Below are 57,671 nucleotides of genomic sequence, written 5' to 3' on the forward strand. Positions count from 1 at the left end.
GGCGCAGCTTCCAGCCTTCGAAGAAAGCATCATCACCCTGCAATGGACCAGGTCCGCGGCAGGATGGCACTGCAACGGACCTGTCGCCCCCCAGATCGACGGTGACGAAGCCGACTATGCCGCGTGTGTGCTGGGCTTGCGCGACTATGTGCAGAAGAACGGGTTTCCCGGCGTTCTGCTCGGCGTGTCGGGCGGCATCGACTCGGCCTTATGTGCGGCCATCGCCGTCGATGCTCTTGGAGCGGAGTGCGTCCACGGCGTCATGCTGCCGTTCCGCTATACCGAGCAGGTCTCGCTCGACGATGCTGCGACGCTCGCAAAGGCGCTCGGCATTCGCTACGACGTGCTGCCGATCGCGCCGGCAGTGAATGGTTTCGAGGAGATTCTCTTGGGCACGTTCGCGGGATTCCCCCGCGATATCACGGAGGAGAACCTGCAGTCTCGCGCCCGCGGCACGCTTCTGATGGCGATGTCCAACAAGCTGGGTGCGATGGTGGTAACCACCGGCAACAAATCGGAAATGTCGGTGGGTTATGCCACGCTGTACGGTGACATGAACGGCGGCTTCAATCCGATCAAGGATATCTACAAGACCGAGGTGTTCCGGCTGGCAAGCCTGCGCAACGCGTGGAAGCCGGACGGCGCGCTTGGTCCATCGGGCGAGGTGATCCCGCCAAGCATCATCGCGAGGCCGCCGACGGCCGAGTTGCGCGAGAGCCAGCTCGATCAGGATTCGCTGCCGCCCTATGAGCTACTCGACGCGATTCTCGAGCGACTGGTCGAGCGGGAGGAGCCGCTGGCGTCGATCGTCGCGGAAGGGTTCGACCGCGATGTGGTCGTGCGAGTCGACCGCTTGCTGACCGCCGCCGAATACAAGCGTCGCCAGGCGGCGCCGGGCGTCAAGGTCACGCGCCGAAATTTCGGTCGCGACCGGCGCTATCCGATCACCAACCGGTTTCGCGATTCCGGTAAACCATTGCCGGCACCGGATGAGAATCTCGTCTCGCGGTCGGGGACGGTTTCGGCGGAAGCCTTCGAGGGATGACGGCTGAAATCAGAGTATGACCCCGCCCCGAAGGGCCGGCCAGCGCGAATGGCAAACCGCCATCCAATTTTCATCCCGCTCTAATGCGCGGGTATGAACGTTGGCCCCACCGACCGGATCGGCTTGTTCGAGGGTGTGGAGGCGGTCGGCGCAGTATCCGCAGGGCTGGTCTGGGGTGCATCGGCTTTCGCCGCTGAGTTTTTCTTTTGCGAACCTTTGTCTCCGGTCGGCTGTGAGATCTTCCGCGCGCCGTCTTCCGTGACGATGATGTCGCCCTGCTGGGCGGCCGTCGCCTTGTCGTCAAGTCCCTTCAACGCTTCCGCCCATGTCTGGCCCGCAGCCTTGCACGAGCACGACGGATTGAACTCCTGGCGGTATCGAAATGCGTTCGGCGACGACGAATAAGGTTGCCCGCTAGTAGAGACTGCCTGATTCATATCTTCGCCGGGATTGCGATACGCGTACAGCGCGGCGTCTGCCGCAGGACAAAGATTCTTGCAGGTCCGCTCGTCGTCGGAAAACCGGCTCGGAGTGGTGGCGAACGAGATCGGAAAGTAAAAACCGTCGCACGAACGTACGCAGACGGTCCGATAGGTTCCGGATTGCGCGCCCGAATCGACTGGCGGCAGGATCGTCTGATTGTCGGAGTGGTTGCCGAACAGGTCGTCGAAGAAGGAGCCCTGGTTCCGCACGGCTGCCGCATATTGCGGGCCGCAATTGTTCTGGGCCAGTGCAATCAGCACGGAACGGCGCTGACTGTCGCGCTCGGGGCTGGCGCCGTTGCCGGCCCGCAGCCGCTCCAGGTTGGTGGTAATCTGCTGGAGGTTGGTCCGCATGCGCTGGATCTGGTGGGTGACCGGTCCGCATTGTGCCGACTGGGCGTTAAAGAGCTGAAAGAATCCTGAACTGTCGCAGCCCGTGCTCCTCGCTTGCGCGATGACGTGTTCGAGCTCGGCCTGTTGCCGGCCTGCTGCCTCCTCATAGCGCCGGATCTGTCCGGCTCGCGCAGGATCGGTGCCGCCGCGGTCGATGCTTACGAGCTGCGCCTCGAGCCGCGGGCAAATCGGATTGACCCCTGGCGGAACGCCTTGCGCCAAGGCATCGGCCGCCGCGCCCGCAATGCCGACAACGCAAGCCAATATTCTTATCGTGCTGGCAAAGGAAAGGTCAGGCATGATCCGCCATCAGAGCGATCCCGGAGCGATTCTGCAAATTTGCTCTACGAAGAGGAACTGTCTTCCGCACAACGAGCCCATCGCGATGATCTTTTCAGCAACCAGCGAGCCTGATTGCGTTGCGACACGCTGATGGTGCAGGCTGGATGCGTTACTCAGATGGCCGTTCGCCAGCGTGGCCGTGTCTTATCCGCTTCTCGCGGCAGCGTCACGTCGTTTCCGGGGCACGAGTGTGGCGGCCTTGGGTGCAACACAGGTTTTCCTGCTATGAATCGGCGCATCAACGTTGACAGGTAATTGCGACGTACTCGTTGCAGCCGCTGTGCCGACAGGAATTTGTGGACCCTCGAATCGAATCCGTCATCTCGTCAGGCCGGACGCGTCTGTAAGCGATGGCTTGTGCAAAATCGCGTGACCGGCAGTAGGAATGCGCGGCGTGGGCTCCGCAGCTTTCGCCTTGGGCAAGGCACTGGTCAACGCCATACCCGTCGGCGTGGTTGGCAATGATGAAGATGCGGCTGTCGGCGCACGCGGTGGCTGCAAAGAGAGCCACGCCTGCCAGAATAACGGGAAAAACCCGAACTGCGGGGAGAATATGCATGATGGGCCGGGAAAAGGAGAAGGTGATGGTGGAGTTCGCCACGGGGAATACGGGGCGATTTCGCGGCGAAATAAGGCGTTTATGGGGCGCAACTTGACGATGTACCCCAGCTGTTCCATGTTGACCGGAATGAACGGTTTCCTCGCCATTTATGGCATTTGCCGCGAGATTACGGGCTAGCGATTCGCTGGCCCAGGCCGTCTTTTCTCACAACAGAGCACTGGACGCCCGGCGGTTTGGAGCGGGATTCTATGGAACTGCGTCTTTACGATACGCTGACGAAGGAAAAGCGTGTTTTCACGCCGATCGATCCGTCGAACGTGCGGATGTATGTCTGCGGTCCGACCGTCTACGACTTTGCCCATATCGGCAATGCGCGGCCGGTCATCGTATTCGACGTGCTGTTCCGGCTGCTGCGACACGTCTACGGCGCCGACCATGTCACCTACGTCCGCAACATCACCGACGTCGACGACAAGATCAACGACCGCGCGGGGCGGGATTTTCCGGGCCTGCCGCTGAACGAGGCGATCCGCAAGGTCACCGAAAAGACAGCCGCGCAGTTTCAGGCTGATGTCGTGGCGCTTGGCTGCCTGCCGCCGACGCATCAGCCGCGCGCCACCGAATTCGTGGCTCCGCGCTCCGACGGCAAGGCTGACATGGTGACGCTGATCAAGCAGCTGATCGCGCGCGGCCATGCTTATGAGGCCGACGGCGAGGTGCTGTTCGACGTGCAGTCGATGCCGGACTACGGGCTGCTGTCAGGCCGCAGGCTGGATGAGCAGAAGGCTGGCGCGCGGGTCGCGGTGGACGCGCACAAGAGGAATCCGGCCGATTTCGTGCTGTGGAAACTGTCTTCAGATGACGAGCCGGGCTGGGACAGCCCGTGGGGCAGGGGTCGTCCCGGCTGGCACATCGAATGCTCGGCCATGAGCGCGGCCTATCTCGGCGAGGTCTTCGATATCCACGGCGGCGGCCTCGACCTGATCTTTCCTCACCACGAAAACGAGATCGCGCAGTCGCGCTGCGCCCACGGCGCGCACGCCATGGCGAACTATTGGATGCACAACGGCTTCCTGCAGGTCGAAGGCGAGAAGATGTCGAAGAGTCTCGGCAACTTCTTCACCATCAACGAGTTGCTGACCACGGAAAAGTTTGGCGGACGGAAGTGGCCGGGTGAGGTGTTGCGGCTTGCGATGCTGAAGACCCATTACAGATCGCCGCTCGACTGGACCGTTCAGGGACTTCAGGAAGCCGAAAAGATGCTGGATCGCTGGTATGACGCGATCGGCGATGTCGAGGCAGGCCAGATATCCGCTGAGACTCTCGATGCGTTCGGCGATGATATGAATACACCGAAGGCGATTTCGGAATTGCATCGACTGGCCCATCCGGCTGTCGCCGGTGAGATGATGGCGGGTCTGACATCGATGGGGCAATCGCCCGCCCCTGAAATGTTGAAGGCGTCGGCGAACATCCTCGGCCTTTTGACACAAACAGCCACGCAATGGCGCTCACGTCGAACCGAGGGGCATGACGTTGATAACGACGCCGTCGAGGCGTTCATTCGGGAGCGCGCTGCCGCCCGCGCGCGAAAGGACTTCAAGGAATCCGACCGCATCCGCGACGAACTCGCCGCCATGGGCGTGGTGCTGAAGGACGGTAAGGACGCCGACGGCAAGCCGGTGACGACATGGGAGATCGCGCGATGACCAAGCCGGAGACGCCGTTTCCGAAACACTGGCGCTATTACATTTTCATCAAGTGGGCGGTGATCGTCGCGGCGGTCGTGCTGGTCGTCCGTCTGTTCGGAGTTTTTTGACGCCATGGGACAGGCGCTTCCCAAACCTGCGCTGCGGCCGATGCTGCCCGCCGATGTTCCCGTGCTGGCGGCGATCTTTGTCGCCAGCGTGGAGGAACTGACCGGCGACGACTACAGCGAGGCGCAGCAGATCGCCTGGGCTGCCGCTGCGGATGATGAGGACAAATTCGGCGCGCGGCTCGCGCGCGAACTGACGCTGGTGGCGACGCTTCAGAGTTCACCGGTTGGCTTCGCGTCGCTCAAGGGCACCGATCACATCGACATGCTCTATGTCCATCCGGGCGCTGTGAGGCATGGGGTCGCGACCGCGCTGTGCGATGCGCTCGAGAAGCTTGCCGGCGCGCGCGGCGCTACGGCGCTGACCGTAGAAGCCAGCGATACGGCGGAGCGATTCTTCGCCAAGCGCGGCTACGTCGCGATGCAACGCAATTCGGTGACGATCGGCGACGAGTGGCTGGCCAATACAACGATGAAAAAGACGCTGGCGGAGGGAGGGGCGGCATGAGTCGCGAACGCCTCTATCTGTTCGACACCACGTTGCGGGACGGAGCCCAAACCAACGGCGTCGATTTCACGTTGCAGGACAAGCAGGTGATCGCGAAGATGCTGGACGATCTCGGCATCGACTATGTCGAGGGCGGCTATCCCGGCGCTAATCCGACCGATACCGAGTTTTTTTCGCAGAAGCCAACGCTTCGCCATGCGCGGTTCACCGCTTTCGGCATGACGCGCCGTCCTGGTCGATCGGCCTCCAACGATCCCGGGCTGGCCGCGCTGATCGCGGCCGAGGCGGATGCGATCTGCTTTGTCGCGAAATCGTCCGCCTATCAGGTCAGGGTCGCGCTCGAAACCACGAACGACGAAAACCTGGCGTCGATCCGCGACAGCGTGAAGGCAGCCACAGCAGTTGGCCGCGAGGTCATGGTGGACTGCGAGCATTTTTTTGACGGCTACAGGGAAGACCCGGTGTTCGCGCTGGCCTGTGCCATGGCGGCTTACGAGTCCGGCGCGCGGTGGGTGGTGCTGTGCGACACCAATGGCGGCACCATGCCGAACGAGATCGAGGCGACGGTTCGCGAGATGACGAGGCACGTCCCCGGCAGCCATCTAGGCATCCACGCTCATAATGACACAGAGCAGGCGGTCGCCAATTCCCTTGCCGCGGTGCGCGCAGGGGCGCGGCAAATTCAGGGTACCCTGAATGGCCTCGGCGAACGCTGCGGCAATGCCAATCTCTGTTCGTTGATCCCGACGCTGAAGTTAAAGAAAGAATTCGCCGACCTCTTCGACATCGGGGTAACCGAGGATCGGCTTGCGGCTCTGACGCAGGTGTCGCGCACGCTCGACAACATGCTCAACCGCGCGCCGAACCGGCATGCGCCCTACGTCGGCGAAAGCGCGTTCGTTACCAAGACCGGCATTCATGCGTCTGCGATCCTCAAGGATCCTACGACGTACGAGCATGTCCCGCCGGAATCGGTCGGCAACCGCCGCAAGGTGCTGGTATCGGATCAGGCCGGCCGTTCAAACGTGCTTGCCGAACTTGAGCGCGCCAACATCGCGTTCGACAGAAACGATCCGAAGCTCGGGCGGCTGATCCAGGAGATGAAGGAGCGCGAGGCGGCGGGCTACGCCTACGAATCCGCGAACGCGTCGTTCGACCTCTTGGCGCGGCGCACGCTCGGCCGCGTGCCGGAGTATTTCGACGTCGAGCAGTTCGATGTCAACGTCGAGCAGCGCTATAATTCCCACGGTCAGCGCATCACTGTTGCGATGGCGGTCGTGAAGGTGAGGGTCGACGGCCAGCCCCTGATTTCGGCCGCCGAAGGTAACGGTCCTGTCAACGCGCTCGATGTCGCCTTGCGCAAGGATCTCGGCAAATATCAGAAATACATCGAGGGGCTGAAGCTGATCGATTATCGCGTGCGTATCCTCAACGGAGGCACGGAAGCCGTGACGCGGGTACTGCTCGAGAGCGAGGACGAGGAGGGCGAGCGCTGGACCACGATCGGCGTGTCGCCCAATATCATCGATGCGTCGTTTCAGGCCCTGATGGATTCGGTTTTTTACAAGCTGGTGAAGTCCGGCGCGTCACCGTAAACGATCCCGTTGCCGTTCAGTTATAGTCGGTCGGCGACGTCGGCCGGCATATGTTTCGAGTCCAGCGTGCCGCTCGCGGCGATGCGGAGTTTCGGCAGGATGTCCTCCACGTGGTCGGCCTGCAGGACATTCACTGCGAGCGTGGGTCGGATGAAGGCGGTATCCCTCATATGAGCGAGCAGAGCGAGCAGCGGCTCCCAGAAACCGTCGACATTTGCCAGCATGATCGGTTTGCTGTGTCGTCCGAGCTGCTGCCAGGTGAGCTGCTCAACCAGTTCCTCTAGCGTGCCGACCCCGCCTGGCAGGGCGACGAACGCGTCCGAGCGCTCGAACATTAGGCGCTTGCGTTCGTGCATATCGCGGGTGACGATCATCTCCTGCACGCGCGACAGCGCATGTTCGCGTGCGGTCAAGAAATCCGGAATAATGCCGGTAACGAATCCGCCGTGATCGAGAGTCGAGGTCGCGATGGCGCCCATCAGCCCGACCGAGCCGCCGCCATAGACCAGCCCGACCTTGTTCCGGGCGAGCGCTCTACCAAAAGCGAGGGCGGCTTCGACAAACTGGGGATTTGTACCGGGGCCTGAGCCGCAATAGACGCAGACCGTTTTGATGGTGTTCATGGAATCGATGTGGCCCAGAACAATTGCAGCGTCAAGGCTCGGCTATTGCCGGCACGGGGTCAAGTGCCTGCAGGTGGCCTCCGTAGCGAAAAGAATTGCCGGGTAAGGGTGCATGCAGCATCCAAAGGCTCTATATGACTTGGATATATGACCTCGACTAGACGATATTTGCGGCTGCGGACGCCATTTCCGGGCTCAGGCCTAAGCGATGCCTGAGGCGGCTTTCCATCAGGCAACCGTGCCGGCGAAACCTTCAGCGGACCCCACCCGGAACGCGACCCTCGGCAGGGCGCTCTTGCATCTGTGGCCCTATATGTGGCCCGGAGACCGCGCCGACCTGAAGATGCGCGTGGTATGGTCGTTGGCGCTGTTGCTTGCGGCAAAAGTCGCGACCCTGGTCGTTCCTTTCACGTTCAAATGGGCGGTCGATGCGCTGAACGGCCCAGGAAGTGCGCCCGTGCAGCCCGAAAATTGGGCGATGTGGCTGATCGTGTCGCCGCTCGCGATGACGCTGGCTTACGGCTCCGTCCGTGTGCTGATGGCGCTGCTTACCCAATGGCGCGACGGCATCTTTGCCAAGGTCGCGATGCACGCGGTGCGCAGGCTGGCTTATCGGACGTTCGTCCACATGCACGAGCTGTCGCTGCGGTTTCATCTCGAACGCAAGACCGGCGGGTTGACGCGCGTGCTCGAGCGGGGTCGCAACGGCATCGAAGAGATGGTGCGGCTCGTTATCCTTCAGCTCGTTCCGACGGCGGTCGAAGTCGGATTGCTCACGGGCGTACTGCTTTGGCAATTCGACTGGCGCTACGTTCTGGTGACGCTGGTGACTGTCATGGTCTACATGGTCTTCACCTACAAGGCGACGCAATGGCGTATCGAAATCCGCCGCCGGATGAACGACTCCGACTCCGATGCCAACACCAAGGCGATCGATTCGCTTTTGAACTACGAGACGGTAAAGTATTTCAGCGCCGAGACGCGTGAAGCAAAGCGCTATGACCGATCGATGGAGCGCTTCGAGACGGCAAGCGTGCAGACCTATACGTCGCTGGCGGTTCTGAATGCGGGGCAGGCGGTGATCTACACGGCCGGGCTGACGGCGGTCATGATCATGTGCGCGCTCGGCGTGCGCAATGGCACTCATACGGTGGGCGATTTCGTCATGGTCAATGCCATGATGATTCAGCTTTACCAGCCGCTCAACCTAATGGGTATGGTCTATCGCGAGATCAAGCAGGCGATCATCGATATCGAAAAGATGTTCGCTGTGCTGACCCGCCGTGCGGAGGTGCAGGATCGTGCGGGTGCGCAACCGCTACGCATCGAGCGGGGGTCGGTGAGGTTTGAGGATGTGCGGTTTGCCTACGATCCGGACCGCCCGATCCTCAAGGGTTTGACGTTCGATGTACCTGCGGGAAAAACGGTGGCCATCGTGGGGCCTTCGGGAGCTGGAAAATCGACGCTGTCGCGGTTGCTGTTCCGGCTTTACGACGTTTCTGGCGGCCGTATCCTGATCGACGGTCAGGATATCCGCGACGTTACGCAGGAGTCCTTGCGCGCGGTGATCGGGATGGTGCCGCAGGACACCGTGCTGTTCAACGATACCATCCGCTACAACATCCGCTATGGCCGCTGGGACGCGTCGGACGCGGAGGTCGAGGCTGCCGCCAGAACGGCGCAAATCGACGACTTCATCAGGATGTCGCCTAAAGGCTATGAGACCGAGGTCGGCGAGCGCGGACTAAAATTGTCAGGCGGCGAGAAACAGCGCGTGGCGATCGCGCGCACGGTGCTGAAGGCGCCCCCCATCCTCGTATTGGACGAGGCGACGTCGGCGCTCGATAGCCACACCGAGCACGAAATCCAGGAGGCTCTCGAACGGGTCTCGCGCAACCGGACTTCGCTGGTGATCGCGCACCGGCTCTCCACCATTGTGGGCGCCGACGAGATCATCGTGCTTGATCGGGGGCGAATTGCCGAGCGGGGAACCCATGCCGAGCTTCTAGCGGCGGAGGGTCTTTACGCGAGCATGTGGAATAGGCAACGTGAGGCCGAGGAGGCGCGGGAGAGGCTTGCGTTGATCGGCGAGGACGAGGGCACCCCGAATCGCGCCCCACCTCCTGTGGACGATCCCCTGGTGGCGCCAACCGCCGCGGCGGGGTAGAATAGGTCCAAGGTGACCCTCCCGAATCAGGCATCGGACTAAACGGGGCTGATCGAGGGTCGATCGTGTTTTCATAAGTCACCTTCACCTCAGGTTCATTCCATATCATTAGGTGCTCATGCCCATAGATCGACAGACTCTCCTATCCGTCGCGAAATCCGTTCGCTCCAGCGCCAGATCCGTGCGAGCGCAGATTTCGCCGATTCATCCGAAGGGGTATCCCTTCGTCGGTGGCTTTGCATTGGCCACCATCATCTTGTTCTGGATCTGGAGCCCGCTGGGCTGGATCGGAACGCTGCTGACAATTTGGTGTGCGCTTTTCTTCCGCAATCCCGCCCGTGTGACGCCAGTCCGAGAGGGCCTTGTCGTCTCGCCCGCGGACGGACGAATCTCGATGATCGCTTCGGTTGTACCGCCCGCCGAACTCGAGCTTGGCGAGATGCCGCTGCAGCGCATTTCGATTTTCATGAGCGTGTTCAATTGCCACGTTAATCGCAGTCCGGTCGCGGGGCGGATCGAACGGATTGCCTATCGCCCGGGCAAATTCATCAATGCCGAACTCGACAAAGCGAGTGAGGACAACGAGCGCAACGCACTCGTGATCTCAACGCCGAATAACGGGCCGGTGGGCGTGATCCAGATTGCGGGGCTGGTTGCGCGCCGTATCGTCTCTTTCGTGCATGAGGGACAGACGGTCGAAGCGGGCGAACGCTTCGGGCTGATCCGGTTTGGCTCGCGGCTGGACGTCTTTCTGCCGGAGGGGACGCAATTGTTGGTGTCCGAAGGCCAGACCGCGGTCGCCGGCGAGACGGTGTTGGCGGATTTCCAGCAAACAGACGGCAGTCGGACCTTTCGAACCAGTTGACCGTTGAGTGCCTTGCCGGGGTGCCTAGCGGATGGCAGCCCCGGCAAGGCCTTCCTATATGGGGGACGTGCACACGTCATACGACCCGAAATCATCCGAGATGCGCCGCCGCCGGTTTCGTCCGATCCCGGTACGGATGCTGGTGCCAAATTTCATCACGCTGCTTGCGATTTGCGCGGGACTAACGGCGATCCGGCTCTCGACCGAGGGACGGATGGAGCTTGCGGTCGCGGCCATCGTATTCGCGGCCGTGCTCGACGGGCTCGACGGACGGGTGGCTCGGATGATCAAGGGCCAGTCGAAGTTCGGCGCGGAACTCGACAGTCTCGCCGACTTCGTCAATTTCGGCGTAGCGCCCGGCCTGATCCTCTACTTCTGGCAGCTGCACGATCTCAGCAATGTCGGCTGGATCGCAGCGATGATATTTGCGATCAGCGGCGGTCTGCGGCTCGCCCGCTTCAATGCGACGATGAATGATCCGAACAAACCGGCCTTCGCTGCGAATTTCTTCACCGGCGTTCCCGCGCCGGCGGGTGCGATCGCTGTGCTTCTGCCGATCTATCTTTCGTTTCTCGGCATACCGCAGCCCCCCGCGGTATTAACGGCGTTTTACACGTTGCTGATCGCGATCCTCATGGTGTCGCGGCTGCCGGTCTTTTCCGGCAAAGCGGTCGGGATGCGCGTACAGCCGGAGCTCGTGCTGCCGGTATTCGTGTCGGTGGTATTCTTCATCGCGCTCTTGATCAGTTACCCTTGGGTTGTCCTCTCCTTCGGCTCGATTATTTTTCTGTTGACCCTTCCGATCGGTTGGAAATCCTATCGTGATCAGGATCTCAAGGCGGCCGTGCAGGAAACGTTTCCCGATGCGCCGTCATCCGCGGGAGCAGCCTCGCCATCCGCCGAGGCTGGCTCGCCCACCATTCCGGTCCGGCAGCGCAAGCCAGACAACCGGCTCTCCCGCCCGCATTGAGAAACCCTGCAGAAAGCAGCCGGGCAGCCGGGCCATTGTGCGCTTGAGCGGAAATATTCAGTGATCGTTGGTCGCCGGCGGCGACCGGGCAATCTATCTATCGAAGATGGGATGCGGGGGCTCTAGCGCGTTTTTCTTCACGCGAACCGGCGTGCATCCTCGGGTCAAGCTCCAGGACATGCTTCGCTCGAAAACGCTAGAGATCCCCAGCGCTATTCCCCTACCGGCTGCGCGCCACCGCACAAGACACCACGGCATCGTTGATCTCTTGTCTAGAGCTGTTGTGGTTCGACGTTAACACATTGGCAACAGTTACCTTTCCGGTAACGGGTCTTTAATGGCGCAAAAGCTAGGGTGTCCAGGCGTGACTCAGAACGGTTCGCGCCGCCGTCCAGGATGGCCGGTCGAGTACGCGTGGGGTTCATCATGGATATCATGACCGGTGCCGGACTTGCTTTCGGCATGATCGTAGTCGCCATGATGATCTTCATGGGTGGCGATCTGCACATGTTCGTCAGCGAACATGCGATGATCATCATTTTCGGTGGTTCGATCGCCGCGACGATGATCCGCTTCCCGCTCGGTGCGATTCTGCACGGCCTGCCGCTCGGCGCCAAGTTCGCCTTCACCATGAGCAGGCTGTCGGCGCGCGACCTTGTCGATGAGCTGGCGCGGATTGCGGAGATCGCCCGCAAGCAGGGACCGGTAGGTCTGGAGAAAGTCGAGACCAACGAGCCGTTCCTCGCCAAGGGAATCCGCTTCGTCGCCGACGGCTACGACCTCGAATTCATCCGCGACAATCTCGAGCGCGACCGCGACAATTTTCTCATGCACCTCGATGAGGGAAGCAAGATCTACCGCGCAATCGGCGATTGCGCGCCGGCGTTCGGCATGATCGGGACTCTGATCGGCATGGTGCAGATGTTCGCCAACATGACCGATCCTTCCAAGCTGGGGCCATTCATGGCGACCGCGCTGCTCGCGACGCTTTACGGCGCGCTCGTCGCCAACCTGTTCTGCCTGCCGATCGCGGATAAGCTCCACGGCAAGCTGCTGGACGAGGAAACCAATCGTACCTTGATCATAGACGGCATCCTGATGATCCGGGATTCGAAGAGCCCGGCGCTGGTGCGCGAAATGCTGCTGGCCTATTTGCCGGAAAAGCATCGCCACGAAGAAGGCGAGCCGGTTCCGGCCTAGGCGTTTTCAAGAATGGATACCGGTTCGCGTGAAGACAACGCGTCAGATCAAAAATCATAGAGCCACGCCTCTGATTCTTTCAGAAGCGGAAAGGCTCTAGTCGGGAAACCAGCGATGGCCAAAAAGAAGCGCGGCGATGCGCATGGCGGAGGGCACGGCTGGTTCGTCACGTTCGCGGATCTGATGGGCCTTATGATGAGCTTCTTTGTGATGCTTGTCGCATTCTCCACGATGGATAATCAAAAGCTCAAGATCGTTGCGGGTTCGATGCGCGATGCCTTCGGCTCCCAGACCCAGGTGCGATATTCCGGAATCATCGAATCGGATGGGCTGCCGACGCGGCCCAAGCTGAAGAACGCCGCGCGCGTCCCGCCGGATGAAACCTCCACGAACCCGACCCCCGACGAACAGGAGCGTTCCAAGACTGCGGGTGCTCGCCTCAAGACGGATCGCGAGTTCGCGCTTGCGTCCGCGTCGCTGCGACAGGCGCTGCAGGACATGCCGGAACTGACAGAGCTCTCCAAACACATCATGTTCGAGGAAACCAAGGAAGGCCTCAACCTGGAAATCGTTGACCAGGATGGCCGGTCCATGTTCGCGGAGGGTTCAAAACAACCTTATGAGCGGACGCGGATGTTGATCAGTAAGCTTGCGGCTCCGCTCGCGGCGACGCCGTTTCGGATCTCAGTTACCGGCCATACCGCTGCGAACTTCATCGCAATGCGCAGCGATTATGACGGCTTCGACCTGTCGGCGGACCGCGCCAACGTTGTTCGTCAGATCCTTGAGCGGGAAGGGCTACCTCCGAGTCATATCTTCGCAGTATCGGGCAAGTCGGACAGCATGCCTTTGTTTCCGGATGATCCGTCACTGGCGGCAAATCGGCGCGTGACCATTACCTTGATGCGCGAGCCTCCTCCGTTGCCGCCGAATTTGAAACCCTGACTTGCCGCGAGTACTATGTTACCGGACGAAGTTGTCGGCCGCCGGGCAGGTCGGTGGCAGACTGTCAATGCTATTCGATGATTGACGGACCGGTGCTTGTGCGCGATAGCCCGGATCAAAACCATCATCAGAGCGTTGGCACGATACCATGGCCGTCAGCGATCCAACTGCCGGAGCCAAAGGCGAATCTTTGGCGAAGACGAGCGGCCTTTGGGCATTATCGCTCGGAAGTATCGGCGTGGTCTTCGGTGATATCGGAACGTCGCCCTTGTACGCTTTTCGCGAGGCTGTCGATCACGCCGCGCAACAGGGCGCGGTGACGCCTGCGATCGTGCTCGGTGTGCTGTCGCTGATCCTGTGGTCGCTCTTTATCGTTGTGACTGCGAAATACGTTCTCCTGCTGCTGCGTGCCGACAACAACGGGGAGGGCGGAACGTTGTCGCTGATGGCACTCGGGCAGCGAGCGCTGGGACGGCGGAGTTTGCTTCTGCTGGCGCTCGGCGTGGTCGGCGCCTCAATGTTCATCGGCGATTCCATGATTACGCCGGCGATCTCGGTGTTGTCCGCTGTCGAAGGATTAAAACTCGCCGCGCCGGGGCTCGAGGATTACGTCGTTCCACTGACAGTGGTGATTCTGATTATGCTGTTCGCGGTGCAGAGTCACGGCACCGCGCGGGTTGCTTCGGCGTTTGCTCCGGTGATGGCGCTGTGGTTCGTGACGATTGCAGTCCTCGGCGTTCTGCACATTCACGAGGATCCGAATGTGCTGTTGGCGGTGAATCCCTGGTACGCCATTCACTTCCTGCTTAATCACGGTGTGCTCGGTCTCGTCATCATGGGCCTGGTCTTTCTGTCGGTCACGGGCGGCGAGGCATTGTACGCCGATCTCGGTCATTTCGGCCGCAAACCAATTCAGGTGGCCTGGTTTTGTCTGGTGTTGCCATCGCTGCTGCTGAACTATTTCGGACAGGGGGCGCTGATCCTCGCCCATCCCGACGCCATCGATAACACCTTCTACCGTCTGGCACCCGCGCCGTTGATCCTGCCGCTGGTCATTTTGGCGACCGGCGCCACAGTGATCGCCAGTCAGGCAGTCATTACAGGCGCCTATTCGCTGATCCGTCAGGCTGTGCAACTCGGCCTGCTGCCACGCTTCGAGGTGCGCTACACATCCGAGACCCATGCCGGTCAGATTTACCTGCCGCGCGTCAACATGCTGTTGCTGATCGGCGTGCTGATGCTGGTGCTGTTATTCCGCACCTCCAGCGGCCTCGCGTCCGCCTACGGGATAGCCGTATCCACCACGATGGTCGCCGACGGCATCATGGGCTTTGTTGTTGTCCGGAAGCTGTGGAACTGGCAGGCAGCGACGGCGACGGCTCTGGTTGCCCCGCTTGTCGTTGTCGACATGATGTTTTTCAGCGCCAATCTGCTCAAGCTGTTTGATGGGGCATGGGTGCCGCTTTTGTTCGGCATCGCCATGGTGGTGCTGATATGGACATGGCGCCGTGGCGTGGCGATTCTCATCAAAAAAACCAGGCGCATTGAGGTGCCGCTTCAGGATCTCATTCAAAGCCTCGAAAAGCGGCCGCCGCACATCGTCAAGGGCACAGCGGTGTTTCTGACCAGCGATCCCGACTTCGTGCCCACTGCGCTTCTACACAATCTGAAGCACAACAAGGTTCTTCACGAACATAACGTCATCCTGACGATCGAAACCGCGCAAACGCCCCGCGTCGATCCCGCCGAGCGTGTGCGCATGGAAAACATCAGCGAAAAGTTCTCGATTGTCACCCTCCGCTTCGGCTTCATGGAATCGCCGAATGTTCCGAAAGCTTTGGTGATTGCGCGCAAGCTTGGCTGGCAGTTCGATATCATGTCGACTTCGTTTTTTGTCTCGCGCCGGTCGTTGAAGGCGTCCGCACACTCGGGAATGCCTGCCTGGCAGGATCGGTTGTTCATAGCGCTGAGCCGGTCGGCCAACGATGCCATCGATTATTTCCAGATCCCGACCGGGCGCGTTGTCGAGGTAGGAACGCAAGTCATCATTTGACCTCCATGGGGCATCATGCGATTTTTACATAACTGAGGCCTAAAATTAGGATGTGCCATGCGTTAGGTGCGGGGCTATAAGCCGCGCGCTTTGCTTATGCAGTGAAGTTTTTCGAGGCCTTCATCCCATGACGAGTGACAATGCAGTTTCTGCCGCGGCGACGCCGGCAGCGAACGGATTTGGCGATACCCATTCCACGGCCGGCTTCAAGGCGTTGACGCTCGGCAGCATCGGGGTGGTCTATGGTGATATTGGCACCAGTCCGCTTTACGCGCTCCGTGAGGCGGTCGTTGCCTCCGGCGCCACGGGAAGCGCGGCGGGTCCGCAAGTGGTGCTGGGTGTCCTCTCGCTGATCTTGTGGGCCCTAATTATCGTGGTGACGCTGAAATACGTCCTGATCCTGCTGCGGGCGGACAACCACGGCGAGGGCGGAATCCTGGCGCTGATGGCGCTGGCGCAGCGCGCCGCGAGCCGGCGTGGGGCAACTGTTGTGCTGCTCGGCATCATCGGCGGTGCGCTGTTCTATGGGGATGCCGTGATCACGCCGGCGCTGACGGTGCTGTCGGCGATCGAAGGTATCAAGCTGGCCACCTCGGCACTGGATCCGTATGTAGTGCCGATCACGGTGATTATTCTGCTGGCCTTGTTCGCAGTCCAGTCACGCGGGACGGCGCGCGTCGCCACTTTTTTCGGACCTGTGATGTGTGTCTGGTTCGCAGTCATCGCCGCTGCGGGCATTCCACAAATCATGCAGCATCCTGAAGTCTGGCTGGCGTTTAATCCGCTCTACGCAACCACATTCATGATGCATCACGGCATCGTCGGCTTCATCACGCTTGGCGCCGTGTTTCTGGCGGTGACCGGTGCCGAGGCGCTCTATGCCGACCTTGGCCACTTCGGCAAGCGGCCGATTCAGACCGCGTGGCTCGCGATCGTGCTGCCGTCGCTCGTGCTGAACTATCTCGGACAAGGTGCGCTTTTGATCGCCCATCCGGAGGCGATCGAGAATCCGTTCTTCCTCTTGTTCCCTGCGTGGTCGCTGGTTCCCGTCGTGATCATGGCGACCGTCGCTTCGGTGATTGCAAGTCAGGCCGTCATTACCGGCGCCTATTCGCTGACGCGTCAGGCAATCCAGCTAGGACTGCTGCCGCGATTTGAAATCCGCCACACCTCGGAGGCGCATTCCGGCCAGATCTACATGCCCCGCGTCAATATGATGCTCGTCATCAGCGTTGTGCTGTTAGTGCTGATGTTCCGTTCGTCTAGCGCGCTGGCGTCCGCATACGGCATCTCCGTTACGGGAACGATGGTCGTCACCGCGATGATGGGATTTGTCGTCATCTGGAAGGTTTGGCGCTGGCCGGCGGTCGCAGCTGCCGCCCTGATTGCGCCCTTCCTGTTGCTTGATCTCACTTTCCTCGCGGCAAATCTGTTAAAGGTCTTCGATGGCGGTTGGGTGCCGCTGGCGCTTGGCGCGATCGTGATGCTGCTGATGTATACGTGGCGTCGCGGTAGCCGGCTTTTGTTCGAAAAATCCCGCAAGCTCGAATTTCCGCTGCTCGATCTGGTGACGATGCTGGAAAAACGGCCGCCGCAGCGTGTGACTGGGACCGCCGTGTTTCTGACCAGCGACCCGAGCTGCGCTCCGACCGCGCTGATGCATAGTCTGAAACACTACAAGGTGCTTCACGAGAAAAATGTCATTCTCACCATCGAGACCGCGCCGACCCCGCGGATCGAGCCGCACGACCGCGTGCGGCTGGAGCAGATCAGTGCCACGTTTTCGCGCGTGACGCTCCGCTTCGGCTTTATGGAAAGTCCCAACGTCCCGAAATCGCTCGCCATCGCGCGAAAGCTCGGTTGGCAGTTCGATATCATGGCGACGTCGTTTTTCCTGTCGCGACGGTTGCTGAAACCATCCGCGCAGTCCGGAATGCCGCGCTGGCAGGATCGTCTGTTCATCGCGCTGAGCCGGTCGGCCAACGATGCGACGGATTATTTCCAGATTCCGACCGGGCGCGTTGTCGAAGTGGGAACGCAAGTCATCATTTAGAGTGTGGCGGCGCTTGATTTTATGGGCGCAAGGGGCGACCTTGCGCTGCCGGAGAGCGGACGAGCAGCGGGCGAACGCCCAATGCAAAGCGCAAGGGAGACTGCGTTGGCGGATCAGAATTTTGTTGTTCACGATTTGTCGCCGGAAGAGGTGTCGAAAGGTATTGCCGACGGCCGCTACCTGCTGGTCGACGTGCGCGAGCCGAACGAGGTCGTGGCGGAGGCCTTTCCGGACGCGGTCGTTGTCGCTCTGTCGGCCTTTGATCCTGCGGCGATTCCCGACCCGCAGGGCAAGCAGGTCGTATTTGCCTGCCGCTCCGGCAAGCGCTCGGTGACTGCTTCGCTGGCGGCGCAGGAGGGAGGCCTTGCTTACGACAAGCATCTCGCCGGCGGGATTCTTGGATGGAAGGCGGCAGGATTGCCGACGCGGCCTGGCGGCTAAGAGTTGATGCTCTCGATGAACAAGGTCTTCGCCGACCTGCCGGTTACCATTTTCGAGACGATGTCGCAGCTTGCGCGTGACAACGACGCGATCAATCTCGGGCAGGGTTTCCCCGACGATCCCGGTCCGGAGGATATCCGGCGCGCGGCGGCAGACGCCGTTCTCGACGGCTACAATCAATATCCACCGATGATGGGAATTCCAGAGTTGCGGCAGGCGATCGCCGCTCACTACCACCACTGGCATGGCCTCTCGGTCGATCCGGCGACCGAGGTTATGGTCACCTCTGGCGGCACGGAAGCGTTGACCAGCGCCATTCTTGCCATGGTCGAGCCTGGCGACGAGGTCATCGTTTTCCAGCCGGTCTACGACTCCTATCTCCCGATCATCAGACAGGCCGGCGGCATTCCGCGCTTGGTTCGTCTGGAGCCGCCGCACTGGCGGATCACGGAAGATGCGCTGCGCGGCGCTTTCACGCGCAAGACCAAGGCGGTGCTTTTCAACAATCCGCTCAATCCGGCCGCGGTGGTCTATCCGCGCGAGGATCTGGAGTTGCTGGCGCGGTTTTGCCAGGAGTTCGATGCGGTCGCGATCTGCGATGAGGTCTGGGAACATGTCGTCTTCGATGGCCGCGAGCATATTCCGCTGATCACCATTCCAGGTATGCGCGAACGCACTATCAAGATTGGCTCGGCCGGGAAGATATTCTCGCTCACCGGCTGGAAGATCGGCTTCGTCTGCGCCGCGCCGCCGCTGCTGCGGGTCACCGCGAAGGTGCATCAGTTTCTCACCTTCACGACGGCACCCAATCTTCAGGCTGCGGTTGCCTACGGCCTCACCAGGCCCGACGATTTCTTTTTCGAGATGCGCCGCGAGCTGACGCGACGCCGGGACCGTCTGACTTGTGGTCTTGAAGACATTGGATTTCCCGTACTGCCCTCACAGGGAACCTATTTTTTGACGGTGGACCTTGCGCCGCTCGGCCTCAATGAAACCGACCAGGCGTTCTGCAGGCGTATCGTGACGGACTATAAGGTCGCGGCGATCCCGGTTTCCGCGTTTTATGAACGGGATGCGATCACCTCGGTCGTGCGTTTCTGTTTCGCAAAGAAGGATGCCACGCTCGACAGCGCGCTGGAGCGCTTGTCCGACGCGATGCATGCTCTTTAGGACGATGCAAGCGATGATTCAAAATCGATACACATGGATCTCTGTTATCGGCGCGTTCGCGCTAGGCCTGGGCGTTTTGTCGACACCGCGCGCCGATGCCGCCGCGCGAGTCGTCAATTTCTACAATTGGTCGAACTACATCGCGCCGGGTGTGCTCGAGGCCTTTACTAAGGAAACCGGAATCGAGGTGGTCTACGACACCTTCGACGCCAATGAGACGCTCGAAACGCGGCTCCTTGCCGGCAAGTCGGGATATGATGTCGTGGTGCCAACGGCATACTTCCTACAGCGTCAGATCGGTGCGAATACCTTTCGGAAATTAGACAAGTCGAAGCTGCCGAATCTGGCCTCCGCTTGGCCGGAGGTGGTGAAGAAGCTCGCAGAGTACGATCCCGACAATCGGTATGCCGCGAACTACATGTGGGGTACGACCGGCATCGGCTACAACGTCAAAGCGGTGCAGCGCATTCTTGGACCCGACGGCAAGATCGATAGTTGGAATATCATCTTCGATCCGAACAAGCTCGCAAAGTTCAAGGACTGCGGCATTCAGATGCTCGATTCCGCGGATGATATCTTGCCTGCGGCGCTCAACTTTCTGGGCTTCGATCCGAATTCGACAAAAAAGAACGATCTCGAACAGGCGGCGGCTCTCGTTAGTAAGATCAAGCCCTATGTCCGAAAATTTCATTCCTCGGAGTATTTGAACGGCCTTGCCACTGGCGAGATCTGCCTGGTCGTCGGCTGGTCCGGCGATATCAAGCAGGCCCGAAGCCGCGCGGCGGAGAGCCATAACGGTGTCGAGATCGGCTATGCGATTCCGAAAGAAGGCGCGCAGATGTTCTTCGACAATCTGGCCATTCCCATGGATGCCAAGAACGTCGCTGAAGCCTATGAATTGATCAATTATCTCTATCGGCCTGACGTCGCGGCGAAGAATTCCGACTTCCTGTCTTACGCCAATGGCAATTTGGCCAGCCAGAAGCTGATCGATTCGAAAATCTTCGATGACAAAACGATCTATCCGGACAAGGCCGTGATGAAACGGCTGTTCGTCATCACTTCGCGCGATCCTGCAACCCAACGTTCGATCAACAGACTCTGGACGCGCGCAAAGACAGGGTGGTAGCAGGACACTTTACTTGCGACTAACCGGATTCCACCTAGCCGGAAAATGCTCTAGCGCCAGCGGCGGTGCAGCCACAGCCATTGATCGGGGTATTCGCGGATCCAGCCTTCGATCACCGAGGTGATGACCTGCATCGTTCCCTGCACGTCGATCTGCCCGGTTGCATCCCGCGCCGGTGTGATCTCGTCCGACAATTCGGCACGGAAGCGATGGCCCGGCAGGCGGATGATCCGCACGCCATGGATCGGGCATTCGATCTGCCGCAAGAGACGCGCCAGCGTGGGATTAGCCTTGGTCTTTCGCCCGAAGAACGTGACGTCGACGCCGTTGGTGAAATACTGGTCTACCAGCATGGCGACGTGCTGACCGTTTTGCAGCGCTTGCGCCAATCTGAAAGGGGCCTCGCGACCTGCCGGGATCAGCGTCCCCATATTGACAGAACGCAATTGTTCGATTGCGCGATCGGCCGATGCGATGTTCGGCCGGCGATACAAAATTGCCGCATTGAGCCCATGCGCGACGGCGGCGACCGCGGGCAGCTCCCAGTTGCCGAGGTGGCTTGCGAAAATCAGCGCCGGCTTGCCGTCGTCGCGTAGTCGCTCAAATAGCTTTTTGCTCTTTGGCTCGATTTCGACGCGGCCGTTTCCAAGACGGTCAGGATCAAGATCCCAGACGTGATCGAGATGAGCGAACTCCGCGCCGATCCGGCCAAGGTTGTCCCATACTCCGGTCAGAATCCTCTCGATTTCGTCTGATGACTTTTCGGGAAAGGCCGCGGTGAGGTTAGCGCGACCGATCTTCTGTTCGCGCAGCATCGGTCCGATCTTCTGCGTGATCCGGCCGAACAGATTTGCGGTTTTGATCGGATCGAAATAGCGCGTCGCTCGCAACAATCCGATCGTCAATGCGCCGATAGCGGCTCCACTCACGGGTTTGACCACGTCGCGCAGTCGGGCGCGGGTTCGAAGGAGGTGGGGGGGCATCAGAACTGGCCGTCACACCGGTTCGCGCGCCAGGATTAGCGACGCGTTCTGGCCACCGAATCCGAACGAGTTCGACATCACGGTGGTAATGCGCGCATCGCGAGCTGTATTGGGAACGACATCGAACGGGATCGCCGGGTCCGGTACGTCATAGTTGATGGTCGGCGGTATGCGTTGGTGCTCGAGCGTCAGGAGCGAAAACACCGCCTCGACGGCCCCCGCCGCCGAGAGGGTATGACCGACCATGGATTTGTTTGACGATACCGGGATCTGCCTGGCGCGCTCGCCGAATACGCTTGAGATGCCGAGATATTCCATCTTGTCGTTTTCGGGCGTGCCGGTGCCGTGTGCATTGATGTAATCGATCTGCTCGGTGGTCACGCCGGCGTCTGCCAGCGCGTTGCGAACGCATCCGATGATCGGTTTGCCGTCGGGGCTCGAGCGCGTGCGGTGGAAGGAATCGGCGAGCTCGCCGCATCCCGCCACGATGCCGAGGATTCTCGCGCCTCGGGCGGCTGCCGCCTCGAAGCTTTCGAGTACCAACGCGCCCGCGCCCTCGGCCATCACGAAGCCGTCGCGGTTCTTGGAAAACGGCCGTACCGCGGCCTGCGGAGGATCGTTCTGGGTCGACAGTGCCGACAGCAGCGAGAACCGGATCAGCGCTTCGGGATTGACCGAGCCATCGGTCGCGACGCACAGCGCTGCCTCGGCCTCGCCGCGGCGGATCGCTTCGACCCCGAGTTGAATTGCAGTTGCTCCCGATGCGCAGGCCGTCGAGAGCGAGATGGGCGAGCCCTTGGTGCCGAAGGTTTCGGCGAGATGGTCCGCAACGGAGCCGAACAGAAAGCGGCGATGATACCGTTTGAATTTGCCGCCGCCGCTGATCCGCAGCATCTGATCATAGTCGGTGTCGATACCGAGACCAATATCGCGGCCGAGCTCCTGGCGCTGCGGCCATTCGAGCTCGACCGGGGCGACGGCGAGAAACAGCGGGCCGGGAAAATCACCGACACGTCCGATCGCCGCCTGCGCGACGGCTTCCTCCGTCGCGATGTCCGCCAGCCTCTCCGAAAGATCGGTCGACGTGAACGGCTCGATCGGGACGAAATCGATGGTCCCCGCCATCGTGGTTCTCAGGCCGTCGGTCGGAAAACGTGTGATTGTCCTGATGCCGGATTCACCCGCGCAAAGTCTGGCCCAGTTGTCGGTTTTGCCGGAGCCGAGAGACGTCACGACGCCCATACCCGTGACGACGACGACGGGCCTGCCGGATTTGTCGCGCATTGCGGTCATGGTTCCCCCGTCGAATCCTTAGGTCGGCTCAGCTGATCGCCTCGACCAGCGCCATGCCTTCGCCGCGCCAGTGTCCGGCTCCGATCACGACAATCTGGGTCGGCGGCCTGGACATATCAATCTCCTCGCCCGATGGATGGGCAGGTGCGAACAACGCGCCGCGCGACAGCGATAACGCGGCGATGGCGAGACCCAGCGGAAACTGCGCTTCCATGGTGTGACCGAACATTGTTCCGGTCGCGCGGACCGGGATGTCCGGATGAGCACGGAGGAACGCACGCTCTTCCGAGGTGACCGGCTCGGCGCCGGTGGCGCCCGTGATGATCGCGGTGGCATTCGTGCGGCCGCCAAGTTTCGACCACAGCGATTCCAACGTCGATGCGGTGTCGCCAGAGCTTTTGCGCCGTGAATGATCGGCGACGACATTGGTCAGGCGCGCAAACGGCTTGGCGCCGCGGGCCTCGGCATGGGGGCGGGATTCAATCACCAGAAAAGCGCCGCCTGATCCGAGCGCGAAACCGCTGTTGTGCTCGCGCGCCCATACCGGCGCGTATTCGTTTTTCAGGTTGAAGTCGCCGAACTCGTAGAGGAGCAGCATATCCTTGCGCTCGCCGTTATGGGCAGCGCCGACCAGAACGATGTCGCTTTGACCGGCTGCAATTCGTGCGAGCGCGATGCGCACCGCATCGACGCCGGCAGCCTCTTCGCCCATGAATGTGCGCGACGAGCCGGTAACGCCGTGAACGATGGCGATGTTGCCGGCGAGAAGGTTGGACAACTGCGCCAGGAAGAGTGTCGGCCGGAGGTCGCTCATCAGCCGTTCATTGAGATAGCCGGGCGCGAAGTTGCCCTTCGTTTCCGCATTCAAAATTCCGGCGTCGACGACAAGGTCACGCTCGCCGCCGCCTGCGGCGACGATCATGTCCATCCGCGCCAGTATATCCGTGTTGCCTTTGACGCCGGCGGAATCGAGCGCCAGTCCCGCCGCGTACGTTCCGATGCGCTGCCAGGCTTCCATCTGGCGCTGGTCACCCTTTTTCGGAATCTGAGCATCGAAATTGACCGGAGCCAGCGGATGAACGACGTAGGGTGCGAAGCTCTTCTCGTCGGCATTGATACGCCGATGACTCAACGCCTCCCAATGAGCATCAAGGCCTTCGCCGAGCGAGGTGGCGAGTCCGATGCCGGTTATCCAGGTTTCGATCGGCGCTGAAGGCGGTGCTGTCTCAGCCATGAGCAAACATCTGTTGCGGAAACCCGATGCGTTTGGCCATGGTCTCCATGTAGCCACGCAAGTCGTCATTGGGAAAAGGCACCTGACGGAACGTCAGCGTCGCATTGCATTTCGGCTTTCCGCCGACGCGGACTTTCGCATTGGTGATGGTGAAACCGGAGCCTTCGTGAACGACGGCGGCCTCGATCGTCAACAATTCGCCAGGTGTAACGAACGTCCTCATCTTGGCTTCCTTAACCGCGGCCAGAAAGGGCATTCGCTCGAATTTGGTCAGCGCGATCAACAGCCAGCCGGAGGCTTGCGCCATCGACTCGATCAGGAGCACGCCGGGCATCAGGGGGTGTCCCGGAAAATGTCCCTCGAAGATGGTGCTTTCCCGGGGAACCTGCGCTTCGACTGTTATCGATCGCTCTTCCGTCCTTAGGTCGGTGATGCGATCGATCAAATGGAAATATTCGAGGTGCATGACCGCGTGATTACGCGCCCTTGGCGGCGACCAACTCGTCGATGCGCGCGCTGAGGTTTTTTAGGACGAAGTATTGTTCGGTGGTCGCCTTACCGTCGTTGACTTCCTGGGTCCATTTCTCCAATGGGAGCTTGATTCCGAAAGCCTTGTCGATCGCAAAAGCAATATCGAGGAAGTCCAGGCTGTCGATCCCCAAATCATCAATGGCATGGCTCTCGGGCGTAATCGTATCGCGTGGGATGTCGCAGGTTTCCGCAATAATGGTGGCGACCCGATCGAATGTGGAAGACATCGCTAAGCCTTTGATACATTGAAGAGTAGGTGCGCCACATAGGCGTACGACGCCGACGCCGTCCCCGCAAGGTCCGGTCCTTCGTGCCGAGCCCATATATCGGAGCGCTGTCCCGAGTTCAATGGTGGCGGGCATCGGAGAAGCCGTATTCCATAGCCGAATCAGTATGTTTCCTATTGTTGCCGTGTCTACGGTGGGGGTGTTGAGATGTGTGCACAACCCCGGAGCCCCATCTGGGCGCAATCCTGAATGGTGCGCAGATCGGCGATGTTCTTGGCCAACCACAGTCCGATGGCGATCAAGGCAATCGTGAAAGCCATTGCCGCCGTGTTTGCCAGCATCCGGTGACTGAAGTCGTCGGGTTGGTCGTGAGAAGGTCGACGCGGCGACTGATGGTCAGCCTTGTCCGGCGAGCGGGCGTCTGCGGCATTCGCCGGGGGACGGTGCCTCGGCAATCCCCCACGGCCACGCGGCCGGAACTGGAGCACCACGTGCTCTTCCTCCGACACCCTGGGCCGCTGTTTTCTCATCGGTGCTTGGTCCACAAGCTCCAGTATATTTTATCACGTCGCGCGCAATCCTGACACAGAAAGTCGTCCCGGCTGCGGCTGAAAATTAAGGAACAGACGCTCCCGCTGTCGCGCTGTAGCCACTGGCTGCGCCTGTTTGGGCAACCTCCCATCAGAAAGCCCGTCGTTCGGGTGCATGTTGGTGACGGCGTCGCGAAGAGCGCGGCGATGTCGCTACCCGCTCTACCGCAACGGCCTTTTCAGTAGCGAGAAGCGGTCGGGATCATGGCTGAGAGACGGCTGTAGCATCGGCGCGTCCAGCGGGCGTAACGCGGGTCGTTCCATGGGCGCCATGGGGGCGGGATCATGGGGCGCATCGCGATGCGAGGTCGCGCCGCGCCAGCGCTCCAGAACGGCATCCACGAACTGCATATCCTGGCCGCGACTGGCCGACGGCACCGTCGAGATCTTGGCTTCGCTGCGGGGCAACTGGTGCGCCGGGACTTCCTTGAAGCGCAGCCGGGTGGGAAGCGCGACGCCTTCGCCGAAAGCCAGCACCTCGCGGGTTCCGAGCGACGGCACGAACGAGAGCAGGTTAGCAGCCGCATCCGAGACCGCCGAACGCAAGAGCGACTGGTCGCGGTCGTTGGCAAGACGCATCGTGAATAGCGTGTTGCACTGGGAAATGATGGTGGCGTCGAGTTCGGCCGGGCGCTGCGTGACCAGACCAAGATAAACGCCGTATTTGCGGCCTTCCTTGGCGATACGGGAGATCGCCTTGCGCGTGGGGCCGAAGCCGATACTTCGGTCGGCCGACGCATAGCGGTGCGCTTCCTCGCAAACGAACAGCAGCGGCGAGACGCCATCGCTCCATAGACCGAAGTCAAACGCCATGCGGCAGAGAACCGACACCACGGAGTCGACAACCTCGGCGGGAAAGCCGGCAAGCTGCATGATCGTCATTTGCCTGCCGTTGGCAGGCAGACGGAACAGCAGGCTGACAACCTCGGCCATGGTGTCGCCGCCGACGTTGGCGTTGTCGAACATGAAGGCGTAGCGGGGATCGTTGCGCACGGTTTCGATGCGTGAGATCAGCTTGTGGTAGACGATACGCGACGAGCGGTTTTCCAGTCTGCCCATGCGCTCGTCGATCAGCGACATCATGTCGACCAGTCGATAAGGCACCGGCGTGTCGGCCGTGAAGCCGACGCTCTTGGGATCGATACGTTTGAGGCTGGCACGATCTGCGTGCTGATACTGCGTATAGAGTCCCTTCGCGATCGGGATCACCTCCGCAAGAACATCGAGCTCTTCCGGCACGCCGGGTCGGCCTCCAAACAGAACGTCGACGATTTCCTCGAAGTTGAACAGCCAGAACGGCAATTTCAGATTGCGCGGGTTCAGCACGAGGGCGTGATCGCCGAAACAGCGGCCGTACTCATTGTGTACGTCGAGCAGGAAGATGCGGAGATCGGGGCGAGATCTCACGATCTCGTTGATGAGCAGCGAAACGCCGCTCGACTTGCCGACGCCGGTCGAGCCAAGCACGGCGAAGTGCTTGCTGAGCATTTCTTCGACGTCGACAAAGGCTTTGACGGATTGATCTTGCTGCAACGTACCGACATCGATCTGATCCGCTCCGTTGGGCGCGTAAATGGTCCGGAGCTCCTGATTGGTGATCAGGTCCGCTAGATCATCGATCGCCGGATAGTTGGTGACGCCGCGCTGGAAACGCGGGCGGGGACCGGAGCTGTCAAGGATTTCGCCAAGCAGATCGACCGAGGCGCTTGCCATGAACTCATCAGAGGGCAGATTCTCGCAGGAGACCTCCGTAATCATCGCAACGATCGTGGAGGTCATGCTGCGCAGGCTGACGAACCGGCCGACGGTCGCGCGGGTCGCTGCCGGCGACATGCGGCCGGTCCTCAAAATACCCACGCGCGCCTGTGATCCCCGTACGGAAATGACACGTCCGAAGGAGCTTGCGGTAGTCGAATGAAGCATTTTTCTGATCACATTTCTTGTGTCGTGTGCTGCTGCAGCTTCAATGCTCGCATGGGTTATTGCAAAAAACTGTTAAGCCGAAGGTATCGATCACGTCCCTAGATCTGCCATGCGCGGCGACTGCCTGAATTGGGCGCAACTTTCTTCTTGCTGTTTTTATTGCAGAATTCAGCAGTGAGGGCGGCAGGCGGCGCCCTGGCTTTAGGGAGATTGGTTAACTTCGAAGGTAGTGCCGATAGAGTACCAGGGAGCGCGGGCGTATCCCGCAGGGGTCGATCTGTGCCGCTCGAGCTATCGCGCGACGAACGCGATTCAATCCTGGTTGGGTAGCTGGCTGGGGAACTAGGATTCGAACCTAGACAAACAGAGTCAGAGTCTGTTGTGCTACCGTTACACCATTCCCCAATTAAGCGATTGTTTTAACTTTCTTTTTTCGGAAAGCTTTGCGACGTCGCTCAAAAGTTTTGTAAGCCCGGCTATTTGCCCGCGTGATATAGCCGCCTCAATGTTCGTGGTCTAGCCCATAGGGCGGAAAGAGACGCCACTATTACCACAGCACGAGAGGGGTAGGGACACCCTTCAGATGGGCTCTCTATTTACGATTAATTGCAGCCGTTTCTGACCGTCGGCACCGACCTTCATCTGATCGCGGAAGTGCATGTAGTGCTCGACGTTCTGCCGTGACATGCCGATGTCGTTGGCGATCTGGTCGACCTCGTAGCCTTCAACTAGGGGTGGCGATCGTACCAGCGAAAATCCAGGAAACCCGCATAAAACCTAAAACCATCCATAGCCCTGCTTGATCCGCTGAAGGCGGCACTCGAAGTTGGAATTGCCGCAGAAGGACTGGCGCGCCACGAATTTCTCGTGTATTTATTATTTCAATAATAATTGAAATATTGAGATGATAATGCACGAAAGACAGGCCCTCGACGCCTTCGCCGCGCTCGCGCAGGAAACGAGGCTCCGCATCATCCGTCTTCTGGTGAAAGCGGGTCGCGAAGGGATGTCCGCTGGCGCCATCGGAGAAGCGATGGACAGCGCGTCCGCCTCGCGCATGTCCTTTCACCTCAGCCATCTCGAACAGTCCGGGCTTGTCGAATCTCGGCGCGAAGGGCGGTCGATCATCTACAGCGCGGCCTTAGTGACGCTCTCCAATCTTGTCGAATTCCTCATGCGCGACTGCTGCCAGGGCCATCCCGAGGTGTGCAATCCGGCCGTCGCCGCGCTGTCCTCCTGTTGCGAACCTGAGAAAGGCGCTTCCAATGTCTGATGCAGATCAATCCCCGCCTCGCAACAGCACGGCGTGAGGTCGATCATGGACGTCATCATCTATCACAACCACGACTGCGGCACGTCGCGCAATACGTTGGCGATGATCCGCAATTCCGGCATCGAGCCGCATGTCGTCGAATATTTGAAGACGCCGCCGTCACGCACGCTGCTGACGCAACTCATCGCGCGCATGGGCATCTCCGCGCGGGCACTTCTACGCGAAAAGGGCACGCCTTACGCGGAGCTTGGCCTTGCCGATCCGAAACTGACTGACGACCAGATTCTCGATGCCATGATGGCGCATCCGATTCTTATTAACCGGCCGATCGTCGTCAGCTCAAAGGGCGTGAAACTCTGCCGGCCGTCCGAAAACGTGCTCGATCTGCTGCCGCCGCAGCAAGGCGAACTCACGAAGGAAGACGGTGAGCGCGTTATCGACGAACAAGGCCGCCGAATCGCGACGGCGTGAGGAAAAATCATGTCTACTTTCGAACGCTATCTCACCTTCTGGGTTGCGCTTTGCATCGTCGTCGGCATCGGGCTCGGTCATGTGATACCAGGCGTGTTTCAGGCGATCGGCGTAGCGGAAATCGCCAAGGTCAACGTCCCGGTGGCCGTACTGATCTGGCTTATGGTCATTCCAATGCTGCTCAAGATCGACTTCGCCACGCTCGGTGAGGTTGGCCGACACTGGCGCGGTATCGGCGTGACGCTGTTCGTCAATTGGGCGGTGAAGCCGTTCTCCATGGCTTTGCTCGGATGGCTCTTCATCGGCTGGTTGTTCCGGTCACTTCTGCCCGCCGACCAGATCGACAGCTATATCGCTGGCCTCATCATCCTCGCCGCCGCGCCTTGCACGGCGATGGTGTTTGTATGGTCGAATCTGACGAAGGGTGAGCCGCATTTCACGCTGAGCCAGGTCGCGCTCAACGACGCGATCATGGTAGTGGCCTTCGCGCCGATCGTCGGGCTACTGCTAGGCCTGTCCGCGATCACCGTGCCATGGGGCACGCTGATCTTATCGGTGGCGCTCTACATCGTCATCCCGGTGATTGTCGCGCAAATCATCCGACGGCGTCTACTGTCGAGCGGCGGGCAGGCTACGCTCGACAGGCTGCTCGCGAAGCTCGGGCCGGTCTCACTGGTATCGCTGCTGGCGACGCTGGTGCTGTTGTTCGGTTTCCAGGGCGAGCAAATCATGGCGCAGCCGATGGTGATCGCGCTGCTCGCCGTGCCGATCCTGATCCAGGTCTATTTCAATTCCGGGCTCGCCTATTTGCTCAATCGAATCTCGGGGGAGCAACATTGTGTCGCCGGCCCATCGGCCCTGATTGGCGCGTCCAACTTCTTCGAGCTGGCCGTTGCGGCCGCCATCAGCCTGTTCGGTTTTCACTCCGGCGCGGCGCTCGCGACCGTCGTCGGTGTGCTGATCGAAGTGCCGGTCATGCTCTCCGTCGTGTGGATCGTGAACCGCTCCAAAGGTTGGTACGAGCGCGACGGTAAGGCGGTGGCGGTTGTGGAGGCGAACCGTTGATGTTGCCAAACCTACCTAATGTGGATGCCGATTGCATCGCTGTGCCGCGCATTGATCGACTGCGGGCAACACCCTCGACCCATCCGCCTCGTATTCTGTTGCTCTATGGTTCGCTTCGCGAGCGGTCATACAGTCGTTTCCTGACCCAGGAAGCCGAACGCCTGCTGAAGCACTTCGGCGCGGAAACCCGCATCTTCGACCCGCATGGCTTGCCGTTGCCCGATGGAGCGGCAATCGATCACCCGAAGGTGCGTGAACTGCGGAAACTCTCGCTCTGGTCGGAAGGCCAGGTCTGGAGCGGCACGGCGCCATGACACCGACCGATATTCCGAGCGCAAGGAAAGTGGGGAAGCTCTGATGCGGGCGATTGTTGCGGGCCTCCGCAGCCAGCACCGTTCGTGTAGCCCCTTGGCGAGTTTTGCAAATGGCTCAGAAGTGGGTTGCTGCCATGGCCCGCGCGCTATTCGGCCGCTTCCTTGATCGAGTTGTGGCTCGACAGGTTACGACCGCCACGGCTCCAGCGGGACAGCCAGTTGGAGAACTGGTCAAGATAGAGATAGACGACCGGCGTGGTGAAAAGCGTCAACGCCTGACTGACCAGAAGCCCGCCGACCATCGCATAGCCGAGCGGTTGACGAATCTCCGATCCAGTTCCGGTGCCCAACATCAGCGGCACGCCGCCGAGCATCGCGGCCATGGTCGTCATCATGATGGGCCGGAAGCGGAGCAGGGCGGCCTTGCGGATGGACTCTTCCGGTGACAAATGCTCTTCGCGCTCGGCCGCGATCGCGAAGTCCACCATCATGATGCCGTTCTTCTTGACGATGCCGATCAGCAGGATGATCCCGATCAGTGCGATCAGGCTGAAGTCGTAGCCGAACAGCATCAGCGTCGCGAGCGCGCCGACACCCGCCGACGGCAGCGTCGACAGGATCGTGATCGGATGGATGTAGCTTTCGTAGAGAATGCCAAGGATCAAATATACGACGATGAGCGCGGCCAGGATGAGCAGCGGAACGGTGCCGAGCGACTGCTGAAACGCCTGCGCGGTGCCCTGGAAGTTGCCGTTGAGGGTGGCGGGCGTACCGAGTTCTCGCATTGCATTCTGTATCGCGTCGGTTGCTTGTCCCAGCGCCACGCCTTGCGCGAGGTTGAAGCTGATGGTGATGGCGGGGAACTGGCCCTGATGGCTGATCGACAGTGGCCGCACCGGCACCGTCGTCCACTTGGCGAAAACCGAGAGCGGAACCTGTTCGCCGGTGAGCGGCGACTTGACGTAGATCTTGTCCAGCGTGTCGACTTTGCCCTGCAAGTCGGGAAGGATTTCGAGAATCACGCGATAGGTGTTGAGCTGCGTGAAGTATTGCGCGACCTGCCGCTGTCCGAAGGCGTCGTAGAGCGTATCGTCGATGAGCTGTGGTGTGACGCCGTAGCGGGACGCCGCGTCGCGGTCGATTGTGAACGTTAGCGTGGTGCCGTTGGTCTGTTGGTCGGTGGCGACATCGCGCAGTTGCGGCAGCGTCTGCAGCTTTTTCAGAACCTTCGGCGCCCAGGCATTCAGCTCGTCGAGATCGGCGTCCTGAAGCGTATATTCGAATTGGGTGCGGGTCGCGCGGCCGCCGAGCCGGACGTCCTGCGAGGCCTGAAGAAACTGTCGCGCGCCTTCCACCTGCTCGAGCTTCGGCCGTAGCCGCTCGATCACTTGCTGCGCCGACGCATCGCGCTCCTCCCGCGGCTTCAACGTGACGTACATGCGGCCGTTGTTGAGTGCGCTGCCGCCGCCGCCGATGAACATGGCGATGCTGTGCACGGCGGGATCGGCCAGCACGATCCCGCCAAGCTCCTCCTGCTTCTTCTTCATTTCCGCGAACGAGATGTCCTGCGCGGCCTCGGAGGTGCCGAGGATCATGCCGTTGTCCTGCTGCGGGAAAAACCCCTTCGGGATGATCACGAACAGGTAGATCGAGAGACCGAGCGTCACGAAGAACACGAGAAGCGTGGTGCGTCGCCAGCGCAGCACGAGATCGAGACCGCGGCGATAGGCGTTGAGTAGCGCATCGAAACCGCGCTCGCTGAGTTGGTAGAGCCGACCGTGCTTCACGCTGTCATGACTGCGCAGGAAACGCGACGCCATCATTGGGGTCAGCGTCAGCGATACGACGAGCGACACGAAAATCGCCATTGCCAGCGTCACCGCGAACTCACGGAACAGCCGCCCGATGATGCCGCCCATCAGCAGCAGCGGAATCAGAACGGCAATCAGCGAAATGCTGATCGACATGATGGTGAAGCCGATCTCGCCTGCGCCTTTCAACGCCGCCGCCATCGGCTTTTCGCCCTGTTCGATATAGCGGCTGATGTTTTCCAGCACGACGATAGCGTCGTCGACGACAAAGCCGACCGAGATCGTCAGCGCCATCAGCGATAGGTTGTCGAGCGAATAGCCGAATGGCCACATCAGGGCGCATGCGCCGAGCAGCGCCAGTGGGACGGTGACGCTCGGGATGATGGTCGCCCAGAAGTTGCGCAAGAAAAGGAAGATCACCATGATGACGAGGCAGATGGTGATGAGCAGGGTGATCTGAACGTCTTCGATTGCGGCGCGAATGGTGGTGGTGCGGTCGCTGATGATCTTGATCTTGATCGCAGGCGGGATCGCCGCGATCAGTCTGGGCAACTCCGCTTTGATCCTGTCGACGGTGTCGATGACGTTGGCGCCCGGTTGCTTGAAAATGATGAGGAATACGCCGCGCTTGCCGTTCGCCCACGCCGCCTGCTTGTTGTCCTCGGGGCCTGTCACCGCCCGGCCGATGTCGCGCACGCGCAGCGGCGCTCCATTGCGATAGGCGATGATCACGTCGTTCCAATCCTTCGACGCGGTCAGCTGATCGTTGGCATAGATGGTGTAGCTGCGCGTTCCGCCGTCGATGCTGCCTTTGGGAGCGTTGACAGTCGTCAAGGTGATCTGGCTGCGGATGTCCTCGAGCGACAGGCCCTTGGCCACGAGCTTCGCCGGATCGATCTGGATGCGGATCGCCGGTTTCTGCTGGCCGCCAACGAAGACCTGCGCGACGCCGGAAATCTGGCTGATCTGCTGCGCCATCTGGGCGTCTGTGTCGTCGCTCACCGTCGTCAGGGGCAGGGTGTCGGATGTCGCCGACAGCAACATGATGGGCGAGTCGGCGGGATTGACCTTGCGGTAGGTCGGCGGACTCGGAAGGTTCTTCGGCAACTGGCCGCTGGCGGCGTTGATTGCGCCCTGAATGTCGTTGGCCGCGCCGTCGATGTTGCGGTTGAGATCGAACTGGATCGTGATCGACGTCGACCCGATCGAACTGGTCGATGTCATCTGCGCGATGCCGGGAATCTGCGCCATTTGCCGCTCGAGCGGCTGCGCCACCGACGACGCCATGGTTTCGGGACTTGCGCCGGGCAGGTTCGCCTGGACCTGGATCGTGGGGAAATCGACCTGCGGCAACGGCGCGACCGGAAGCAGCGGGAAGGCTATCAGACCGACAAACAGAATGCCCGCCATCAGCAACGATGTTCCGATGGGATAGCGAATAAACGGCGCAGAAATGCTGTCGTTCATCCTAGTCGCCCGATGACTCGGAGCTCGCGATTGTCGCCGTCACGACCGATCCTGGTTGAACCCGATACTGTCCGGCGACAATAACACGCTCTCCCGGAGCGAGCCCTTTTTCGATGATGGTTTCGCCGTCGATCGACTTGCCAACCTTGATCTTGCGAAACTCAGCTTTGTTGTCTTCCTTTACTACGTAAGCATAAAGTCCGTCGGTTCCATGCTTGACCGCGTCATCGGGAGCCACGACGGCATCCTTCGTAGTGGACACTAGCAGACGGGTCGAGACCGATTGCCCGGGCCATAGGATATGATCCTTGTTCTCGAAAACCGCCTTGAGGCGGATAGTCCCGCTCGCGGTGTCGACCTGATTGTTAATTAGCGTCAGCGTTCCCTCGGAAAGCATCCTCTTGCCGTCGGGTGAGTATGCGACCGTCTTCGGCGGACCGGCCGCGATGGCATCCTTGATTTGCGGCAGTTGATCTTCCGGCGCGGTAAAAATCACGGCGATCGGCTCGATCTGCGCGATGGTGACGATGCCGGTCTGGGTTGAGGCATTGACGATGTTGCCTCGATCGACAAGACGGAAACCGGTGACGCCCGCAATCGGCGCACGGATGCCGGTGTAGTCAAGCTGGGTCTGTGCATTGGCAATCGCGGCTTCGTCCGCAGCGATCTGTGCGTTGAGCTGCTGCACCATCGAACGCTGAGTGTCGGTCTGCTTCCGCGTCGCGAATTCGCCGAGCTTGGTATAGCGCTGCAGGTCGAGTTCGGCATTGGCCAGATTGGCTTCATCTTGCGCTTTCTTGGCCTTGGCCTGGTCGAGCGCGGCCCGGTACGACCGCGGATCGACCAGGGCGAGCAGGTCGTTCTTTTCGACCAGCTCGCCCTCCTTGAAGGCGATCCGGTCGATCTGACCATCGACACGCGTGCGGACCACGACGGTGTTGAATCCCTGCACGGTTCCAAGTCCGGTCAGATAGATCGGAAAATCACCTTTGCGTACGGTTGCGATCCTGACCGGAACCGGCGGAACCTGTGCAGCGTTGCTGGTAGGCTCGTTGTGCTTTCCCACGCCGTGGTGCCACAGCGCGTAGCCGCCCATCACAGCGATCACCGCGACGAAGGACGTCCAACCGACAATTCGCGACCGGGACATGATGCTCGCGCCTTGGAAATTAGAGGCTTTCAAAAAATAGTCGCGCCGCCGTGGTATATCCGTGCGTATTGCGTGTAAACACACCATCCCTTGAAGTTCTAAGCAATCAGAAAGCTTTGGACGCTGTCGACCCACGCGGGGCGCGCCGATCTTGAAGGCGGTGGCGCCCGTGTTCCGTCTTTATTTCTGATAGCGGAGCATGGTAGGAGTGGCCGTACACGCAGCCTGTTTTTCGATTTGGACGGCGATACAGAGCCGTGTCGAACGCTTTGGGCTGATCTGATGGTCCCTGAAATGGTTAATTGGTCGGCATCTATGATCTTGTTTTCTGTTGAGCCGAGATGTGAACGCAGTGATGTTTAGAACGTCACTGAGGACGATTTCGCTTGCGGTCACGCTGACTGTCTTGTCGCTGGTTTCCCCCGCGATTGCGCAGCAGACCAGTGCGCCGCATCCGACGGCATCATCCGCGCAGACGCCGGCATTTTCTGCGCTGGCAACGACGGTTCAGGCGCCCTCGTCGGTCTCCAGCGCATCGGGACCGTCTTCCACCGAGGCCGCGCCGTCCCCCGCCGGTGACGCTGGCGCCAATCTGCTGGAGCAGGCGTCACCTCACGACCTGTCTCCGTGGTCGATGTTTATGTCGGCCGATATTGTGGTCAAGCTGGTGATGATCGGTCTTGCGTTTGCCTCGCTGGTGACGTGGACGATCTGCATCGCGAAAATGGTGGAGCTGTCGCTGGCGCGGCGCAAACTGGGCGCGGCGCTGACGCAGGTCAGCGAGTCACGCTCGCTGGCGGAAGCGCAGATGGCGCTTGGCGCCAAGGATGGCGTGCTGGCGTCGTTGCTGGCGTCGGCGATGCACGAGGCGCGGCTGTCGGCCGGAATTTCCAGCGACGCCGGCATCAAGGAGAGAGCGGCGTCGAACTTCGCTGAAATCGTCCGCGCTGAATCCCGTCGCATCCGGCTCGGCATGGGTCTGCTTGCGACGATCGGCGCGACGTCCCCGTTCGTTGGTCTGTTCGGCACCGTATGGGGCATCATGAACAGCTTCATCGGGATTTCGAAGTCGCAGACCACGAACCTCGCGGTGGTGGCGCCCGGCATCGCCGAGGCCCTGCTCGCGACGGCGCTCGGTCTGGTCGCGGCGATTCCCGCAGTCATCATCTACAATCACTTCGCACGCGTGACGAAAGGCTACGTCGAGCTGGTCAGCCGCGCATCGGGATCGGCCGGCCGGTTGCTGTCGCGCGATCTTGATCGTACGCATGTCGGTTCGATCGGCGGGGCGCGGTCGCGCGCGGCGGAGTAGGCGATGGGCGCATCGATTGCAGAAGGCGGCCTCGACGACGACGAGGATTACGCTGAAGCGCACGAGATCAACGTCACGCCGTTCATCGACGTCATTCTAGTTCTTCTGATCATCTTCATGGTGGCGGCGCCGCTGTCGACCGTCGATCTTCCGGTCAACCTGCCGACGTCGAGCGCGACACCGCAGAAGAAGCCTGACAAGCCGACCTATGTCAGCATCAAGGCCGATCTTGCCGTCGCCATCGGCGAGACCATGGTCAAGCGCGTCGATCTGGTGCGGACGCTGGACAGCACGCCGAACATAACCAAGGACAGTTTCATCTTTCTGCGGGCAGACCGCGCGGTGCCTTACGGCGACCTGATGGACGTGCTGGAGATCCTGCGCGCGGGCGGCTTCACGAAAATCAAGCTGGTTGCGCTCGAGGGTGTTCCGGACGCCCAGTCCGTTCCGGCCGCGGCTAGCGCAAAGCCCTGACCATGTCTGAGATCATCGCAGAGCCACCGCCGTCCCGCCGTCTTTGGGCTTTGTCAGCGGCTGCCGCGCTTGCGATCCATCTCGGTTGCGTGGCGCTGGCGGTGGCTCACATGCAAACCGATGAGTCGGACGATGATCTCGGCGCGCCGGCGATCGAGATCGGACTCGATCTGTCCTCGCCGCATCGTGAGGCGACCGACCTTCCGCCCGGGCCGGACACCGACGCATCCGTCGCCTCGCCCGCGCTTGCCGAGCAGAAGGCGGTCGAGAAGGAAACCGATCTGCCCAAGGACACGCCGACGGAGACCGATGAACCGGATCGGATCGTCACCGAGACCGACTCAAAAAAGCCGGTCGATGACGACCCCGAAAAGGCGGCGAAGCCGACGACGGCCTCGCAGGAATCGGCGGCCTCTGAAGCGACCGCGATGCCGAGCGTTGAGAATGCCCAGGAATCGGAGCGTTCGGTCGCGCCGCAGCAAGGCACCGGCGCAAGCGCGCGCCGAATCCTGGCCACCTGGCAGAAGGAATTGGTGGCGCATCTCGACAAGCACAAGCGCTATCCGCCTGAACACATCCAGAAAAACGTCGAGATTCTCGTCAACTTCGTGCTCGATCGCCTCGGCCATGTCGTGTCGGCCACCATCGTGAAGGGATCGGGTGATCCGGTCTTCGACAACGCCGCACTCGCCATGATGCACCGGTCCGATCCGGTGCCGCCGCCCCCGCCGCTGATCGCGGACGAAGGATTGAGCTTCACGCTGCCCGTCGTCTTCCGCGTCAAAGGCAAAGGATGAGGCCGCGATCGCTGGCGTCTGCGTCACAGCCAGCCGGATCGCGATGCACAGTCGCTATCATTGCAAAAGAAAATACCGGATGCCGACGTAAATCAGCGCAAGACAGATGAAGATCAGCGCAACCGGTACGCGCGGCCGTGTGTTCGCCGCGGAATTGGCCGCCGGCAGTGGTTGCGGATCGGGCCGTTTGAAGGCCATGACATTGCTTGTATCGATGATCGGGTCTTTTGGCATCGACTTGATGTCGGGCGCCGTGCCGGTGCCGCCCATGTCCACATAATAAGCCTTGTAAATCAGGTCGATGGTTGCCTCGCTCGCCTCTGCCTCCGGCATCGTTTCGACCAAACCCTTATAGCTCGAAAGGAATGTCAGGGCTTCGGCCGGAAGTGACGAAGAGCCATTCAGCTTCACCATCATTTTCCAGGTTGCGAAGTCGGCGCGTGCCTTGGTGTCGGCACGTCTTGCAATCATTTTGTCCTGCGCTTTGATCAATTGACTACGCCCCTTGCAACGCTCTTTTATTATATATTCCCGGTGACCAGCAAAAGAAGCTGTATCACATAACCGGTGACTGTTCTCACGATGGTGGAGATAAGGTCAAGATTGAGACCGAGCTGGTTGCCGAGCACCGGAAGCAGCAGGAGGGCCCCAATCAGTATCAGCATCCCGTAGGGTTCCAGGCGGGAGAGCGGGGCAGCCAGAACGTTCGGCAGCAGGCCGACCGCGACCCGTCCGCCGTCAAGTGGTGGAATCGGCAGCATGTTGAAGACCGCGAGAATGACGTTGATGATCAACGCATTCTTCAGATTGTCGGCCACCCATTGTGTGCTGTTGCCGGGAACCAGGCCGAGCCCGTGAAATGCCGATGCCGCGACGAGAGCCAGCAGGATGTTGGTGGCGGGTCCGGCAAGCGCCACCCAGACCATGTCCATGCGGGGGTGGTTCAAGTTTCGGAAATTTACCGGAACCGGTTTTGCGTAGCCGAACAGGAAAGGCGCGTGCGACAGCAACAGAATGCCCGGCAATATCACTGTACCGAAGGGATCAATATGCCTGAGCGGGTTAAAGCTGACGCGGCCGAGCTTCCAGGCGGTGTTATCGCCGAGCCGGTACGCGACGAATCCGTGCGCCGCCTCGTGAAAGGTGATGGCGATAACCAGCGGCAGCACCCAGACCGACAGCGTGTAGAGTGAAATGCCCGACAATCAACGACCTCGTTCGGGTGCGACTGGAACGAACCCTATCATAGGTCGCCAGGGCTATGACAGAGAGGTCAGGGGGGTATGGAGGGGTGTATCTCTCCGACCAAACGGGACATGTCTGTGAAGAGTGACTGGTTCAAGCGCTCGCTTGGCGGCTTTGCCGGGCAATGAAGCAACCTTTAATCACAACACCTAAGCGTCTTTCAGATAGTAATTCGCTTGCTTGCCAAGCGCGATGCGACGCAGGATTCGCCGCATCGTCATCGAGGTTCGCAACGGACGGACCGCCGTCGTCCCCGCTCGATAGAACGCCAGCTTCACGCCATCGAATGCAGGCTGAACGCCTGGCGGTTTCTGTGGCCAGCCGAGACCGCGCAGCATCGAATTGAGGAAGTGCAGGTCGTTGGCGCGGCGGACCTCGCGCGTCTTCCAGGTAATGGCCATCGAAATCGAGTGCGATCCCGCGGTGCGTACCCAATGCGGCCATTGATAAGGCACGAAACAGCCGTCACCGCCAAACATGTGGAATTCGACACCGCGCGGCGCGAAACTCTCATCATATCTCAGATTGCGGTGTTTCGTCATTGAGCGCTCGATCTCGTCATCCGATACGAGGCGGCGGTCCGTGTTGTCGTAAATCGTGAAGAATTTTTCGCCGTGGATTTGGACGAAGAAGTTGTCCTCGCTGTCGAGATGAAACGGCGTCGTCGAATTCGGTGATGAGACGAAGAGAAAGCCCTCGATCTGTTCAAATCCGGCGTCGCTCAAGCTGTCGAAGCCGCGCGCGCGCGCGACCGATAGCAGTGTGTCCTCGATCAGGCGGCGATACTCCGGAGCGTTTTCCACGCGTTTCAATACCATCCAGGCACCAGCGGTTTCGATCCGCTTCACCACCTCGACCGGATCGAGGTCTACCGTCGGGATCGCATCGGGATTCTGGCTGATTGCGACCTTGCCGGAATTGTATTCGATCAGGTCACGCGGCAGCTCGGCAGCCAGTTGCGCGATGCGCGGCAGCGTCAATAGCGGATGTCCCACAAGCCTGTGCCGGATCGCGAAGGGCTTGAGTGGGAAGTCGCGTCGAAGCGCATCGTTGGCCGCGGTGATGACCGGCACATGTGCGGAAGCATTCATGCTTTCTTCTCTTGACGTTCGCGGAGGATGTGGACGACGCGGCGTGCGGGCTCGCGAAGTAGCCGGCGCAGCGAGATCGCCGCTTTTGCGAGCGGAACGGCGGGATCGTTGCGGCGAAGCGGGATCAGCACGTCGCCGATCGCAAGCCGCCCGCGCCAGATTGGGTCGATCATCGGATGACCCGGATTTGCGGTGGAATCCGCCAGAGTGATCGCGGGGTCGGCACAGAGATGGCGCGTGAGATCGAGCGTCAACTGCACGCCGGGTGAAAATTTCGCAAAACGTTCGTCAACGCCGAGCTTGAAATAAAATGCGCGGTCTTGGTGGCGCAGCACGACTGCTGCTGCCACAGGCGTCGGACCGGCGTGCAGGGTTACGACTTCACACTGGCCTCGCTTGGCGAGTGCCGGCGCGGCGCGGCGGATGAAAGCTGCATCGCCGCTATGCTGGATCAATGCGGTCCCCCGCTGTGCCTTCCATCCGCTGGCCTCCAGCGCGAGGAAGGTTTCAAGCGCTCGCGCGACGTCGGTGGTAGAGCGCGCGACCTGAAACGATACCTCGCCATGCTCCGCAAGACGATTGCGCTGGCGCCGCAGCTCCTTGAGCTTCTTGACGCCCAGCGCCTCGCGCAGCAGTTCTTCCGCCTCGCGGGTGGCGTCGAGGCAGGCGCGCACATGACCATGCAGCCTATGCGGCTTGAGGCCGTCGTGTTCGAGGGCTGCCGTGATGGCTTTCATGGCGGCGCCGTCGAGCGCGATGTTGCGCAGAATCAGCGCGCGTTGGCCGAGGGCACGCGCCTCGCGCAGCAGCGCTGCCGCGGCTTGATTCGCGAGGCCATGGTCGAGCAGTGGCGTGCAAAGCGTTCCGTAAGGATCGGCGCTGACCAGAACGGGAAGTGGAATCCGGTAGGCTCGCCAGGCGGAGATAACAGGGATCAGGCCGATGAGAGTCTCCGAGCCCGATTTGCCAGATAAAAGGTCCGAACGTGCCGTCAGCGCCGACGCGTTGGTCCGGTCGCGCGCCGAGGCGTCGAGCGCCAGCTCCCAATCCGCGAGATAGTAGCCGTTGGGCTCGACAGCACGGTCGGCAAGTGATCGCCAACGGCTGGGATCGAGCGTTGCAAGGGCTGCGGCCCCGCGGCGTGTTGCGCTTGCAGACGGGCGTGCCGTGAACCCGCGTCTCGATGAACCACGAGCCGGAGCCCAGTTAACAATATCGACCATGTACGCAATCCCCGTTCGCGGTGGCCATGAGGTGACAGGCGCACAGCGGCGCCTCGGTGTTCATGGAGGTGGAGGTTATTCGGAACATTCGAAAGAATGCGTTGGCCGTTACACTTGTTTTTGACCTAAGAATTAACCGTACATTCACCTTGCCTGAGACAGACGTTCAGTTGATCGCTGTTTCTTCCCGGCGTTCTTGACGGTGTGCCGCCAAAGCCGCAGGGGCAGCAGATCGTGGCCGCTGATCGAAAGCGCCTGCCTTGCAATCGTTTCTACGCAGCTATCGGCCATCCTGTGGTCTGCACCACAGGCAAAATGCGAACATGCTCTAGGCCTGCCGAAGCGGTAGAGAGGACGTGGTTCGACCGACCGGCGAAGGTCGAATTGACATGCGACACATGCGCGCGCGATGAACTAACGCGGCCGGTGAATCGACAACGGTTGGAAGAGATTTGCGCGGAGCCTATTCCATGACATTTTCAATGATCCGCTCGATCGTTTTCGGGGCGATCGCTGCGATGGTGCTGACCGTGCATCCGGCTGCTGCGGAAAACCGACTCGCGCTGGTGATCGGTCAGTCGGCCTATCGTGCAGTGACGCCGCTGCCAAATCCCGCCAACGACGCCAGGGCTATGACCCAGATGCTTGGCGACGCCGGTTTCGAAGTGCTGACGGCCTCCGACCTGTCGCAGACCGAAATGCGCGAGAAGGCCGGGGAATTCGCGGCAAAGATCGCAGAGAAGGGCCCTGACACCATCGCGCTGATTTTCTACGCCGGTCATGGCTTGCAGGTCGATGGCGAGAATTTCCTCGTCCCGGTCGATCTCGATCCAAAGCGCGAAGCCGATATTCCGCTGCAGGCGGTTCGCCTGAACGACATCATAAACACGCTGACATCGGTTCCGAGTCGCATGCGGATCGTTCTTCTCGACGCGTGCCGCAATAACCCGTTCCCCGCGATCAACAAGACGGTGGGACACGGTCTCGCTATCGTCGATGCCAAGGTGGCCGCGCCCGGCACATTCCTGTCGTTCTCAACTTCGCCGGGTGCCGAGGCGGAAGACGGCACGGGCGCCGATAGCCCCTACACGACCGCGCTGTTGTCGGTCAGCCGGCAGCCGGGGCTTTCGATCGAGGAAGCCTTCAAGCGTGTCCGTTTGGAAGTCAACAAGGCCACGAATGGCCGCCAGACTCCCTGGGACAGTTCCTCGCTAACGGACGGTTTCCAGTTTTTTCCCGGAGCATCCGAAGCCGCGCCTCCTGCCGTTTCCAAAAGCAAGCGGACGGTCGCGGAATGGCGCGATGAGCTGAAAGGCAAGACCGCTGAGCAAGCGCACGAGCTGATTGTCGGCGACGGCAGCGACCAAGCCTATGAGGCGTTCGTTGGCCTCTATGCTGACTCGCCGCTCGATCGGGAGGCGCGGCAGTGGCTCGATCGTCACCGGCGTATGGCGGCCTGGAGCAGGGCGGTCCTCGCCAATACGGCGGCGGGATATCGCGTCTTCCTTACCGACTATCCCGATAGCGATCTGACGTCGACGGCACGCAAGCTGGAGGAGCGTCTGCGCAACCGGCCCGACAATCCGGCCGTGGCGGTGGCCGCTGTAACGGCCGGCCCGACCTGTCCTTGCAGCGTGCCGTCGCGGGAGCCGAAGAAGAAAGTCGAAGCGCCGCCAAAGAAAAAACAAGCCCAGCCGTCCCGGCGTGGCGAGGCGCCTCCACGCCAGCGTCATCGCGAAGCGGACGATGTTTATGTCGACGACGTGCCGCCTCCGCGCAGCTACGTCCCGGTGCCGGTACCCTCAATCGGCATCATCGGTGGTTTTGGCGGAGGAGGGTTCGGACGCGGCCCGGGCGGGTACGGCGGTTCTGGCCGGGGTGGAAACGTGGGCAGTCCAACGGGCCGGTTTTAAGGACGCATTCGGCAAGCACCGGTCGGGGTCGGCGCCGGCCGGTCCCTTCAAGGTTCCCTCACAACGAACGACACGCTCGAGCCATTGCCGGGCGCATCACTCGTGTCTCGAGACTCACGGCGTTTTCGAGCGGTGAGCCGCTTGAAACCGAAAGGATCTGGCGTTTATGCTATCCGCTGTGGGGAGGAGTTATGATGAAGATTCTATGCGCATCCATGCTCATGGCGATTCTGGTGTCGGGGCCGGCTTTCGCCCAGGCGCCGCATTTCAACATGATGGCTGACGGGCCTGGAAAGACGCCGGAGCAGATCGAGAAACAGAAGGCCATCGAAAAAGCTTACAAGGACACGCTGCGGAAGATTCCCGATGCTGCGGGAGGCAACGATCCCTGGGGTGGCGTGCGAAACGAGGGCCAGCCCAAGGCCACCGCCAAAAACAAGGCAAAGTCCAGGATAGGGGCCGCAGGCGGCACGGCAAACTAGCTTGCTCGGCGGCTTTCATCTTCGAATGGTGGACGACTGAGACGCCTCGCAATACGCCCCTCGGCTCCCCACCCGCGCCGTTTGGCGACTGGTGCCATGAGAGCGTATGCAAGTCTGAACGTGACCAGTCCGATCAACAAATAAAGACCATAGAACACCCAACTGAAACCTGCGCATCCCACGATCAGAGCTATTATGAGTGGACCGATGCGCGTGCGAAACAGGCTCATTTGCTCTGACTATGACAACCCCTACAAACAACAACGTCACCTGAGCGGAATATGATCGCCCGGTGACGTTGCGTCTAGACTGGGCAGTGCAATCCCCCAGCCCTTTCTCTGTCTCTGCACCGCGGCAAAGGTTCAAACCGGATTTTCGCTGGAGGCAGATGAAACATGCTACATTTTGCATCGTAACTGGATGAAAGCTTCTGTGCGGCGGTCCAGATATAGGAAATTTTCCGGCCTGTAGCTTTATCGAGGCTCACCAAGGCCGTCGAGAAAACGGATTTCCTTAAACCGATGTCCGCCTGATGAGGCGGACTTCGCCACAGGGTTCAGGCGACTTCCCCGATCGTTGCCGGTCATGTCGGCCCCCTTCGCGCTGCTCATGCGAGCCTGCGGCCAGGAGCGGCTGCTGATTCGGCGCGCGGACCATCAATTGGAAAGTTTTGATTAAGATTCGGCGCTCATTCTACGCAAATCTGTTTTGCGTACCGGAGAAACACCATGCTGACCACCGAACCTGGTTTGGCCCGGAATTTTCTCAATATTGCGCTAGGCGGCTTCGGCGTGCTTGTCGCGGTGCTGATTGGGGTAGCGCTGAGCTGAGACACCTGCAAGATATCCACGGTCGGCCAAAGGGCAGCAGATTTGTCCGGGTGCCATAGCTCAATCGATTGGAGCAACCGACGTGGGTAACAGTAGCGGGTTGGACAAGGGATTGATGGCCCTGATCCAGAACGTTTTGGGGACGCGCCATAACGCGCCCCTGCCTGAGGCCGAGCTGCCCGAAGACAACCCGGGCGCTTCATCGGAATCGCTTGGCGCTGAAACCTCGCAACAGCCGGAGGCAGAGGGTCCGGTTGAAGAAACTGCCGCAACGCCGCCGGACCAGCCGGAGAGCTACGACCGCCGCAAAACCGCCGACGAATTGGCGGGCATCATTCTGAAGGCGCTGCAAACGCTTGACGGCGCGCCGGCTCGCGGATTCGTGGTGACCGTTTACGGCGGAAACCCATGGAATGCGATGCTGACGATCAAACCGGAAGCCGGGCCGATCGCCGATCCGGGCCTGTGGCGCACGCGTGTCCGGGACATGGCTGCGCGGTTACGTCAGGACTTCGATCTGGCTGAGATGTAACGGCCGAACAGAGCAGGGTGGCCTATCAGGCGCGCCCGCGTCGTGGTCCGGTTAAGGCCGCGACCAGTAGCCGTCAATCGCGTGAGCCAGGAAAATGCCGGCGCTCATAATTCCAAAGACGGCAGTAATTGCTTCCAGCATCGTACTTAATCCTGCTACCCAGCGACCGCCAGCAAATGCAAATCGTGTTGCACAGTCAAAAGGATTTTGGCGGCGCTGCCGACTCCACATCGTGCTGATGATTTCTGGCAACACTGCTGACCTTGTCTGTATCCGAATGCCGGGGGTTACCGTCGGAACCGAGGCGCGCATCGAGGCGGTTTAGGCTTGTCGATCGCCAGACTTAGACAATGACGGGTTGGATTCGATCGGCATCGTCAGGCGGTCGAGGGTCCGAATCGGAAGCAGCACGCCCTTGCAGCCTGCGGGGATAGCTGCCGTAACGTCGTCGATCTCGCGTGCATTGATCCAGCCGGCGACGCATTTATATGCCGAATGCTTGGCCAAGAGCCCTTGCCAAGGAAAAGCCGGCCCGGGTCAGGGTGCCGTGGTTGTAATTCACATCCCACTGATTGATTGCGACCAGCACGATCGCCAGCACCAGGATCTTTTTCATCACGGTAGGCTGGCACCAGACTCTTAAGATCGAATTAGGAGAGGATTTTCGCGATCGGATAGGGACGCGAATAATGCGAAGCGAAGAACTGAAAGAGGCCGCCCACTGAGGCGGCCTCTCAAGGTTAGCGATCAATACCACCATGCCAAGAGCAGGTTCCTTTACCTGTACTGCTGCTACCCCATCCGTCTCTGCACATCGTGCAACGTGATCTGGTGGAGATAAAACCAACCGCGCCGGCGAGCGCAATTCCTGCAACAATGATGAAAGTCATGATGCCTCCTTGCAGTGTGGAGGCGTCGAATATTTGATTCGGCTGCCTTAAAAAGGGCAGAGGCATCTCTGCCCACTTCAAACTAGGCCACTCCCAAAATCAAACTAGGCCACTAGGGTTAAAACAGGCCAGTACCTAGCGAAAGAACATATTGCGAACTTAGAACAAATAGGGTACATATTTTCCATCCGATCAACCACGGCGCCATTCGTTGTCCCGCCCGCGAATCCCGTTCATAAGGAGCCGGCCTATGTCCCAAGCTGCCCTGCGTATCGTCGAAGGATCCTCCATGGATAAGTCCAAGGCCCTGTCCGCCGCGCTGTCACAGATTGAGCGTCAGTTCGGCAAGGGCTCGGTGATGAAGCTGGGCAAGAACGACAAGTCCATGGATGTGGAGGTTATTTCCTCGGGCTCGCTCGGCCTCGACATCGCGCTCGGCGTCGGCGGCCTGCCCAAGGGACGCATCGTGGAGGTCTACGGTCCGGAGTCCTCGGGCAAGACCACGCTGGCGCTGCATGCGGTCGCCGAGGCGCAAAAAAAGGGCGGCATCTGCGCCTTCATCGACGCCGAGCACGCGCTTGATCCGGTCTATGCCCGCAAGCTCGGTGTGAATGTCGACGACCTCCTGATATCGCAGCCCGATCACGGCGAGCAGGCGCTGGAAATCGCCGATACGCTGGTGCGCTCGGGCGCTGTGGATGTGCTGATCATCGACTCGGTTGCGGCATTGGTGCCGCGCGCCGAACTCGAGGGCGAGATGGGTGACGCGCTGCCGGGGCTACAAGCGCGGCTGATGAGCCAGGCGCTGCGCAAGCTTACCGCCTCGATCAACAAGTCCAACACCATGGTGATCTTCATCAACCAGATCCGCATGAAGATCGGGGTGATGTATGGTTCGCCGGAGACGACAACCGGCGGCAACGCGCTGAAGTTCTATGCCTCCGTGCGCCTCGACATCCGCCGCATCGGGGCGATCAAGGAACGCGACGAGGTCGTTGGCAATCAGACCCGCGTCAAGGTCGTGAAGAACAAGCTGGCGCCGCCCTTCAAGCAGGTCGAGTTCGACATCATGTACGGCGAGGGCATCTCCAAGATGGGAGAAATCCTCGATCTTGGCGTCAAGGCCGGCATCGTTGAAAAATCCGGCGCCTGGTTCTCCTACGACAGTCAGCGTATGGGGCAGGGCCGCGAAAACGCGAAAGCGTTCTTGCGGGCCAATCCCGACATCACCGCCAAGGTCGAGACGGCTATTCGGCAGAATTCAGGACTGATCGCCGAGCAGATTCTGGCCGGCAGCCCTGAGCGCGACACCGACGATGACGAGACGGAAGCGGAGGATTGAGTCTTTCGTTCCCACGGAAGCACAAGCGCGCTCGATGATGTTGATCGCCGCGTTTTCCACCGAACACGGAAGGGTCCGGGTCAAGCCGAGAACATTTTCTGCCGAGAACGCTTAGGTCGACCGGCTAAAGCGTTTTCGAGCGAAGTGGATAGCGGTTCGCGTGAGAAAACGCGTCTAGTCAATAGATGGAGTCTTTCACCGTTCCGTAAAACGATGAAGGACTCTGAGGTGAGTTTCCAAGACCCCGGGCTCGTGCGAGTCGGGTTGGTGCGATCCGCGAAGACGGGAATCTTTCGTGGAAATTTATGTCGCGCCTCTTGGAAAAGACGGGCGCTGTGGATGTTGAGTTGCCGACATCCCCAGCGTCCGGCTTTGCCATCCTTCATCCTTCATCCTTCATCCCTCTCCCAAAGGGAGAAGGATGAGAACGTTGAGCGGAATACAGCCTGTGATCTTCTACTCCGCGGCTTGCGCGTAGTCTTCGATGGGTGGACAGGAACAGACGAGATTGCGGTCGCCATAGGCATTGTCGACCCGTCCGACCGGAGACCAGTATTTATCCGACCGCGAGGTTCCGGACGGGAAGCAGCCTTGGGCTCGGCTATAGGGCCGTGACCAGGCGTCGTCGGCGATGTCATGCACGGTATGTGGTGCATGGCGCAGCGGCGATGCCTCGACTTTCCAGCGGCCCGCCTCGATCTCGGCAATCTCGTGCCGGATCGCGATCATGGCGTCGCAGAATCGATCCAGCTCCGCTTTTGATTCGGATTCGGTCGGCTCAATCATCAGCGTGCCGGGCACCGGAAAACTCATGGTCGGGGCATGGAAGCCGTAGTCGATCAGCCGTTTGGCGATGTCGTCCACGGTGACGCCGGTTTTGGCCTTCAGTGCGCGGGGGTCGATGATGCATTCATGCGCGACCCGTCCCTTGACGTTGCGATACAGCACCGGGAAATGCGGGTCGAGCCGCTGTGCGATATAGTTGGCGTTGAGGATCGCGACTTCGGTCGCTCGCGTCAGGCCTTCGCCGCCCATCATCAGCATGTAAATGTAGGAGATGGTCAGGATCGAGGCCGAGCCGAACGGCGCCGCCGAAACCGGTCCGACCGCGGACGGCGTTGCGCCGTCGGTCTCGGGGTGCCCGGGCAGGAAAGGTGCGAGATGCGCCTTCACGCCGATTGGGCCCATACCCGGTCCGCCGCCACCGTGAGGGATGCAGAAGGTCTTGTGCAGGTTGAGATGGCTGACGTCGGCGCCGTAGTCGCCGGGCCGTGACAGGCCGACTTGCGCGTTCATGTTGGCGCCATCGAGATAGACCTGTCCGCCGTGGCCATGCACGATGTCGCAGATTTCGCGGATGTGCTCTTCGAACACGCCGTGTGTCGACGGATAGGTGATCATGATGGCGGCGAGACGATCGGCGTGCTGCGCCGCCTTTTCCTTCAAATCGTTGACGTCGACGTCCCCGCGCGTATCACAAGTCACCACCACGACGTCCATGCCGGCCATGTTGGCGGAGGCGGGATTGGTGCCGTGCGCCGAGGAGGGAATCAGGCACACCGTGCGGTGCCCTTCGCCGCGTGCCGCATGATAACTGCGGATCGCCAGAAGCCCGGCATATTCACCCTGTGCGCCGGAGTTCGGCTGCAGCGAGATCGCGTCGTAGCCGGTGATGTCGCGCAGCCATTGTTCGAAGTTTTCGAACAGTATGTGATAGCCTTCCGCCTGCTCCATCGGCGCGAACGGGTGCAGGTTCGCGAAAGCTGCCCACGTCAGCGGAATCATTTCGGTGGTGGCGTTGAGCTTCATCGTGCAGGAGCCGAGCGGGATCATTGCGCGGTCAAGCGCGAGATCGCGGTCGCTGAGCTTGCGCATGTAGCGCAGCAGCTCCGTTTCGGAGCGGTGTTCCTGAAAGACCGGGTGGGTCAGATAGGGTGTCTTGCGCTTGAGATCGGCCGGCAGCAAATCGGGAGCGTGCGCTTCGACGTCGGCATAAGAGAATGTAGCGCCAAATGCGCGCCACACCGCTTCGACAGTCTCCGGTATCGTGAGTTCGTCGAGCGCGATGCCGAGGGTGCCGTCTGTGTTGATCCGGAAGTTGATGCCCTGGCTGCTTGCGCGGTAAGCGATTTCGCCTTGCCGTTCGCCGGCGTTCACGGTCAGCGTGTCGAAAGCTGTACTATTCAGGGGCGCGAAACCGAGCCTCGTCAATCCCGCCGCCAACGTCGCGGTGTGTCGATGCACGGTGCGCGCGATCTGCGCCAGTCCTTTTGGACCATGATAGACCGCATACATCGAGGAGATCACCGCCAGCAGCACCTGCGCGGTGCAGATGTTGGAGGTGGCTTTCTCGCGGCGAATGTGCTGCTCGCGGGTCTGCAAAGCAAGGCGATAGGCCGGCGCCCCGCGTGAATCCACCGACAGACCGACGATGCGGCCGGGCAGCAGCCGTTTCAGCGCGTCACTAACCGCCATGTAGGCGGCATGTGGACCGCCATACCCCATCGGCACGCCGAAGCGCTGCGCGGAGCCGACGGCTATGTCAGCGCCGAGTTCGCCGGGCGAGGTCAGCAGCGTGAGCGCCAGCAGGTCGGCTGCGACCACTGCAAGGCCACCTTTCGCCTTGATCGCGGCGATGGCCGGGCGCAGATCGCGTACGACGCCGGATGTGCCGGGATATTGCAACACCGCGCCGAACACGTCCGCTTTGTCGAGATCGCGCAGCGGATCGCCGGTGATGAGCGTCCAGCCTAGCGGTTCTGCGCGGGTTCGCAGCACGGCAAGGGTCTGCGGATGCACGTCGTGATCGACAAAAAACGCTTTTGCTTTCACCGATGATGCGCGCTCCGCCAGCGCCATTGCCTCCGCCGCCGCCGTTGCTTCGTCCAACAGCGATGCATTGGCGACATCGAGGCCAGTGAGGTCGCAGATCATGGTCTGGAAATTGAATAGCGCTTCCAGCCGGCCCTGGCTGATTTCAGCCTGATAGGGTGTATAGGCCGTGTACCACGCCGGATTTTCCAGGATGTTGCGCTGGATCACCGCTGGCAGGATCGTGCCGGAATAGCCTTGCCCGATCAGCGACGTGAACGGCTGGTTCTGCGCGGCGAGGCTTTGCATATGCGCCAGCGCTTCGGTTTCGCTGAAGCCCTGACCGAGATCGAGCGGCGCAGCCTGCCGTATCGACGAGGGCAGTGCCTCGTTCATCAGAGCCTCAAGGCTCTTCGCGCTCACGGTTTCCAGCATTGCAGCGATATCGCGTGACGATGGACCGATATGGCGACGCGCGAAGGTCGTAGCGGGCTCTTCACGGGCGATCATTTGAAAGGCTCCTTAGATGCCTGAATAAAGTTATGAATGCGTCATGCCGGGCTTTGTGCCAGGCAGGATAAATTGCTCACGCCGTGTGCGCCTTGTAGGCTGCCTCGTCCATCAAACCTTCGAGTTCGCTCTTGTCGGCGATCCTGAGTTTGAAGATCCACGCCTTACCTTCTGCGTCGGTATTGACCAGTCCAGGTTCTGCGCCGAGTGCGTCATTGACTTGCAGGACTTCACCCGTAATCGGCGCATAAACGTCTGAAGCCGCCTTGACCGACTCGACCACCGCCGCGGCTTCGGTCTTCTTAAGCTGGCGTCCGACTTTCGGAAGCTCGACGAAGACGACGTCTCCAAGCTGTGACTGCGCGTAGCCTGTAATGCCGATCGTTGCAGTATCTCCCTCAATGCGGAGCCACTCGTGATCGGTGGTATACAAAACGGTCATGACAAATCCTCAACGCTTGTAATTGTGTGAGACGAAAGGCATCGCGCATACCCGCAGCGGCAGCCGTTGTCCGCGCACGTTTGCAAAAACGAGACTGCCCGTGGCGGCATGTGATGTCGGCAAATAGCCCATCGCGATCGGCGCGTTCAGGCTTGGTCCGAAGCCGCCCGATGTCACCGTGCCAATCGGATCGACGGAGCTTGCATCAGCGAACAGCAGCGCGCCCTCGCGCACGGGGGCGCGGCCTTCCGGCCTCAGCCCGATGCGGCGGCGCGGCGCAGCTTGCTCGAACTGGGGTAGAATGACATCTGCGCCGGGAAAACCGCCCGCGCGCGCGCCACCGTTCCGCCGGCTTTTTTGCACGGACCATTCCAGGGCGGCCTCGACTGGCGTTGTCGTTGCGTCGATGTCGTGACCGTAAAGGCAGAGGCCGGCCTCCAGTCGCAGGCTGTCGCGAGCGCCAAGTCCGACCGCCATCACGTTGGGATCGTCAAGCAATGCCGACACCATGTCCTCGACCTGAACCGCAGGAATCGAAATTTCGAAACCGTCCTCGCCGGTGTAGCCCGAACGCGAGACCACGCAGTCCACGGTGTCGCCAGCGATTCGCACCCTCTGCGCCCCGGCATCCATGAAGCGCATCGCCGGAGCTTCAGGACATATCTTCGCCAGCGCGGACGCCGCCTTCGGACCCTGCAGCGCGACCAGCGCGCGATCCGCCAGAACCTCGATGGTGCAGACTTCGGAAAGGTGCTCGCGCAGATGAGCTTCGTCGGCGGCTTTGCAGGCGCCGTTAACGACCAGGAACAGGTGGTCGCCGAGATTGACCACCATCAGGTCGTCGAGTATGCCGCCAGCCGCATTGGTGAACTGGGCATAGCGCTGCCGTCCCAATGCGACCGCCACGATATCCTGCGGCACCAGCCGCTCTAACGCCAGCGCGGCGTCCCTGACGTTGCCGGATTTCGGCCGCAGCGCGATTTGGCCCATGTGCGAGACATCGAAGAGGCCAGCTCCGGCGCGGGTATGGAGATGTTCCTTCAGCACGCCGGAGGCGTACTGCACCGGCATGTCATAGCCTGCAAACGCAACCATCTTGCCGCCCTGTGCCCGGTGGAGGGCGTGCAGGGGCGTTTTTTGCAGGGTCGGCGCTTCGGAAACATGCGTCGCCATCAGGGGTCCTCGTGGTTGACAGGGAAAATTCCCTGAAAACCTGTAGAAACCCCATCTGTCGCTGTGCCTGAGAGTATTATCCCGTCGGCGGACCCCTCCGGCTAGGGCCCGGGGGTCTCTTTCCAGATGTAACCAGTCGCGCGGTCCGTTTGCCTGAGAGTTTCCGGGGCGGTTGCTCCTTCGGCGCCGGCCTGCTTCCATTTCCGAAGCGGCCGATCTCTCCCGGCGCGACTTAATAAGCAGATATGAGGAAAATACGGTTTGAACAAGGTTGTCAACGCAGTGCAGCATCTTTCAACGGATGTTATTTGGGACCCGGCCAAGCCTCTGATCCTCCTGCACACTTTCTGGACAGTCTGCCCACCCACGTCTAAAAGCGGTCGCTGGACACAATACGAGTTTAACTTGCGCGTACTCTGACCGCAAAATCGGTATCCACTTTTGCGGAATACATGCTCAGGGTCGCGAGCCCTTTTTGACGCAATGGAACACAATGAGCGGCGTTAACGACATCAGGTCGGCGTTTCTGAATTACTTCGCGGCTAACGGCCACCACATCGTGCCCTCGTCCCCGCTGGTTCCGCGCAACGATCCGACGCTGATGTTTACCAACGCGGGCATGGTGCAGTTCAAGAACGTCTTCACGGGCGTTGAAAAGCGGCCCTATCAGCGCGCCACCACCTCGCAGAAATGTGTGCGCGCGGGCGGCAAGCACAACGATCTCGACAATGTCGGCTATACCGCGCGGCACCACACCTTTTTCGAGATGCTCGGCAACTTCTCGTTCGGCGACTACTTCAAGGACCACGCTATCGAACTCGCATGGAAGCTTGTCACCCAGGAGTTCGGACTTCCGAAGGACAGGCTTACCGCCACCGTCTACATCGACGACGACGAGGCGTTCGAGCTGTGGAAGAAGATCGCGGGCCTGCCGGAATCGCGCATCATCCGTATCAGTGGCGCTGACAATTTCTGGCAGATGGGCGACACCGGTCCGTGCGGTCCGTGCTCGGAGATATTTTACGATCATGGCGACAAGATTCCCGGCGGGCCTCCGGGGTCGCTGGACCAGGACGGCGACCGCTTCGTCGAGATATGGAATCTCGTATTCATGCAATACGAGAAACTGCCCGATGGCAGCCGCCTGAACCTGCCGAAGCCGTCAATCGACACCGGCGCGGGGCTCGAGCGCGTGGCCGCCGTGCTTCAGGGCAAGCACGACAATTACGACATCGACCTGTTTGTGGCGCTGATCCGCGCTGCGGCGGATCTGACCGGCGCCGACCCGCAAGGCCCGATGAAGGCGTCGCTGCGTGTGATCGCCGATCACTTGCGCGCGTCCTCGTTCCTGATCGCCGACGGGGTGCTGCCATCGAACGAAGGCCGCGGCTACGTGCTGCGCCGGATCATGCGGCGCGCGATGCGCCACGCCCAGTTGCTCGGCGCGCGGGAGCCGATGATGTGGCGGCTGGTGGGTGTGCTGGTGCGCGAGATGGGCGAGGCTTATCCCGAGTTGCAGCGCGCGCGGCCGCTGATCGAGGAAACGCTTCGGCTCGAAGAGACGCGCTTCCGCAAGACGCTGGAGCGCGGACTCTCTATTCTCGACGAGAAGAGCGTGTCGCTGAAGAAAGGCGACATGTTCGACGGCGAGACCGCGTTCACGCTATACGACACCTACGGCTTCCCGCTTGATCTGACGCAGGACGCGTTGCGCGCGCGCGGCATTGGCGTGGACATCGCGTCGTTCACCGACGCGATGGAACAGCAGAAGGCCAAGGCGCGGGCGGCTCGCTTTTCGTCTGGCGAAACGGCCACCGAGGCTGTCTGGTTTGCTTTGCGCGAAAAGTTCGGTGCGACCGAATTTCTTGGCTATGAGACAGAGAGCGCAGAAGCTCAGATTATTGCAATTGTCCGAGGAGACGAGGAAGTCACACAACTTGAACCGGGTTACGGTGGCAGGATCGTTCTCAATCAGACTCCATTCTACGGGGAAAGCGGTGGTCAGGTGGGCGACCGCGGAATATTCCGTTCGGACGCGAACAGTGCGCAGCTTCTCGCAGAAGTAATCGACACACAAAAGCAGGCTGGTGATCTTATAGTTCACCATATCGGGCGCGAACACGGACTCTTAAAGGTGGATGATACCGTGCGTGTCGATGTTTATCATGAACGACGGTCGGCCGTCCGGGCCAACCATTCCGCGACTCACATTCTGCACGAAGCTTTGCGTCAAGTGCTCGGCGATCACATTGCTCAGAAGGGGTCGCTTGTTGACGATAAGCGGCTGCGCTTCGACTTCGTTCACAACAAGCCGATCAGCGCGGACGAGCTGCGCCGGATCGAGGACATCGCCAACGATGTCGTGCTCGAGAACGGCGAGGTAACCACGCGGCTGATGGCGGTGGATGACGCGCGCGAGGCCGGGGCGCGGGCGCTGTTCGGCGAAAAGTACGGCGACGAGGTGCGCGTGGTGTCCATGGGCGGCACGGGACGGCAGGGCGCGGCGAGCAATGCGCTGGGCTGGTCGGTGGAGCTCTGCGGCGGCACCCATGTAAAGCGCACGGGCGATATCGGCCTGATCTCGGTGACTGGCGAGAGCGCGGTCGCCTCCGGCGTGCGCCGCATCGAGGCGCTGACCGGGCATCATGCGCGTCGTCACGCCAACGACTCCATCCAGCTTGCGAAAGCTGCGGCCGGCGAGTTGCGCACTACGCTCGATGACATGCCGGCGCGGATCACGGCGCTGATGGAGGAACGCAAGAAGCTCGAGCGTGAATTGTCCGAGGCGCGCAAAAAGCTCGCCATGGGCGGCGGCGGGACCGCAAATGCAACGTCGGGCGCGGCGGGCGTGCGCGATGTTGGCGGCATCAAGCTGATGGCGCGTTCGGTTGAAGGCATCGAGATTAAGGATCTCAAGAGCCTCGCGGATCAGGGCAAGAAGCAACTCGGCTCAGGCGTCGTCGCGCTGGTCGCGACCAGCGATGACGGCAAGGCCAGCGTGGTCGTCGGCGTGACACCCGATCTGGTGACCCGCTTCTCGGCGGTCGATCTGGTACGCAAGGCGTCCGAGGTGCTCGGCGGCAAGGGCGGTGGCGGCAAGCCGGACATGGCGCAGGCCGGCGGACCCGATGGGGCAAAGGCGGGCGCAGCGCTCGACGCCATCGCCGCGGCGATGGGCGCGTAACCGGGGGTCTGCGCGCACATCTAGAGCCTAGCTTCTGATTCAATCAGAAGCCAAATGATGCTCTAGGCCGCTCCCGTTGCCTTGGTCAGGTTGTCAGCCACCTTGTCGAGGAAGCCGGTGGTGGAGAGCCAGCGCTGGTCGGGGCCGACCAAGAGCGCGAGGTCTTTGGTCATGAAGCCGGACTCGACGGTGTCGACGCAAACCTTTTCGAGCGTGGTTGCGAAATTCGCCAGCGCCTCATTGTCGTCGAGCTTGGCGCGATGCGACAGGCCGCGCGTCCATGCGAAGATCGAGGCGATGGAGTTGGTCGACGTTTCCTTGCCTTTCTGATGCTCGCGATAGTGTCGGGTCACGGTGCCATGGGCGGCTTCGGCTTCGACCGTTTGGCCGTCCGGCGTCAGCAGCACCGAGGTCATCAAGCCGAGCGAGCCGTAGCCTTGCGCCACCGTGTCCGACTGCACGTCGCCGTCGTAATTCTTGCAGGCCCAGACGTAGCCGCCGGACCATTTCAGCGCCGAGGCCACCATATCGTCGATTAGACGATGCTCGTAGGTCAGGCCCTTGGCCTCGAAGTTCTTCTTGAACTCCCGGTCGTAAATATCCTGAAAGATGTCCTTGAAGCGGCCGTCATAGACCTTGAGGATGGTGTTCTTGGTCGACAGATAGACCGGGTAGCCGCGCAGCAGGCCGTAATTGAACGAGGCGCGCGCGAAATCGATGATGGAATCGTCGAGATTATACATTTCCATCGCGACTCCGGGGCCGGGCGTCTTGAACACCTCGCGCTCGATCACCGTGCCGTCCTCACCGACGAACTTCATGCTCAGCGTTCCCTTGCCCGGAAACCTGATGTCGGTGGCACGGTACTGGTCGCCATAGGCATGGCGGCCGATGATGATCGGCTTGGTCCAGCCCGGGACGAGGCGGGGCACGTTCTTGCAGATGATCGGCTCGCGGAAGATCACGCCGCCGAGGATGTTGCGGATGGTGCCGTTCGGCGACTTCCACATGTGCTTGAGGCCGAATTCCTTCACCCTCGCTTCGTCGGGAGTGATGGTGGCGCATTTCACCCCGACGCCCACTTTCTTGATGGCGTCGGCCGCCTCGATCGTGATCCGATCGTCGGTCTTGTCGCGCGACTCCATCCCGAGGTCGAAATACATCAGGTCGATATCCAGGAAGGGATGGATCAGCTTGTCCTTGATGTATTGCCAGATGATCCGGGTCATCTCGTCGCCGTCGAGATCGACGACGGGATTGGTCACCTTGATTTTTGCCATGGGGGCTCGGGCCTTTTCGGGATAAAGCGCTTGGAGGGGCAGCCTGGAAGGCTCGGGCTATAGCATCGCGACAGCGCAGGCGGAAGCCGGACTTGGCGACCGGCTCTCACCTTCCGCCGGAAATTCAAGATGCTTCATAAACTCATTATTTCACTTGAGAAAAAGTTGTATAGGCGCAATCGAAGACTTGGGCCGCCGCGCCGTTGAACCAGAATCTCAGCTTGAACTGAAACACGAGGCAAGATGTCCGGCACCGACAGGACGAAAACCGGCATCGACGCCGTTGGCCCCACCGTCATTCTGGTCGAGCCGCAGCTCGGCGAGAACATCGGCATGGCGGCGCGCGCCATGGGCAATTTCGCCCTGACGCGGCTGCGCATCGTCAATCCGCGCGACGGCTGGCCCAACATCGCGGCGCAGCGCGCGGCGGCGGGCGCCGACCACATCCTCACGCGCGTCGAACTGTTCGACACCGTGGCCGAGGCTGTCGCCGACTGCACGCTGCTGTTCGCGACTACCGCGCGCGCCCACGATCAGGCCAAGCCGGTGGCGGCGCCGGAAGCGGCGGCGGTTGAGGCGACGGCGCAGATCGCGGCCGGCGGCCACGTCGGCATCCTGTTCGGCCGCGAGCGCGCCGGCCTGTTGAACGAGGAGGTGGCGATGGCCGACCGCATCATCACCTATCCGGTCAATCCGGGTTTCGCCTCGCTCAACCTGGCGCAGGCCGTGCTGCTGATGGGTTACGAATGGTTCAAGCTGGTGACGCGCGGCGAGTTACCGTTCGCGATGCCGGAACGCTCGGAGCGGGCCTCCCAACACCAGATGCAGGCGTTCTTCGACAATCTTGTCAGCGAACTCGACAAGGTGGAATTCCTGCGCCCGGCCGAGAAGCGCGACACCATGCTCGTCAACCTGCGCAACATCTTCACCCGCATGGAGCCGACCAAGCAGGACATGCACACGTTGCACGGCGTGGTGATGGCGATTGCGGAAGGGCGTAAGGGACCGGCCAAGGGCGGCGTGCTCGACGGCGCGCAGGCGACGCGGCTGCGGGCGCTGCTGGCCGAGCAGGGGGCGGGCGGGGCGTCCGCGGACAGCAGCAGCACGGTGCGCGGACTGGCGCGGCTGCTCAGACGAAATCCCACCGATGCCGAGCGCATCCTGTGGCAAGCGCTGACACGAGACCGTCGCTTCGCCGGCCAGTTCAAGCGGCAAACCCCGGTCGGCCGTCACATCCCGGATTTCGTGTCGTTCGCGCAGCGCGTTGCGATCGAACTGGTGAATGCGGACGAGAGCGACACCATCGCGCGCGACCGCGCCGCGCGGAGTGCGTGGCTGGCCGAGCGCGGCTATCGCGTGGTGGAGATCGAGGCGGTGGCGGTGGAGAGCGATCTGGCGCGCGTGCTGGATGATCTGGTGGGGAGGATGGGGGGGGGCCTGAAATTATTG

The 57,671-nt window shown here is 60.9% G+C and carries 48 protein-coding genes, 1 tRNA gene, 1 pseudogene and 1 riboswitch (2 of these 51 cut by a window edge); of the genes and pseudogenes, 27 read left to right on the forward strand and 23 right to left on the reverse strand.

The genetic code is table 11. From position 1 onward, the window contains the following. On the forward strand, positions 1-1,045 hold the 3' portion of the coding sequence (locus ACM561_RS06575) for an NAD+ synthase (RefSeq protein ID WP_425908911.1). It extends 707 nt beyond the left edge of the window; 1,045 of the gene's 1,752 nt are visible here — the last part of the coding sequence; the start codon falls outside the window, past its left edge; its stop codon occupies positions 1,043-1,045. A gap of 80 nt (positions 1,046-1,125) precedes the next feature. Here ACM561_RS06575 and ACM561_RS06580 read toward each other — a convergent pair whose 3' ends face one another. Both ACM561_RS06580 and ACM561_RS06585 read right to left on the reverse strand, forming a co-directional pair. Continuing rightward, complete coding sequence (locus ACM561_RS06580) at positions 1,126-2,220, reverse strand: DUF2865 domain-containing protein (protein WP_425908913.1); 1,095 nt, start codon at positions 2,218-2,220, stop codon at positions 1,126-1,128. Positions 2,221-2,500: 280 nt separating this feature from the next. Further along, a complete protein-coding gene (locus ACM561_RS06585; protein ID WP_309775390.1) occupies positions 2,501-2,773 on the reverse strand; it encodes a hypothetical protein in 273 nt (90 codons plus the stop codon). A 299-nt stretch (positions 2,774-3,072) separates the two neighbouring features. Between ACM561_RS06585 and cysS the strand changes: the two genes are divergently transcribed. From cysS to cimA, 3 genes are all read left to right on the forward strand, one after another. After that, positions 3,073-4,533, forward strand: a complete 1,461-nt coding sequence (gene cysS, locus ACM561_RS06590; protein ID WP_425908914.1) for a cysteine--tRNA ligase — start codon at positions 3,073-3,075, stop codon at positions 4,531-4,533. Between the two features lie 114 nt (positions 4,534-4,647). Beyond that, complete coding sequence (locus ACM561_RS06595) at positions 4,648-5,148, forward strand: GNAT family N-acetyltransferase (protein WP_425908916.1); 501 nt, start codon at positions 4,648-4,650, stop codon at positions 5,146-5,148. After that, complete coding sequence (gene cimA / locus ACM561_RS06600) at positions 5,145-6,743, forward strand: citramalate synthase (RefSeq protein ID WP_425908917.1); 1,599 nt, start codon at positions 5,145-5,147, stop codon at positions 6,741-6,743. The genes ACM561_RS06595 and cimA overlap by 4 nt, the downstream gene beginning before the upstream one ends. A gap of 20 nt (positions 6,744-6,763) precedes the next feature. On the opposite strand, the gene ACM561_RS06605 is transcribed toward cimA, so the two are convergent. Further along, entirely contained in the window at positions 6,764-7,366 is a 603-nt protein-coding gene (locus ACM561_RS06605; protein ID WP_425908918.1) for a TIGR00730 family Rossman fold protein, read from the reverse strand. Between the two features lie 208 nt (positions 7,367-7,574). On the opposite strand from ACM561_RS06605, the gene ACM561_RS06610 reads away from it, so the two are divergent. From ACM561_RS06610 to ACM561_RS06655, 10 genes are all read left to right on the forward strand, one after another. Then, positions 7,575-9,533, forward strand: coding sequence for an ABCB family ABC transporter ATP-binding protein/permease (locus tag ACM561_RS06610; RefSeq protein WP_425908920.1), 1,959 nt, complete (start codon positions 7,575-7,577; stop codon positions 9,531-9,533). 118 nt (positions 9,534-9,651) lie between these two features. After that, complete coding sequence (locus ACM561_RS06615; RefSeq protein ID WP_425908921.1) at positions 9,652-10,398, forward strand: phosphatidylserine decarboxylase; 747 nt, start codon at positions 9,652-9,654, stop codon at positions 10,396-10,398. 100 nt (positions 10,399-10,498) lie between these two features. After that, a complete protein-coding gene (gene pssA, locus ACM561_RS06620) occupies positions 10,499-11,368 on the forward strand; it encodes a CDP-diacylglycerol--serine O-phosphatidyltransferase (RefSeq protein WP_425909668.1) in 870 nt (289 codons plus the stop codon). A gap of 426 nt (positions 11,369-11,794) precedes the next feature. Beyond that, on the forward strand, positions 11,795-12,568 hold the full coding sequence (locus ACM561_RS06625) for a motility protein A (RefSeq protein ID WP_425908923.1): 774 nt from the start codon (positions 11,795-11,797) through the stop codon (positions 12,566-12,568). A gap of 114 nt (positions 12,569-12,682) precedes the next feature. Further along, positions 12,683-13,513 (forward strand): flagellar motor protein MotB, encoded by an 831-nt coding sequence (locus ACM561_RS06630; protein ID WP_425908924.1) that lies wholly within the window; start codon positions 12,683-12,685, stop codon positions 13,511-13,513. Between the two features lie 148 nt (positions 13,514-13,661). Then, complete coding sequence (locus ACM561_RS06635) at positions 13,662-15,566, forward strand: potassium transporter Kup (protein ID WP_425908925.1); 1,905 nt, start codon at positions 13,662-13,664, stop codon at positions 15,564-15,566. A 127-nt stretch (positions 15,567-15,693) separates the two neighbouring features. Continuing rightward, on the forward strand, positions 15,694-17,619 hold the full coding sequence (locus ACM561_RS06640; RefSeq protein ID WP_425908927.1) for a potassium transporter Kup: 1,926 nt from the start codon (positions 15,694-15,696) through the stop codon (positions 17,617-17,619). Positions 17,620-17,700: 81 nt separating this feature from the next. After that, a complete protein-coding gene (locus ACM561_RS06645; protein WP_425908929.1) occupies positions 17,701-18,060 on the forward strand; it encodes a rhodanese-like domain-containing protein in 360 nt (119 codons plus the stop codon). Positions 18,061-18,066: 6 nt separating this feature from the next. Further along, positions 18,067-19,230 carry an aminotransferase gene (locus tag ACM561_RS06650; RefSeq protein ID WP_425908931.1) on the forward strand — a complete coding sequence of 388 codons (1,164 nt, stop codon included), beginning with the start codon at positions 18,067-18,069 and terminating at the stop codon, positions 19,228-19,230. A 13-nt stretch (positions 19,231-19,243) separates the two neighbouring features. Further along, the gene (locus ACM561_RS06655) at positions 19,244-20,359 is read left to right on the forward strand and encodes a polyamine ABC transporter substrate-binding protein (protein WP_425908932.1); all 1,116 of its coding nucleotides are present in this window, start codon (positions 19,244-19,246) and stop codon (positions 20,357-20,359) included. A gap of 50 nt (positions 20,360-20,409) precedes the next feature. Here the strand turns inward: ACM561_RS06655 and ACM561_RS06660 are convergent, their stop codons facing one another. The 8 genes from ACM561_RS06660 to ACM561_RS06695 form a co-directional block, all read right to left on the reverse strand. Continuing rightward, a complete protein-coding gene (locus ACM561_RS06660; protein WP_425908934.1) occupies positions 20,410-21,342 on the reverse strand; it encodes a lipid A biosynthesis lauroyl acyltransferase in 933 nt (310 codons plus the stop codon). Positions 21,343-21,354: 12 nt separating this feature from the next. Beyond that, the gene (locus ACM561_RS06665) at positions 21,355-22,635 is read right to left on the reverse strand and encodes a beta-ketoacyl-ACP synthase (protein ID WP_425908935.1); all 1,281 of its coding nucleotides are present in this window, start codon (positions 22,633-22,635) and stop codon (positions 21,355-21,357) included. Between the two features lie 28 nt (positions 22,636-22,663). Further along, positions 22,664-23,869: a beta-ketoacyl-ACP synthase gene (locus ACM561_RS06670; protein WP_425908937.1), complete on the reverse strand. Its 1,206-nt coding sequence runs from the start codon at positions 23,867-23,869 to the stop codon at positions 22,664-22,666. Further along, positions 23,862-24,335: a 3-hydroxyacyl-ACP dehydratase FabZ family protein gene (locus tag ACM561_RS06675; RefSeq protein ID WP_425908938.1), complete on the reverse strand. Its 474-nt coding sequence runs from the start codon at positions 24,333-24,335 to the stop codon at positions 23,862-23,864. Before ACM561_RS06675 ends, ACM561_RS06670 begins: the two co-directional genes overlap by 8 nt. A gap of 10 nt (positions 24,336-24,345) precedes the next feature. Next, the gene (locus ACM561_RS06680) at positions 24,346-24,627 is read right to left on the reverse strand and encodes an acyl carrier protein (protein ID WP_011510017.1); all 282 of its coding nucleotides are present in this window, start codon (positions 24,625-24,627) and stop codon (positions 24,346-24,348) included. A 188-nt stretch (positions 24,628-24,815) separates the two neighbouring features. Continuing rightward, positions 24,816-25,157: a hypothetical protein gene (locus ACM561_RS06685; RefSeq protein ID WP_425908940.1), complete on the reverse strand. Its 342-nt coding sequence runs from the start codon at positions 25,155-25,157 to the stop codon at positions 24,816-24,818. Positions 25,158-25,379: 222 nt separating this feature from the next. After that, complete coding sequence (locus ACM561_RS06690; protein ID WP_425908942.1) at positions 25,380-27,140, reverse strand: ATP-binding protein; 1,761 nt, start codon at positions 27,138-27,140, stop codon at positions 25,380-25,382. A 331-nt stretch (positions 27,141-27,471) separates the two neighbouring features. Further along, positions 27,472-27,545 (reverse strand) — tRNA-Gln (locus tag ACM561_RS06695). A gap of 505 nt (positions 27,546-28,050) precedes the next feature. Between ACM561_RS06695 and ACM561_RS06700 the strand changes: the two genes are divergently transcribed. From ACM561_RS06700 to ACM561_RS06715, 4 genes and pseudogenes are all read left to right on the forward strand, one after another. After that, complete coding sequence (locus ACM561_RS06700) at positions 28,051-28,413, forward strand: ArsR/SmtB family transcription factor (RefSeq protein ID WP_425908944.1); 363 nt, start codon at positions 28,051-28,053, stop codon at positions 28,411-28,413. 45 nt (positions 28,414-28,458) lie between these two features. Then, a complete protein-coding gene (gene arsC, locus ACM561_RS06705; protein WP_425908946.1) occupies positions 28,459-28,884 on the forward strand; it encodes an arsenate reductase (glutaredoxin) in 426 nt (141 codons plus the stop codon). 9 nt (positions 28,885-28,893) lie between these two features. After that, positions 28,894-29,949 (forward strand): ACR3 family arsenite efflux transporter, encoded by a 1,056-nt coding sequence (gene arsB / locus ACM561_RS06710; RefSeq protein ID WP_425908948.1) that lies wholly within the window; start codon positions 28,894-28,896, stop codon positions 29,947-29,949. Beyond that, positions 29,949-30,248: pseudogene (locus ACM561_RS06715) on the forward strand (NAD(P)H-dependent oxidoreductase); the annotation flags it as partial. The gene arsB and the pseudogene ACM561_RS06715, both read left to right, overlap by 1 nt. Positions 30,249-30,409: 161 nt before the next feature. Here ACM561_RS06715 and ACM561_RS06720 read toward each other — a convergent pair. Both ACM561_RS06720 and ACM561_RS06725 read right to left on the reverse strand, forming a co-directional pair. Further along, a complete protein-coding gene (locus tag ACM561_RS06720) occupies positions 30,410-33,541 on the reverse strand; it encodes a multidrug efflux RND transporter permease subunit (protein WP_425908949.1) in 3,132 nt (1,043 codons plus the stop codon). 1 nt (position 33,542) lies between these two features. Continuing rightward, positions 33,543-34,691: an efflux RND transporter periplasmic adaptor subunit gene (locus tag ACM561_RS06725; protein ID WP_425908951.1), complete on the reverse strand. Its 1,149-nt coding sequence runs from the start codon at positions 34,689-34,691 to the stop codon at positions 33,543-33,545. 355 nt (positions 34,692-35,046) lie between these two features. Between ACM561_RS06725 and exbB the strand changes: the two genes are divergently transcribed. From exbB to ACM561_RS06740, 3 genes are read left to right on the forward strand one after another with little or no spacing between them, the layout of a single operon-like run. Next, entirely contained in the window at positions 35,047-36,003 is a 957-nt protein-coding gene (gene exbB / locus ACM561_RS06730; RefSeq protein WP_425906551.1) for a tonB-system energizer ExbB, read from the forward strand. A gap of 3 nt (positions 36,004-36,006) precedes the next feature. After that, positions 36,007-36,477, forward strand: coding sequence for a TonB system transport protein ExbD (gene exbD, locus ACM561_RS06735; RefSeq protein ID WP_425906550.1), 471 nt, complete (start codon positions 36,007-36,009; stop codon positions 36,475-36,477). A gap of 2 nt (positions 36,478-36,479) precedes the next feature. Next, a complete protein-coding gene (locus ACM561_RS06740) occupies positions 36,480-37,274 on the forward strand; it encodes a TonB family protein (RefSeq protein WP_425906548.1) in 795 nt (264 codons plus the stop codon). A gap of 57 nt (positions 37,275-37,331) precedes the next feature. On the opposite strand, the gene ACM561_RS06745 is transcribed toward ACM561_RS06740, so the two are convergent. The 4 genes from ACM561_RS06745 to ACM561_RS06760 form a co-directional block, all read right to left on the reverse strand. Then, the gene (locus ACM561_RS06745; protein WP_425908952.1) at positions 37,332-37,766 is read right to left on the reverse strand and encodes a hypothetical protein; all 435 of its coding nucleotides are present in this window, start codon (positions 37,764-37,766) and stop codon (positions 37,332-37,334) included. A gap of 29 nt (positions 37,767-37,795) precedes the next feature. Further along, positions 37,796-38,479: a site-2 protease family protein gene (locus tag ACM561_RS06750; RefSeq protein ID WP_425908954.1), complete on the reverse strand. Its 684-nt coding sequence runs from the start codon at positions 38,477-38,479 to the stop codon at positions 37,796-37,798. 189 nt (positions 38,480-38,668) lie between these two features. Further along, positions 38,669-39,610 (reverse strand): JmjC domain-containing protein, encoded by a 942-nt coding sequence (locus tag ACM561_RS06755; protein WP_425908955.1) that lies wholly within the window; start codon positions 39,608-39,610, stop codon positions 38,669-38,671. Then, complete coding sequence (locus ACM561_RS06760) at positions 39,607-40,833, reverse strand: GNAT family N-acetyltransferase (protein WP_425908957.1); 1,227 nt, start codon at positions 40,831-40,833, stop codon at positions 39,607-39,609. The genes ACM561_RS06755 and ACM561_RS06760 overlap by 4 nt, the downstream gene beginning before the upstream one ends. 482 nt (positions 40,834-41,315) lie before the next feature. Between ACM561_RS06760 and ACM561_RS06765 the strand changes: the two genes are divergently transcribed. The 3 genes from ACM561_RS06765 to ACM561_RS06775 all read left to right on the forward strand — a co-directional run bounded on the left by ACM561_RS06765 (position 41,316) and on the right by ACM561_RS06775 (position 44,590). Beyond that, complete coding sequence (locus ACM561_RS06765) at positions 41,316-42,746, forward strand: caspase family protein (protein ID WP_425909670.1); 1,431 nt, start codon at positions 41,316-41,318, stop codon at positions 42,744-42,746. 194 nt (positions 42,747-42,940) lie between these two features. After that, on the forward strand, positions 42,941-43,228 hold the full coding sequence (locus ACM561_RS06770) for a hypothetical protein (RefSeq protein WP_425908959.1): 288 nt from the start codon (positions 42,941-42,943) through the stop codon (positions 43,226-43,228). A gap of 912 nt (positions 43,229-44,140) precedes the next feature. Continuing rightward, on the forward strand, positions 44,141-44,590 hold the full coding sequence (locus ACM561_RS06775) for a hypothetical protein (protein ID WP_425908961.1): 450 nt from the start codon (positions 44,141-44,143) through the stop codon (positions 44,588-44,590). Between the two features lie 51 nt (positions 44,591-44,641). On the opposite strand, the gene ACM561_RS06780 is transcribed toward ACM561_RS06775, so the two are convergent. Together ACM561_RS06780 and ACM561_RS06785 are read right to left on the reverse strand one after the other, a co-directional pair. Continuing rightward, entirely contained in the window at positions 44,642-44,842 is a 201-nt protein-coding gene (locus tag ACM561_RS06780; RefSeq protein WP_425908962.1) for a hypothetical protein, read from the reverse strand. A gap of 232 nt (positions 44,843-45,074) precedes the next feature. Then, positions 45,075-45,206 carry a hypothetical protein gene (locus ACM561_RS06785; RefSeq protein ID WP_425908964.1) on the reverse strand — a complete coding sequence of 44 codons (132 nt, stop codon included), beginning with the start codon at positions 45,204-45,206 and terminating at the stop codon, positions 45,075-45,077. Positions 45,207-45,730: 524 nt separating this feature from the next. Here ACM561_RS06785 and recA point away from each other — a divergent pair. Then, complete coding sequence (gene recA, locus ACM561_RS06790; protein ID WP_079446430.1) at positions 45,731-46,822, forward strand: recombinase RecA; 1,092 nt, start codon at positions 45,731-45,733, stop codon at positions 46,820-46,822. Positions 46,823-47,278: 456 nt separating this feature from the next. Here the strand turns inward: recA and gcvP are convergent, their stop codons facing one another. The 3 genes from gcvP to gcvT all read right to left on the reverse strand — a co-directional run bounded on the left by gcvP (position 47,279) and on the right by gcvT (position 51,758). Then, positions 47,279-50,143, reverse strand: a complete 2,865-nt coding sequence (gcvP, locus tag ACM561_RS06795) for an aminomethyl-transferring glycine dehydrogenase (protein WP_425908966.1) — start codon at positions 50,141-50,143, stop codon at positions 47,279-47,281. Positions 50,144-50,219: 76 nt separating this feature from the next. Beyond that, the gene (gene gcvH / locus ACM561_RS06800; RefSeq protein WP_079446432.1) at positions 50,220-50,585 is read right to left on the reverse strand and encodes a glycine cleavage system protein GcvH; all 366 of its coding nucleotides are present in this window, start codon (positions 50,583-50,585) and stop codon (positions 50,220-50,222) included. 9 nt (positions 50,586-50,594) lie between these two features. Beyond that, positions 50,595-51,758, reverse strand: a complete 1,164-nt coding sequence (gene gcvT, locus ACM561_RS06805; RefSeq protein WP_425908968.1) for a glycine cleavage system aminomethyltransferase GcvT — start codon at positions 51,756-51,758, stop codon at positions 50,595-50,597. 131 nt (positions 51,759-51,889) lie between these two features. Beyond that, a riboswitch (glycine riboswitch) is annotated at positions 51,890-51,994 on the reverse strand. Between the two features lie 257 nt (positions 51,995-52,251). Between gcvT and alaS the strand changes: the two genes are divergently transcribed. Further along, positions 52,252-54,942 (forward strand): alanine--tRNA ligase, encoded by a 2,691-nt coding sequence (gene alaS, locus ACM561_RS06810; protein WP_425908969.1) that lies wholly within the window; start codon positions 52,252-52,254, stop codon positions 54,940-54,942. 62 nt (positions 54,943-55,004) lie between these two features. Here alaS and ACM561_RS06815 read toward each other — a convergent pair whose 3' ends face one another. Then, entirely contained in the window at positions 55,005-56,222 is a 1,218-nt protein-coding gene (locus ACM561_RS06815) for an NADP-dependent isocitrate dehydrogenase (RefSeq protein WP_425908971.1), read from the reverse strand. 243 nt (positions 56,223-56,465) lie between these two features. On the opposite strand from ACM561_RS06815, the gene ACM561_RS06820 reads away from it, so the two are divergent. After that, a protein-coding gene (locus ACM561_RS06820) for a TrmJ/YjtD family RNA methyltransferase (protein WP_425908973.1) crosses the window boundary here: on the forward strand, positions 56,466-57,671 show its 5' portion. The gene runs 18 nt beyond the window's last position; 1,206 of the gene's 1,224 nt are visible here — the first part of the coding sequence; it begins with the start codon at positions 56,466-56,468; its stop codon lies off the right edge, out of view.

The organism is Nitrobacter sp. TKz-YC02 (assembly GCF_049852135.1).
Lineage (GTDB): Bacteria > Pseudomonadota > Alphaproteobacteria > Rhizobiales > Xanthobacteraceae > Nitrobacter > Nitrobacter vulgaris.

Excerpts from the sequence above, each read along its gene's own strand:
- ACM561_RS06580 (WP_425908913.1), bottom strand. The coding sequence starts at position 2,220 with ATGCCTGACCTTTCCTTTGCCAGCACGATAAGAATATTGGCTTGCGTT.
- cysS (WP_425908914.1), top strand. The coding sequence starts at position 3,073 with ATGGAACTGCGTCTTTACGATACGCTGACGAAGGAAAAGCGTGTTTTC.
- ACM561_RS06595 (WP_425908916.1), top strand. The coding sequence starts at position 4,648 with ATGGGACAGGCGCTTCCCAAACCTGCGCTGCGGCCGATGCTGCCCGCC.
- cimA (WP_425908917.1), top strand. The coding sequence starts at position 5,145 with ATGAGTCGCGAACGCCTCTATCTGTTCGACACCACGTTGCGGGACGGA.
- ACM561_RS06605 (WP_425908918.1), bottom strand. The coding sequence starts at position 7,366 with ATGAACACCATCAAAACGGTCTGCGTCTATTGCGGCTCAGGCCCCGGT.
- ACM561_RS06610 (WP_425908920.1), top strand. The coding sequence starts at position 7,575 with ATGCCTGAGGCGGCTTTCCATCAGGCAACCGTGCCGGCGAAACCTTCA.
- ACM561_RS06615 (WP_425908921.1), top strand. The coding sequence starts at position 9,652 with ATGCCCATAGATCGACAGACTCTCCTATCCGTCGCGAAATCCGTTCGC.
- pssA (WP_425909668.1), top strand. The coding sequence starts at position 10,499 with ATGCGCCGCCGCCGGTTTCGTCCGATCCCGGTACGGATGCTGGTGCCA.
- ACM561_RS06625 (WP_425908923.1), top strand. The coding sequence starts at position 11,795 with ATGGATATCATGACCGGTGCCGGACTTGCTTTCGGCATGATCGTAGTC.
- ACM561_RS06630 (WP_425908924.1), top strand. The coding sequence starts at position 12,683 with ATGGCCAAAAAGAAGCGCGGCGATGCGCATGGCGGAGGGCACGGCTGG.
- ACM561_RS06635 (WP_425908925.1), top strand. The coding sequence starts at position 13,662 with ATGGCCGTCAGCGATCCAACTGCCGGAGCCAAAGGCGAATCTTTGGCG.
- ACM561_RS06640 (WP_425908927.1), top strand. The coding sequence starts at position 15,694 with ATGACGAGTGACAATGCAGTTTCTGCCGCGGCGACGCCGGCAGCGAAC.
- ACM561_RS06645 (WP_425908929.1), top strand. The coding sequence starts at position 17,701 with ATGCAAAGCGCAAGGGAGACTGCGTTGGCGGATCAGAATTTTGTTGTT.
- ACM561_RS06650 (WP_425908931.1), top strand. The coding sequence starts at position 18,067 with ATGCTCTCGATGAACAAGGTCTTCGCCGACCTGCCGGTTACCATTTTC.
- ACM561_RS06655 (WP_425908932.1), top strand. The coding sequence starts at position 19,244 with ATGATTCAAAATCGATACACATGGATCTCTGTTATCGGCGCGTTCGCG.
- ACM561_RS06660 (WP_425908934.1), bottom strand. The coding sequence starts at position 21,342 with ATGCCCCCCCACCTCCTTCGAACCCGCGCCCGACTGCGCGACGTGGTC.
- ACM561_RS06665 (WP_425908935.1), bottom strand. The coding sequence starts at position 22,635 with ATGACCGCAATGCGCGACAAATCCGGCAGGCCCGTCGTCGTCGTCACG.
- ACM561_RS06670 (WP_425908937.1), bottom strand. The coding sequence starts at position 23,869 with ATGGCTGAGACAGCACCGCCTTCAGCGCCGATCGAAACCTGGATAACC.
- ACM561_RS06675 (WP_425908938.1), bottom strand. The coding sequence starts at position 24,335 with ATGCACCTCGAATATTTCCATTTGATCGATCGCATCACCGACCTAAGG.
- ACM561_RS06680 (WP_011510017.1), bottom strand. The coding sequence starts at position 24,627 with ATGTCTTCCACATTCGATCGGGTCGCCACCATTATTGCGGAAACCTGC.
- ACM561_RS06685 (WP_425908940.1), bottom strand. The coding sequence starts at position 25,157 with ATGAGAAAACAGCGGCCCAGGGTGTCGGAGGAAGAGCACGTGGTGCTC.
- ACM561_RS06690 (WP_425908942.1), bottom strand. The coding sequence starts at position 27,140 with ATGCTTCATTCGACTACCGCAAGCTCCTTCGGACGTGTCATTTCCGTA.
- ACM561_RS06700 (WP_425908944.1), top strand. The coding sequence starts at position 28,051 with ATGCACGAAAGACAGGCCCTCGACGCCTTCGCCGCGCTCGCGCAGGAA.
- arsC (WP_425908946.1), top strand. The coding sequence starts at position 28,459 with ATGGACGTCATCATCTATCACAACCACGACTGCGGCACGTCGCGCAAT.
- arsB (WP_425908948.1), top strand. The coding sequence starts at position 28,894 with ATGTCTACTTTCGAACGCTATCTCACCTTCTGGGTTGCGCTTTGCATC.
- ACM561_RS06720 (WP_425908949.1), bottom strand. The coding sequence starts at position 33,541 with ATGAACGACAGCATTTCTGCGCCGTTTATTCGCTATCCCATCGGAACA.
- ACM561_RS06725 (WP_425908951.1), bottom strand. The coding sequence starts at position 34,691 with ATGTCCCGGTCGCGAATTGTCGGTTGGACGTCCTTCGTCGCGGTGATC.
- exbB (WP_425906551.1), top strand. The coding sequence starts at position 35,047 with ATGTTTAGAACGTCACTGAGGACGATTTCGCTTGCGGTCACGCTGACT.
- exbD (WP_425906550.1), top strand. The coding sequence starts at position 36,007 with ATGGGCGCATCGATTGCAGAAGGCGGCCTCGACGACGACGAGGATTAC.
- ACM561_RS06740 (WP_425906548.1), top strand. The coding sequence starts at position 36,480 with ATGTCTGAGATCATCGCAGAGCCACCGCCGTCCCGCCGTCTTTGGGCT.
- ACM561_RS06755 (WP_425908955.1), bottom strand. The coding sequence starts at position 39,610 with ATGAATGCTTCCGCACATGTGCCGGTCATCACCGCGGCCAACGATGCG.
- ACM561_RS06760 (WP_425908957.1), bottom strand. The coding sequence starts at position 40,833 with ATGGTCGATATTGTTAACTGGGCTCCGGCTCGTGGTTCATCGAGACGC.
- ACM561_RS06765 (WP_425909670.1), top strand. The coding sequence starts at position 41,316 with ATGATCCGCTCGATCGTTTTCGGGGCGATCGCTGCGATGGTGCTGACC.
- ACM561_RS06770 (WP_425908959.1), top strand. The coding sequence starts at position 42,941 with ATGAAGATTCTATGCGCATCCATGCTCATGGCGATTCTGGTGTCGGGG.
- ACM561_RS06785 (WP_425908964.1), bottom strand. The coding sequence starts at position 45,206 with ATGAAAAAGATCCTGGTGCTGGCGATCGTGCTGGTCGCAATCAATCAG.
- recA (WP_079446430.1), top strand. The coding sequence starts at position 45,731 with ATGTCCCAAGCTGCCCTGCGTATCGTCGAAGGATCCTCCATGGATAAG.
- gcvP (WP_425908966.1), bottom strand. The coding sequence starts at position 50,143 with ATGATCGCCCGTGAAGAGCCCGCTACGACCTTCGCGCGTCGCCATATC.
- gcvH (WP_079446432.1), bottom strand. The coding sequence starts at position 50,585 with ATGACCGTTTTGTATACCACCGATCACGAGTGGCTCCGCATTGAGGGA.
- gcvT (WP_425908968.1), bottom strand. The coding sequence starts at position 51,758 with ATGGCGACGCATGTTTCCGAAGCGCCGACCCTGCAAAAAACGCCCCTG.
- alaS (WP_425908969.1), top strand. The coding sequence starts at position 52,252 with ATGAGCGGCGTTAACGACATCAGGTCGGCGTTTCTGAATTACTTCGCG.
- ACM561_RS06815 (WP_425908971.1), bottom strand. The coding sequence starts at position 56,222 with ATGGCAAAAATCAAGGTGACCAATCCCGTCGTCGATCTCGACGGCGAC.